This window comes from Flavobacteriales bacterium (genome assembly GCA_016779995.1).
Taxonomy (GTDB): domain Bacteria; phylum Bacteroidota; class Bacteroidia; order Flavobacteriales; family UBA7312; genus UBA8444.
In genome coordinates, this window is sequence record JADHMO010000005.1 from 1 (window position 1) to 57671 (window position 57671).

General features: G+C 35.4%; 49 protein-coding genes, 2 tRNA genes and 1 pseudogene. 24 read left to right on the top strand and 28 right to left on the bottom strand.

The annotated features are described in order from the left end of the window. Positions 1 to 126: 126 nt before the first annotated feature. The 3 genes from ISP71_04630 to mutS all read right to left on the bottom strand — a co-directional run bounded on the left by ISP71_04630 (position 127) and on the right by mutS (position 2952). A tRNA-Leu gene (locus tag ISP71_04630) sits at positions 127 to 212 on the bottom strand. A 45-nt stretch (positions 213 to 257) separates the two neighbouring features. After that, a tRNA-Gly gene (locus ISP71_04635) sits at positions 258 to 329 on the bottom strand. Between the two features lie 55 nt (positions 330 to 384). Continuing rightward, positions 385 to 2952 carry a DNA mismatch repair protein MutS gene (gene mutS, locus ISP71_04640; GenBank protein MBL6663373.1) on the bottom strand — a complete coding sequence of 856 codons (2568 nt, stop codon included), beginning with the start codon at positions 2950 to 2952 and terminating at the stop codon, positions 385 to 387. Between the two features lie 84 nt (positions 2953 to 3036). Here mutS and ISP71_04645 point away from each other — a divergent pair, with 84 nt between their 5' ends. Beyond that, the gene (locus ISP71_04645; GenBank protein MBL6663374.1) at positions 3037 to 3564 is read left to right on the top strand and encodes an RNA methyltransferase; all 528 of its coding nucleotides are present in this window, start codon (positions 3037 to 3039) and stop codon (positions 3562 to 3564) included. Positions 3565 to 3567: 3 nt separating this feature from the next. On the opposite strand, the gene ISP71_04650 is transcribed toward ISP71_04645, so the two are convergent. Beyond that, entirely contained in the window at positions 3568 to 5106 is a 1539-nt protein-coding gene (locus tag ISP71_04650) for an OmpA family protein (protein MBL6663375.1), read from the bottom strand. 159 nt (positions 5107 to 5265) lie between these two features. On the opposite strand from ISP71_04650, the gene ISP71_04655 reads away from it, so the two are divergent. Beyond that, complete coding sequence (locus ISP71_04655; GenBank protein ID MBL6663376.1) at positions 5266 to 6945, top strand: hypothetical protein; 1680 nt, start codon at positions 5266 to 5268, stop codon at positions 6943 to 6945. 50 nt (positions 6946 to 6995) lie between these two features. On the opposite strand, the gene ISP71_04660 is transcribed toward ISP71_04655, so the two are convergent. After that, positions 6996 to 7628, bottom strand: coding sequence for a deoxynucleoside kinase (locus ISP71_04660; protein ID MBL6663377.1), 633 nt, complete (start codon positions 7626 to 7628; stop codon positions 6996 to 6998). Continuing rightward, positions 7625 to 8110, bottom strand: a complete 486-nt coding sequence (gene folK, locus ISP71_04665) for a 2-amino-4-hydroxy-6-hydroxymethyldihydropteridine diphosphokinase (GenBank protein ID MBL6663378.1) — start codon at positions 8108 to 8110, stop codon at positions 7625 to 7627. The genes ISP71_04660 and folK overlap by 4 nt, the downstream gene beginning before the upstream one ends. Positions 8111 to 8201: 91 nt before the next feature. Between folK and sppA the strand changes: the two genes are divergently transcribed. Together sppA and ISP71_04675 are read left to right on the top strand one after the other, a co-directional pair. Next, the gene (gene sppA, locus ISP71_04670) at positions 8202 to 9959 is read left to right on the top strand and encodes a signal peptide peptidase SppA (GenBank protein ID MBL6663379.1); all 1758 of its coding nucleotides are present in this window, start codon (positions 8202 to 8204) and stop codon (positions 9957 to 9959) included. A gap of 14 nt (positions 9960 to 9973) precedes the next feature. Further along, positions 9974 to 10648 (top strand): queuosine precursor transporter, encoded by a 675-nt coding sequence (locus ISP71_04675; protein MBL6663380.1) that lies wholly within the window; start codon positions 9974 to 9976, stop codon positions 10646 to 10648. On the opposite strand, the gene ISP71_04680 is transcribed toward ISP71_04675, so the two are convergent. Beyond that, positions 10645 to 11442: a DUF2797 domain-containing protein gene (locus tag ISP71_04680; GenBank protein ID MBL6663381.1), complete on the bottom strand. Its 798-nt coding sequence runs from the start codon at positions 11440 to 11442 to the stop codon at positions 10645 to 10647. The genes ISP71_04675 and ISP71_04680 overlap by 4 nt on opposite strands. A gap of 45 nt (positions 11443 to 11487) precedes the next feature. Here ISP71_04680 and ISP71_04685 point away from each other — a divergent pair, with 45 nt between their 5' ends. Both ISP71_04685 and ISP71_04690 read left to right on the top strand, forming a co-directional pair. Further along, positions 11488 to 12999 (top strand): GH3 auxin-responsive promoter family protein, encoded by a 1512-nt coding sequence (locus ISP71_04685; GenBank protein ID MBL6663382.1) that lies wholly within the window; start codon positions 11488 to 11490, stop codon positions 12997 to 12999. Between the two features lie 43 nt (positions 13000 to 13042). Further along, positions 13043 to 13657, top strand: a complete 615-nt coding sequence (locus ISP71_04690; protein ID MBL6663383.1) for a deoxynucleoside kinase — start codon at positions 13043 to 13045, stop codon at positions 13655 to 13657. 413 nt (positions 13658 to 14070) lie between these two features. On the opposite strand, the pseudogene ISP71_04695 reads toward ISP71_04690, so the two are convergent. Together ISP71_04695 and ISP71_04700 are read right to left on the bottom strand one after the other, a co-directional pair. Beyond that, positions 14071 to 16251 (bottom strand): annotated as a pseudogene (locus tag ISP71_04695) (sodium-translocating pyrophosphatase). Between the two features lie 44 nt (positions 16252 to 16295). Then, entirely contained in the window at positions 16296 to 17276 is a 981-nt protein-coding gene (locus ISP71_04700; GenBank protein MBL6663384.1) for a pyruvate dehydrogenase complex E1 component subunit beta, read from the bottom strand. Positions 17277 to 17437: 161 nt separating this feature from the next. Here ISP71_04700 and ISP71_04705 point away from each other — a divergent pair, with 161 nt between their 5' ends. From ISP71_04705 to ISP71_04735, 7 genes are read left to right on the top strand one after another with little or no spacing between them, the layout of a single operon-like run. Beyond that, positions 17438 to 18184: an electron transfer flavoprotein subunit beta/FixA family protein gene (locus ISP71_04705; GenBank protein MBL6663385.1), complete on the top strand. Its 747-nt coding sequence runs from the start codon at positions 17438 to 17440 to the stop codon at positions 18182 to 18184. 3 nt (positions 18185 to 18187) lie between these two features. Next, positions 18188 to 19153 (top strand): electron transfer flavoprotein subunit alpha/FixB family protein, encoded by a 966-nt coding sequence (locus ISP71_04710; protein MBL6663386.1) that lies wholly within the window; start codon positions 18188 to 18190, stop codon positions 19151 to 19153. After that, positions 19153 to 19740, top strand: a complete 588-nt coding sequence (locus ISP71_04715) for a bifunctional nuclease family protein (GenBank protein MBL6663387.1) — start codon at positions 19153 to 19155, stop codon at positions 19738 to 19740. The genes ISP71_04710 and ISP71_04715 overlap by 1 nt, the downstream gene beginning before the upstream one ends. A 12-nt stretch (positions 19741 to 19752) precedes the next feature. Further along, a complete protein-coding gene (locus ISP71_04720) occupies positions 19753 to 21423 on the top strand; it encodes a Na+ dependent nucleoside transporter (protein ID MBL6663388.1) in 1671 nt (556 codons plus the stop codon). Positions 21424 to 21426: 3 nt separating this feature from the next. Further along, a complete protein-coding gene (locus ISP71_04725; GenBank protein MBL6663389.1) occupies positions 21427 to 22221 on the top strand; it encodes a thymidylate synthase in 795 nt (264 codons plus the stop codon). Further along, entirely contained in the window at positions 22221 to 23330 is a 1110-nt protein-coding gene (locus tag ISP71_04730; protein ID MBL6663390.1) for a saccharopine dehydrogenase NADP-binding domain-containing protein, read from the top strand. Before ISP71_04725 ends, ISP71_04730 begins: the two co-directional genes overlap by 1 nt. Continuing rightward, a complete protein-coding gene (locus ISP71_04735; GenBank protein ID MBL6663391.1) occupies positions 23330 to 23836 on the top strand; it encodes a dihydrofolate reductase in 507 nt (168 codons plus the stop codon). The genes ISP71_04730 and ISP71_04735 overlap by 1 nt, the downstream gene beginning before the upstream one ends. Here ISP71_04735 and clpX read toward each other — a convergent pair. The 3 genes from clpX to tig form a co-directional block, all read right to left on the bottom strand. Further along, positions 23833 to 25071 (bottom strand): ATP-dependent Clp protease ATP-binding subunit ClpX, encoded by a 1239-nt coding sequence (gene clpX / locus ISP71_04740; protein ID MBL6663392.1) that lies wholly within the window; start codon positions 25069 to 25071, stop codon positions 23833 to 23835. The genes ISP71_04735 and clpX overlap by 4 nt on opposite strands. Before the next feature lie 66 nt (positions 25072 to 25137). Then, entirely contained in the window at positions 25138 to 25815 is a 678-nt protein-coding gene (clpP, locus tag ISP71_04745) for an ATP-dependent Clp endopeptidase proteolytic subunit ClpP (GenBank protein MBL6663393.1), read from the bottom strand. 12 nt (positions 25816 to 25827) lie between these two features. Continuing rightward, positions 25828 to 27168 (bottom strand): trigger factor, encoded by a 1341-nt coding sequence (gene tig, locus ISP71_04750; protein ID MBL6663394.1) that lies wholly within the window; start codon positions 27166 to 27168, stop codon positions 25828 to 25830. A gap of 122 nt (positions 27169 to 27290) precedes the next feature. On the opposite strand from tig, the gene ISP71_04755 reads away from it, so the two are divergent. Together ISP71_04755 and ISP71_04760 are read left to right on the top strand one after the other, a co-directional pair. Continuing rightward, positions 27291 to 27638: a hypothetical protein gene (locus tag ISP71_04755; GenBank protein ID MBL6663395.1), complete on the top strand. Its 348-nt coding sequence runs from the start codon at positions 27291 to 27293 to the stop codon at positions 27636 to 27638. 130 nt (positions 27639 to 27768) lie between these two features. Then, positions 27769 to 28074: a hypothetical protein gene (locus ISP71_04760; GenBank protein MBL6663396.1), complete on the top strand. Its 306-nt coding sequence runs from the start codon at positions 27769 to 27771 to the stop codon at positions 28072 to 28074. 73 nt (positions 28075 to 28147) lie between these two features. Here ISP71_04760 and ISP71_04765 read toward each other — a convergent pair whose 3' ends face one another. Continuing rightward, a complete protein-coding gene (locus ISP71_04765) occupies positions 28148 to 28531 on the bottom strand; it encodes a GNAT family N-acetyltransferase (GenBank protein MBL6663397.1) in 384 nt (127 codons plus the stop codon). A 251-nt stretch (positions 28532 to 28782) separates the two neighbouring features. Here ISP71_04765 and ISP71_04770 point away from each other — a divergent pair, with 251 nt between their 5' ends. Further along, on the top strand, positions 28783 to 29103 hold the full coding sequence (locus tag ISP71_04770) for a rhodanese-like domain-containing protein (GenBank protein MBL6663398.1): 321 nt from the start codon (positions 28783 to 28785) through the stop codon (positions 29101 to 29103). Between the two features lie 7 nt (positions 29104 to 29110). On the opposite strand, the gene ISP71_04775 is transcribed toward ISP71_04770, so the two are convergent. From ISP71_04775 to ISP71_04785, 3 genes are all read right to left on the bottom strand, one after another. Beyond that, the gene (locus tag ISP71_04775) at positions 29111 to 30835 is read right to left on the bottom strand and encodes a M3 family oligoendopeptidase (GenBank protein MBL6663399.1); all 1725 of its coding nucleotides are present in this window, start codon (positions 30833 to 30835) and stop codon (positions 29111 to 29113) included. Between the two features lie 7 nt (positions 30836 to 30842). Then, positions 30843 to 31268 carry a DUF5606 domain-containing protein gene (locus ISP71_04780; GenBank protein ID MBL6663400.1) on the bottom strand — a complete coding sequence of 142 codons (426 nt, stop codon included), beginning with the start codon at positions 31266 to 31268 and terminating at the stop codon, positions 30843 to 30845. Positions 31269 to 31329: 61 nt separating this feature from the next. Further along, complete coding sequence (locus tag ISP71_04785; GenBank protein ID MBL6663401.1) at positions 31330 to 31779, bottom strand: type I restriction enzyme HsdR N-terminal domain-containing protein; 450 nt, start codon at positions 31777 to 31779, stop codon at positions 31330 to 31332. A 17-nt stretch (positions 31780 to 31796) separates the two neighbouring features. On the opposite strand from ISP71_04785, the gene holA reads away from it, so the two are divergent. From holA to yidC, 4 genes are all read left to right on the top strand, one after another. After that, positions 31797 to 32795: a DNA polymerase III subunit delta gene (gene holA, locus ISP71_04790; GenBank protein ID MBL6663402.1), complete on the top strand. Its 999-nt coding sequence runs from the start codon at positions 31797 to 31799 to the stop codon at positions 32793 to 32795. 31 nt (positions 32796 to 32826) lie between these two features. Next, positions 32827 to 35076, top strand: coding sequence for a TonB-dependent receptor (locus ISP71_04795; GenBank protein MBL6663403.1), 2250 nt, complete (start codon positions 32827 to 32829; stop codon positions 35074 to 35076). A 76-nt stretch (positions 35077 to 35152) separates the two neighbouring features. Beyond that, positions 35153 to 36775 carry a CTP synthase gene (locus ISP71_04800; protein ID MBL6663404.1) on the top strand — a complete coding sequence of 541 codons (1623 nt, stop codon included), beginning with the start codon at positions 35153 to 35155 and terminating at the stop codon, positions 36773 to 36775. A gap of 3 nt (positions 36776 to 36778) precedes the next feature. Next, on the top strand, positions 36779 to 38590 hold the full coding sequence (yidC, locus tag ISP71_04805) for a membrane protein insertase YidC (protein ID MBL6663405.1): 1812 nt from the start codon (positions 36779 to 36781) through the stop codon (positions 38588 to 38590). Position 38591: 1 nt separating this feature from the next. Here the strand turns inward: yidC and ISP71_04810 are convergent, their stop codons facing one another. Further along, the gene (locus ISP71_04810) at positions 38592 to 39320 is read right to left on the bottom strand and encodes a menaquinone biosynthesis protein (protein ID MBL6663406.1); all 729 of its coding nucleotides are present in this window, start codon (positions 39318 to 39320) and stop codon (positions 38592 to 38594) included. Continuing rightward, positions 39289 to 39804 (bottom strand): DUF456 domain-containing protein, encoded by a 516-nt coding sequence (locus ISP71_04815; protein ID MBL6663407.1) that lies wholly within the window; start codon positions 39802 to 39804, stop codon positions 39289 to 39291. Before ISP71_04815 ends, ISP71_04810 begins: the two co-directional genes overlap by 32 nt. Before the next feature lie 105 nt (positions 39805 to 39909). Between ISP71_04815 and ISP71_04820 the strand changes: the two genes are divergently transcribed. Both ISP71_04820 and purB read left to right on the top strand, forming a co-directional pair. Continuing rightward, the gene (locus ISP71_04820) at positions 39910 to 41961 is read left to right on the top strand and encodes a T9SS type A sorting domain-containing protein (GenBank protein MBL6663408.1); all 2052 of its coding nucleotides are present in this window, start codon (positions 39910 to 39912) and stop codon (positions 41959 to 41961) included. A 106-nt stretch (positions 41962 to 42067) separates the two neighbouring features. Beyond that, a complete protein-coding gene (gene purB, locus ISP71_04825; protein MBL6663409.1) occupies positions 42068 to 43420 on the top strand; it encodes an adenylosuccinate lyase in 1353 nt (450 codons plus the stop codon). Here purB and ISP71_04830 read toward each other — a convergent pair. Genes ISP71_04830 through ISP71_04850 form a run of 5 tightly spaced genes read right to left on the bottom strand, consistent with a single transcriptional unit; the run spans position 43417 to position 47900 of the window. After that, positions 43417 to 43971, bottom strand: a complete 555-nt coding sequence (locus ISP71_04830; protein ID MBL6663410.1) for a hypothetical protein — start codon at positions 43969 to 43971, stop codon at positions 43417 to 43419. The two genes, purB and ISP71_04830, sit on opposite strands and share 4 nt — an antisense overlap. Before the next feature lie 5 nt (positions 43972 to 43976). After that, positions 43977 to 45194: an L-2-hydroxyglutarate oxidase gene (gene lhgO / locus ISP71_04835; protein ID MBL6663411.1), complete on the bottom strand. Its 1218-nt coding sequence runs from the start codon at positions 45192 to 45194 to the stop codon at positions 43977 to 43979. Next, complete coding sequence (locus ISP71_04840; protein MBL6663412.1) at positions 45188 to 46036, bottom strand: hypothetical protein; 849 nt, start codon at positions 46034 to 46036, stop codon at positions 45188 to 45190. The genes lhgO and ISP71_04840 overlap by 7 nt, the downstream gene beginning before the upstream one ends. Then, on the bottom strand, positions 46029 to 46568 hold the full coding sequence (locus ISP71_04845) for a YceI family protein (protein ID MBL6663413.1): 540 nt from the start codon (positions 46566 to 46568) through the stop codon (positions 46029 to 46031). Before ISP71_04845 ends, ISP71_04840 begins: the two co-directional genes overlap by 8 nt. A 27-nt stretch (positions 46569 to 46595) precedes the next feature. Beyond that, the gene (locus ISP71_04850; GenBank protein ID MBL6663414.1) at positions 46596 to 47900 is read right to left on the bottom strand and encodes an MFS transporter; all 1305 of its coding nucleotides are present in this window, start codon (positions 47898 to 47900) and stop codon (positions 46596 to 46598) included. Between the two features lie 95 nt (positions 47901 to 47995). Between ISP71_04850 and ISP71_04855 the strand changes: the two genes are divergently transcribed. Continuing rightward, positions 47996 to 49591 (top strand): SulP family inorganic anion transporter, encoded by a 1596-nt coding sequence (locus ISP71_04855; protein ID MBL6663415.1) that lies wholly within the window; start codon positions 47996 to 47998, stop codon positions 49589 to 49591. Between the two features lie 54 nt (positions 49592 to 49645). Here the strand turns inward: ISP71_04855 and ISP71_04860 are convergent, their stop codons facing one another. Then, the gene (locus tag ISP71_04860; GenBank protein ID MBL6663416.1) at positions 49646 to 52633 is read right to left on the bottom strand and encodes a fibronectin type III domain-containing protein; all 2988 of its coding nucleotides are present in this window, start codon (positions 52631 to 52633) and stop codon (positions 49646 to 49648) included. A gap of 216 nt (positions 52634 to 52849) precedes the next feature. Continuing rightward, on the bottom strand, positions 52850 to 55117 hold the full coding sequence (locus ISP71_04865; protein ID MBL6663417.1) for an aconitate hydratase: 2268 nt from the start codon (positions 55115 to 55117) through the stop codon (positions 52850 to 52852). A 100-nt stretch (positions 55118 to 55217) separates the two neighbouring features. On the opposite strand from ISP71_04865, the gene ISP71_04870 reads away from it, so the two are divergent. Beyond that, a complete protein-coding gene (locus ISP71_04870; protein MBL6663418.1) occupies positions 55218 to 56447 on the top strand; it encodes an ABC transporter permease in 1230 nt (409 codons plus the stop codon). Between the two features lie 54 nt (positions 56448 to 56501). Here ISP71_04870 and ISP71_04875 read toward each other — a convergent pair whose 3' ends face one another. Genes ISP71_04875 through ISP71_04885 form a run of 3 tightly spaced genes read right to left on the bottom strand, consistent with a single transcriptional unit; the run spans position 56502 to position 57574 of the window. Continuing rightward, positions 56502 to 56945 (bottom strand): 50S ribosomal protein L9, encoded by a 444-nt coding sequence (locus ISP71_04875; protein MBL6663419.1) that lies wholly within the window; start codon positions 56943 to 56945, stop codon positions 56502 to 56504. A gap of 9 nt (positions 56946 to 56954) precedes the next feature. Continuing rightward, positions 56955 to 57218 (bottom strand): 30S ribosomal protein S18, encoded by a 264-nt coding sequence (locus ISP71_04880; protein MBL6663420.1) that lies wholly within the window; start codon positions 57216 to 57218, stop codon positions 56955 to 56957. A gap of 2 nt (positions 57219 to 57220) precedes the next feature. Continuing rightward, positions 57221 to 57574 (bottom strand): 30S ribosomal protein S6, encoded by a 354-nt coding sequence (locus tag ISP71_04885; protein ID MBL6663421.1) that lies wholly within the window; start codon positions 57572 to 57574, stop codon positions 57221 to 57223. Positions 57575 to 57671 lie beyond the last annotated feature (97 nt).

Consider the following 57671-nt stretch of genomic DNA (forward strand, 5'->3'; position numbering starts at 1 on the left):
CATCGGATGGGGGAACATCGATATTTTACACGCAAAATTAAGACCTTTTCTAAGGTTGTTGGGAATATGTTGGGAATATTAATAGAAAACCCCCTACTCTACTAGAGAATAAGGGGATTTTCTAAGTACCCAGGGCGGGACTTGAACCCGCACGGACATTACTGTCCATTGGATTTTAAGTCCAACGTGTCTACCAATTCCACCACCTGGGCTTGGACTTAATTCAATAAAAATCCTCTTTAAAAAAGAGGATGTTGAGCGAGTGATGGGATTTGAACCCACGACCCTCACCTTGGCAAGGTGATGCTCTACCCCTGAGCTACACTCGCAATTGGAGGGCAAATGTAATATATTTTTCAGATTACACAAACCCTCTTTTGTTTTTTATTTGCCTGTCATCTTTTTTATCTCATTCAATTTCATCAATGCCTCAACAGGCGTTAATGAATTGATATCTAAATCTTGAATTTCATCTCTGATACGCTCCAAAATAGGATCATCTAATTGGAAGAAACTCAATTGCATTTCATCGTCTTTAGCAATTAGGTCTTTTGCCTTATTCTCTTGCGAAGCATGAGCTTTTTCTAAGCGTTTCATTATAATGTTGGCTCTATCAACTACTGATTTAGGCATGCCTGCCATTTTTGCCACGTGAATACCAAAACTATGTTCACTGCCGCCTTCAACTAGTTTCCTTAAAAATAATATCTGATTGCCTATTTCTTTGACTGATACATTAAAGTTTCTAATCCTTTCAAATGATTTAGTCATTTCATTCAACTCATGATAGTGTGTCGCAAATAGTGTTTTAGCTTGTGTGCTATGTTGGTGTAAAAACTCAGCTATGGCCCAAGCTATAGATATACCATCGTAGGTACTCGTTCCTCTGCCAATTTCATCAAGAAGAATTAAACTTCTATCCGAAACGTTATTTAGGATACTGGCTGTTTCGTTCATTTCTACCATAAAAGTAGATTCCCCCTGGGAAATATTATCCGAAGCTCCTACCCTAGTGAAAATTTTATCAACTAGACCTATTGTAGCACTTTCGGCTGGAACAAAGCATCCTATTTGAGCAAGTAAAACTATTAATGCTGTTTGTCTTAAAATTGCGGACTTACCTGACATATTAGGACCAGTAATCATGATAATCTGCTGCTGTTCTCTATCCAAGTATATATCATTAGCAATGTATTCTTCTCCAACGGCTAGTTGCTGTTCAATGACAGGATGTCTACCATTTTTTATGCTTAGACCATAGTCTTCTGAAATTTGAGGTTTAGAGTAACGATACCTTTTAGAAAGCTCTGCAAAAGAATGTAATACGTCTAATTGAGCTACTCGCTGAGCGTTAATTTGTACATCAGGAATGAAATCTATTAAACTTAACACCAAATCATTGAACAATTGTGTTTCAAGAGCTAATATTTTTTCTTCAGCTCCTAAAATTTTAACTTCCAATTCTTTTAACTCCTGAGTTATATAGCGTTCTGCATTGACTAGTGTTTGCTTTCTAATCCACTCTTCTGGCACTTTATCTTTATGAGTATTGCGTACTTCTAAATAATAACCAAAGACATTATTAAAAGCTATCTTTAGAGAAGGTATAGCTGTGCGCTCCGTTTCACTTTCAAGTATTTGTTGAAGTAAGAAATGGCTATCTTTAGATACGGAACGTAAGTCATCAAGTTCTGTATTCACTCCTTCTGCAATAACCTGCCCTTTATTTATGGCTATGGGTGCATTATCATCAATTTCATTTTCAATTCGGTTTCTGATAAACTCGCACAAATTAATATGGTCAGCAAGTTGAATAAGTGCCTTATTATTGGAATTTTCTAAAAATTCTTTGACTGGTTCAATAGCTATTAAAGCACGTTTTAACTGAACCACTTCTCTGGGGTTTATTCGAGCAGTAGCTACTTTAGAAATGAGTCGTTCTAAATCTCCTATCTCTTTGATATGATTAATAACATCTTCCTTTTCAGAGCTTTCTTGCATCAAAAATTCGACAGCTGACAATCGGTCTTCTATAAGTTGTTTTTCTTTTAATGGAAATGCTACCCATCTTTTCAACAGCCTTGAGCCCATAGGAGTAATACTATGGTCTAAAATGTCCACTAAAGTGGTCGCTCCCTCATTGGAAGAATGAAACAATTCTAGATTTCGAATAGTGAAACGATCCATCCAAACATGCTTTGATTCTTCAATACGCTGAAGGTTAGCAATGTGCTTGATATGGTGGTGCTGTGTTTCGGATAAATAGTGTAAAACTGCCCCCGCAGCTACAGTGCCTTCTGTCAATGCTTCTACACCAAAACCTTTGAGTGAAACTGTACCAAAATGAGATAAAAGCTTTTCTTGTGAGAATTCCGATGTAAACACCCAGTCTTCTAATGTGCTGGTGTAGTATTTGTCTCCGAATAAATTTAAAAACTTCTTGTGATGCTGTTTTTGAAAAACAATTTCAGAAGGATTAAAACTTTGCAATAACTTGCCAATGTATTCGTCTTGTCCTTGAGCAACTAAAAATTCGCCTGTAGAAATATCTAGAAAAGATAGCCCAATATCCTTAGCACCAAAATGAATAGATGCTAAAAAATTATTAACCTTTTGGTCAAGTACTTTATCGTTATAGGAAACGCCTGGAGTTACTAATTCGGTTACACCCCTTTTTACAATTTTCTTAGTGGCTTTAGGGTCTTCTAATTGATCACAAATGGCTACTCGCTGACCCGCTCTTACTAACTTTGGCAAATAGGTGTCTAAAGCATGATGTGGAAAACCCGCCAAAGCATCGTTAGATGAGCCATTGGACCGTTTAGTTAGTGTTATACCTAAAATTTTAGATGACAGCACAGCATCTTCCCCGAAAGTTTCATAAAAATCTCCAACTCTAAACAACAACATAGCATCAGGGTATTTAGCCTTGATACTGTTGTATTGTTTCATAAGTGGTGTCACTTTAGCTACAGTTGTATTTTTTTTAGCTGCCAAGAGTCTATTTTATATAGTTTTGTACTTTCATTATAAAAGATGCGTAAGTTAAAAAATAAGGAGCTAAATAGACTCAATTTAGAAGAATTTAAAAACAAAAAAAAAGTACCTATCATAATTGTACTAGATAATGTACGCAGCGCACACAATGTAGGCTCTGTTTTTAGGACTTCTGATGCTTTTTTGATTGAAAAAATTATGCTTTGCGGCATTTGCCCAATACCACCAAAAAACGAAATTCGCAAAACAGCTCTGGGTGCAACGGAGTCTGTGGACTGGGAATACTTTAAGGATAGTACAGATTGCATAAAAGGACTTACTGAAAAAGGTTATAAAATTGTTAGTATTGAACAAGCCGACAATGCCACCAACCTAAACAACTATGAAATGGAAAAATCTCAAAAAATAGCTTTAGTTTTTGGCAACGAGGTCAATGGTGTGAGCGAAGAAATTATCCAACTAAGTGATGACGTTATAGAAATACCCCAACACGGAACGAAACACTCTTTTAATGTATCCGTAAGTGTTGGGATAGTGCTATGGGATTTAAGCCGTAAAATAGGCTAACTATTATTTTTTGATAATAAAATCAACCCTTCTATTGACTTCATTCAAATAAGCTTCTATCTGATAATTTTCGTATTCTGAAGATGCATCAAAACCTTGTTTTAAAACTAATGGATTGGTTTCTCCTTTTGAAACGACTTCCAAGCGATTGGCATCTATTCCGAAAGCTTCTACTAAATAATTAATTGCCGACTGTGCCCTTCTCTTGGCTAAATCAGCGTTGTATTCTATAGTGCCACGACTATCGGCGTGCCCAACAACAAAATACTTTTCTTTAGGGTTATCTCTCATAATTCGCGCTGCTAATGCTAATCGCTTAAAATCCTCTTGACGAATTACATCACTTGAAGTATTAAAGAACAAAGACGGTAAAATTGTAACGCCACTAGCATTATTAGAGTTGGCTTTATTGACCGTAATTCCTTGATAATTCACTAAAGCATTTTTAGCTGACTTCTCTAAATCTCTACTGTCTGGAACACCATCACCGTCACTATCAACCTCAACACCTTTAGCATTTACTTTGGCATTTTTTACAGTGAACAAATCCTCATCTTGATAATCGTAAACACCGTCCATATCTACATCAAGAGGTACTCCAGAACCATCAACAACTACTCCTTCTGGAGTGTCATTTTGCTTATCAAAGGCGTCAGCCACACCATCGCCATCAGAATCTCTAGACATTGACTGTACCTTCTTTTTTAATTTACTTTGAGTGTGATATACTTCATCAAGAGGATTATACCAGTGCAAAGAAGATTTCTTAGGCCCTAAATTGAACGTTAGTCCAAGAGCAAAAGTGACAAATTTATCGTTCTTTACTCCGTTGACATCTTTAGCTGAATAATGAGTCAGGTCTAAATCGTCTGAGTTAGCAATGTAGTATTTTACTTTTCCAGAGAGGTCAATACGATCACTTAATGGGTATATCAACTGGGTAGCGAACTTGTAATACAACTCCGTTTGTCTATCTCTCTTTTTTAATTCGTTATTTTCATAATTGGATTCATAGCCCCTTAAAGCAAGTATCTGACTTTTCTCTAAATTTCTAAGAACACTTCGGAAAGAAATAAGTCCCAATCCAAACTCACCAATGACTTTGATTTTTGATTTTTCATACCTGTTTGTGTTCAACACCAAATTAGACAGATTAACCAACAAACTAGCATCGTAATTGAAATATCTGTTTTTAAACTTAGTTGACGAGGTGTCAATAGACTCGTTGTAAACTGTTGAACAGTGTTTACATTTTCCAAACTCTCTCCTAAGCCCTGCTAATTTACCTATTCCAATTTCTCCCTGCAGTCCATATACGTTATTGAACATTTTCTTAGCATTTAAAGCTCCTGAAAATCGAAACTCATTGAAGTTACCATATGAAGAAGGATAAAAGTCGTGTTGCTTTATATCACCAAGAAATACATTAGATGAAAAATCTGCACCTAAAGAAATTGAATTATAATTTGTCTTTTTGCTTTGTGAAAAAGTGGCTAATGAAGATAATAACATCGCCAACAATAATGGCATTAATTTTTTCATAGTTTAAGATAATTTAATAAGGTGCTAAAATAACTTAAATTTTGTTACGTTGGCATTGTTAACAATTTGATATTCAAAATTAAAATATACAGATTTATATATTAGCCTAATAAACATATATTTGCATACAACTATTTAATCTTTAATCATATTTCCAAAATGAAAAATAGACACTTTTTCAGATTACCTCTTTTATTTTCACTTATACTATTAATCAGTTCTTGTGGACTAGATTCTATGGTTTCAAAATTTAACACGCTAAACTTCACTGTTACCCCTACCCAAGTGGAAGTTCACGGTGGAAATATAGAAATTGAGCTTGAAGTAAAAATTCCTGAAAAATATTTCCAAAAAACTGCAGAGGCTGACTTCAGAGCTATGCTTGCTCCATCTGCTGATAGTGAAGCTAAAGTATTTTTTGATCCTGTAAAACTTCAAGGAGAAAAAATTTCTAGCAATGGTAAGACTATTGGTTACATAACTGGCGGTCAATTTACTTACAAAAGCACTGTTAAATATAGTGAGGAAATGGCTGATTACGACTTATTCGCCACAGCTATTGCTACAATGAATGACAACAGTAAGAGTCTAGGTGCTATTAAAGTTGCTGAAGGTGTAATGGCTACAGCTACTAGAGTAAAAGACAGTGAAGAAGCTGCTATTTCTAATCACACTTACGAAAAGGTAACCGTACTAGAAGAAACGGCAGTCATTTATTTCACAGTTAATCAGTCTAATGTTAGGTATTCTCAAAAAAGCTCAGACGAAATTAAACGCTTGAAAGAATTTGCTAAACTGGGATATGAAACTAAAAATATAGAGATTACTTCTTATGCTTCACCCGAAGGAACTTTAGATATAAATGATAAAGTATCAGATAACAGAGGTGAATCTACTTTTAGCTACGCAAAACAATTAATGAAAAAATTGAAGGTCGAAGGTGCTAACAATAATGATCTGTACATTAAAAGTTCTAAAGGCGAAGATTGGGGTGGATTCAACAAACTGGTTAATTCTTCTGACATGAAGGATAAAAATAAAGTATTGAACATCGTTAGAAATCAAAAAGATCCTCAAAAAAGAGAAGAAGCTATAAGAGATATGGCTGAAATTTATGACGCTATAGAAGATGATGTATTGCCTAAACTAAGAAAAGCAACTATTACTTTGAGAGTATATGAACCTAAGAAAACAGATGAAGATATTGTTTCTCTTGCTATAGCAGACCCTTCTCAACTTGATATTAAAGAAATGCTTTACGCTGCTTCATTAATTGAGGATAACTCAATTAAAAAGACTATCTATAATACCGTCAGCAAGTCATTCCCTAATGATTATAGAGCTTATAATAATTTAGCGGGGATTTATATTAAAGAAAAGAATATGAATAAAGCAATTGATATGTTGGGTAAAGCCTCAAAATACAATGCAAATGCTCCTGAAGTGAATGAAAACAAAGGTATCGTCGCAGCTTTAGAAGGAGATTATGATAAGGCAGCATCATTATATAACTCATCAAATGCATCGGATACTAACAAAGGTATTTTAGCTATCAAAACTGGAGATTATAGTTCAGCTACTGCCAAGCTAAAAGGCAATGGCTATAATGCTACATTAGCCAAGTTGATGAATGGCAATCCTGTTGCTACAACTGATAATACTGCAGAAGGGAATTACCTAAATGCAATAGTTAATGCTAGAACTGGAAATTACGATAAGTGTATTGATTTTTTATCTAAAGCTATTCAAATGAATGCTAATTATAAAAACGATGCAGTAAAAGATTTTGAATTTAAAAATCTTAAAGATAATGCCGACTTTCAAGCATTAGTGAATTAAAAATATAAATAGGATTTAATGAAAACCTGACAAGTACTTGTCAGGTTTTTTTATGCTAAAGTAATTCGGTGAATACCTTTATCGTATAACTGAGTTGTTAAACTTAGTAATTGCTGAAAAACATTATTCTGGTTTACGAAGTCAACCTCACTAACATCAACAATTAGAACTGGGAATTCTGAGTGTTTTTTGAAGAAATCGAAATACTTATTTTGAATGTCTGAAAGGTAATCATCAGAGATATTTTGCTCATAACTTCGCCCTCTTTTTTTGATATTCTCTTGCAAACGTTTTATATCTGAATGCAGATAAATGATTAAATCTGGCTTTGGCAAATTTTTCAACGCTATATCTGATAATCTATTGAATAACAAAAGCTCGTCATCACTAAGGTTGTTTTCGGCAAACAACTTAGATTTTACGAAGAAATAATCCGATACAATTCCTTTAGAAAATAAATCTTGCTCTCGTAAATCACCCAATTGTCTGTAACGTTCTGCCATAAAGAAAAGTTCCAAAGAAAAAGCGTAGCGTTCAGGCTGATTGTAAAATTTTGGAAGAAAAGGGTTGTCAGCAAACTCTTCTAAAACAATACGGTAGCCAAGTTCTTCAGCTAACATTTTCGAAAAGGTAGTTTTACCAACACCAATGTTTCCCTCTATAGTAATAAATTGATAACTCATAATTTTCTTACATCAGAATTGTCACTGCAAGAATACAACAATTGACTAATGGTTTTGTCAAATTTTGGATGAATTTGATTAGGCGCGATTTCTGCTAAAGGTAATAAAGCAAATCGTCTATTCTGTAAATGAATATGTGGAATAATTAAGTTAGTATCATTAACTAATTCTGTATTAAACAAAAGAATATCTATATCAATAGTTCTTGCTTCATAATTATCTGTATTGGCTCTTATCCTTCCCAATTGTTGCTCTATTGAAAGACAAGCATCTAAGGTTTTAAGAGGGGATAATTCAGTAGAAACTAGTAAGGCTTGATTCATGAAATTATTTTCATGCTGAAAGCCCCAAGGTGGCGATTCATACAAAGATGATGAGCTACTGACAACACCAACACTCAACTCCAACATACGAATAGCTTGTTGAAATAACTCTTTAGAATTACCCAAGTTGCTACCTAAAAGCAAATACACTGTATTCATAAAAACGAAAATAGATAAAGGCTTTAAATTAAACGAAGTAATCTGAATAAAAAATGTAATTTTGCTACACTTTAAATATAAAATAAAAGCTATGCTACGATTTCTCAAAAGTGTCCTAAAATCTGTTTTAGTTACACTAATTTCTTTTTTTATCATTGTTTTAATTTTCATAGTTATTGGTCTATCATCAAGTATGGAAGAAGTTGAGAAAATCAAAGAAAACACCCTTTTAGAGATAACCCTTTCTGAAAAAATAATTGATAGAACATCCGAATTTGATTTTGACTTTAGCTCTTTGAATAACGAATCGTCATCTTTAGGCTTAGACGATATCATTAAATCCATTGATAAAGCTAAACATGATGACAACATCAAAGGAATTTATCTGAATATAGATATGGTCAACGCCAGCATGGCAACATTAGAAGAAATTCGTGACAAGCTACAAGAGTTTAAAGACTCTACAGATAAATTTATTCTATCATACAGCGAAATATATTCTCAAAAAGCAATTTATATTGCTTCTGTTTCTGATAAAATTTACCTACATCCAGAAGGTTTTATAGAATTCAAAGGAATTAGCTACGAGGGTATGTTTTTTAAAGAAGCCCTAGAGAAATTGGAAGTAGAACCGCAAATAATACGACACGGAAAATTCAAAAGTGCAGTCGAGCCATTTATGCTTGACAAGATGAGCGATTCTAATAGAGAGCAAGTTCAACGCTTTATCAATTCAATTTGGGAAGATGTAAAATTAGGGGTTTCTGGTGGTAGAAATTTGCCTAATGAAGAATTGAATAATATTGCAGAAAATTTCTTGATTCAGTCTGCTGAAGATGCTGTTGATTACAAATTAGCTGATGCCTTACAATATCAGGATCAAGTTGACGACTCCTTGAGAAAAAAATTAAATCTTGAAAGTGATGCAAAAATTGAAAAAATATCACTCAAAGAATACGCTAATGTACCAGTCAGTAAAAAGAAAAAGTTCTCAAAAGATAAGATAGCTGTTATTTTTGCCCAGGGTGCTATCAATAGTGGTGAAGGAGATAATGAAAATATTGGCTCAGAAACAACCTCTGAAGCTATTCGTGAAGCTAGAAAAGACAAAAAAGTTAAAGCCATTGTGCTAAGAGTTAATTCCCCTGGCGGTAGTGCCTTGGCCTCTGAAACTATTCTCAGAGAAATGGAGTTAGCTAAAGAAGTAAAGCCCGTGGTCGTATCAATGGGAGATGTTGCAGCTTCTGGCGGCTACTACATAGCATGTAAAGCCGATACCATAGTCGCTAATCCTACAACTATTACTGGTTCAATCGGTGTATTTGGCGTCCTGATGAATCTTGAAAAAATGATGAAAAATAAGTTAGGCATTACTACTGACAGAGTAAAAACTAATCAGTTTGCTGATTTGGCCTCACCAACACGTGCGTTAAATGAATCCGAACGAGCTATCATACAAAATCAAGTAGAGATGATTTATGATAAATTTATTACGCATGTTGCCGAAGGAAGGAATATGACTAAAGAAGAAGTTGACTCTATTGGTCAAGGTAGAGTATGGACAGGAAAAGATGCTATTGAATTAGGCTTAGTAGATGTTTTAGGAGGCATGGAAGATGCTATTAATATTGCTGCAGATATGGCTAAGCTAGAATCCTACAGAATCACTAAATTACCCATTGAAAAAAATCCTTTTGAAAAAATCTTTGAAGATTTAGGAAGTCAAGTAAGAAGTGGAATTATCAAAAATGAACTTGGCAAGACCTATCCATATTATCAAAAGGTCAATGAGTTGATTAATATGGATAAAATACAAATGCGTATGCCTCATCAATTTGAAATTTACTAATCAAACATTCTCATTTGAAATCTCAGGCACAATCACTTTTCCTTATACTTAGCGGTCTTTTTATCGCCGCCCTAATATGCTGTAATCTGATTTTTCAAAAATTTTTTACCTGGTCTCCATTTGGCATTTATACCTTTGAGATTTCAGCGGGTATCATTCCCTACCCCATTACCTTTTTAGTGACAGATATCATTTCTGAAATATATGGCAGAAAGAAAGCTAACTCAGTAGTTTTATCAGGCTTATTTGCTAGTATTTTTGTTCTTGGTATAGTTATGCTTGCAAATAGCGTTCAAGCAACAGAATGGTCACCTGTTAATGATGAAACTTTTTCCAATGTTTTTGGATTGACAGGTATAGCAGTTGGCGCATCTATGTTAGCTTATCTTCTGGCTCAATTTATAGATATTAGAGTATTTCATTTTTGGAAAAAACTAACCAATGGCAAACACCTATGGTTAAGAAATAACGCTTCTACTTTTAGCTCACAACTTGTTGACACTGCAACAGTTTTAGTGCTATTATGTTTGGCAGGTGGTATTGCTTGGGATAAATTTTGGGTCTTATTATTGAATGGCTTTCTGTTTAAAGTGATAATGGCATTAATTGACACGCCTATTCTTTACCTTGTAATAAATTTGATAAGAAAAAGATTTAAGCTCGAAGTTGGTGAAGAAATTGAGATTTAATACTCAATACTTACCACATAGCCTTGATGTTTTCTGATATTTAAAACGTTCAAATAATCAAACATTAAATATTGACCTTTAATACCTGTCAAAGTACCTTCTACAACGCTTAGTTTATCAAAGGTCATACTTTTTACTTTTTTAGGATATTCAAGAACAGGATAATTCAAATCTAGTAATTGAGAATCATTTACTACATATTGTTTTAATTCAGAAGGCAAAAAACTTTTCATTTCTTCTTTTAGTGCGATTAAGTCAATACTTGTATTGATTTCGTTTTTTAACATTTTTTGCCAATGCGTTTTGTCTGCGATAAAATCCTTTAATGTTACCTCAATAACTCCTGCTAAATAACGATTTGGCGTTTCTGCCAATATTATAGTCTGTGCAGCACCTTGGTCAATCCAACGTGTTGGGATTTGAGGCTTTCTAGTGATACCCACTTTGGCATTAGCCGTTAAAGCAAGGTAAACAATCTGTGGAGTTAAATGGTATTTCTTTTCCCATTCCATATCTCTACCTATACCCAAATGTGCTTGGCACTTTTCTGGGTGTATGATACATTCTGATGCTAAGGGAGAGGACTGAAAACATGGGTAACACAGACCTTGATTAAATGATTTGTAAGTCTTAGAACCACAATTGGTGCAAAAAATTTGATTTTCAAAAGTAAATCTAACGGGCTTATTTATCAGAGAATTCATTTCAACACTTTCACTACCTATGGGTAAGTAATACTTAATGGGTTGTGAAATTTCCGACTTCATTTTTAACAAAGAACCTGTTATTTTCATTTCAAAATAGTATTTTTAAATTCAAATATTTCCTGAGTACAAGATATGATATTTTCTATAAAAAATACTCTAATGTCGTGGGTAATGCGAAAACGCATTCATCAAATAGAACTCTTTGTAAAATACCCTCATGATGTACAAAAAGATTGGTTAGAAAGCCTAATTAGTACAGCACGATTCACCGAATTTGGAAAGAAATATCACTTTAATGAAATAAGCTCCTACTCTACTTTTAGAGAAAGAGTCCCTTTGTCAAATTATGAGGATTTATCGCCCTTTATTGAAAGATTAAGAAAAGGCGAAGAAAATATATTATGGCCTACCGAAAGCAAATGGTTTGCGAAATCGTCAGGCACAAGTGGTCATAGAAGTAAATATATTCCAGTTACCAATGAATCCCTCAAGGATTGTCATTTTAAAGGAGGAAAAGATATGCTATCGCTGTACTGCTACAATTATCCTGAAACTCAAGTCTTCAACGGCAAGAGTGTTATAATGGGAGGTAGCCACGAACCCTCTCTTAGCACAAATAAAAAGGACGGCGATTTGTCAGCTATTATAGTCGATAATCTTCCTTTTTGGGTAAATATTCATCAAACCCCCAATAAGGATATTCGTTTAATGAATGACTTTGAGAAGAAGATACAACAAATGGCACTGATTACTGCCCAAGAAGATGTTAGAACAATTTCAGGTGTACCCTCATGGATGCTTGTATTATTTCATAAAATTCTAGAGTTTAAAGGAGTAGAAAACATTAGTCAAGTTTGGCCAAACCTTGAACTTTATATGCATGGAGGAGTAAATTTTACGCCCTATAAAAATCAATTTGAAAAGTTGATACCAAAAGGCATCAATTATTTAGAGACCTACAATGCATCTGAAGGGTTTTTCGGCATACAAGATCAAAAGAATAGCGATGAAATGTTGCTCATGCTAGACTATGGAATTTTTTACGAATTTATTCCAATAGAAGAAATTGACAAACAAAAGGCCATACCACTTTGGGAAGTAGAAATAGGAAAAACTTATGCTATGGTTATCTCTACTAATGCAGGACTATGGCGCTATATTATTGGCGATACCGTTGTTTTCACTTGTGTAAGCCCATACAGAATAAAAATAAATGGTCGAATTGGACAATTCATAAATGCTTTTGGAGAAGAACTTATAATGGCTAATGCCGAGAAAGCCATACAAATTGCTTGTGAGAAAACTCATGCTAATGTCAATGAATATACGGCTGGACCTATATATATGACAGATTCGAAACTAGCAGCTCATGAATGGGTTTTTGAATTCAACAAAAGTCCAGATGATATTGATAAATTTACAGAAATACTTGATGAAAACCTCAAGAAATTAAATTCTGACTACGCCGCAAAAAGAAATAAAAATTTAGCTTTACAAAAACCAATTCTACATAGTGTACCATCTGGATTTTTCTATAAATGGATGAAATCTCAAAATAAGTTAGGTCGTCAATTTAAGGTGCCAAGATTATCGAATAATAGAAATCATTTAGAATCCATTTTTAAATTATTGAAAACACTATGAAATATTAGAAATTCCTTTAAATTAGTAGCAAAATAATAAACGTATGCACATAGCCATAGCAGGAAATATTGGGTCAGGAAAGACCACACTAACAACCCTATTGTCAAAACATTATGGTTGGGAACCACAATTTGAAGATGTTGACGACAACCCTTACTTAAATGATTTCTACAAAGACATGCAACGCTGGTCTTTTAACTTGCAAATCTATTTTTTGAATAGCAGATTCGGTCAAGTACAAGAAATACATAAAGGCGATAAAGATGTTATTCAAGATAGAACAATGTATGAAGATGCTCATATTTTTGCACCTAACTTACATGCTATGGGCTTAATGAGTACCAGAGATTTTGAAAACTACCAAAGTCTTTTTAAACTCATGAATAACTTCATTCCTGCCCCTAATCTTCTCATCTACTTACGTTCATCGGTCTCTAACCTTGTGGAACAAATTCAAAAAAGAGGTCGTGATTATGAAAACTCAATCCGTATTGATTATTTATCTAGACTAAATGAACGTTACGAGGCTTGGATATCTTCTTACGACCAAGGGCACTTACTAATTATCGATGTTGATGGATTAGACTTTCAACAAAACAAAGAAGATTTAGGAACTATTATTGATAAAATTGATGCTGAAATAAACGGCTTGTTCTAAAAATTTAAATTATTAGCAATAAAAAAAGCCCAGCGTTTGCTGAGCTTTTCAATTTTATAGCGTTAAATGGTTTAATTAAAATTTATGACACCATTAATGAATTCTCTATCCAAATAGAAAGTAAAAGAGGCAGGAACTATCTCCGAACCGTTTCTCAATTCACCCCTAGAAATATATTGCTTATTCTTTTTGTCAAAATCAAGAGTCCTAGAGTTGAATTTCAATTCATCAGCAGACATGAAGCTGTCATTTGAAGAACGTTCATTTCTATAAAAATTTTTGTGTAATATGATAGAAATAGATTTTAGGTCATTACCATCGGCGACGAATTTAGCTTTTGAAGCAAATTCTGTTTTGTTATCACCACTTACAAGTCCTATCATACCTTCGGCATAATTTACTCCGTCTACAATAGACACAGTCTCATCAGAACTATTAGAAGTTGATTTACCATCTAAATCCATAGCTATGGATGGCGCAATAACTAAAGCCACTACTGACATCAATTTTAATAAGATATTTAAAGAAGGGCCTGAAGTATCTTTGAAAGGATCACCTACCGTATCACCTACAACAGCAGCTTTGTGAGCCTCAGTTCCTTTCTTTCCTTGTTCTTCTATCATTTTCTTAGCGTTGTCCCATGCACCACCAGCGTTAGACTGGAAGATTGCCATAAGTACACCACATGTAGTAACACCTGCTAAAAGACCACCTAACATCTCAGCTCCACCGACAAATCCAATTAGAACAGGAACAATAATAGCTAATAAACCAGGTAATACCATTTCTTTAATAGAGGCTTGAGTAGAAATTTCTACACATTTGTCATATTCAGCAACACCATCAGCAGCATCAAATATTTTTCTATCTGCAGCAGAAGCTTTTGACATATCTGAATTGTTTTTACGCATAACTTCTAAAGCAGCTTTCAAAGCAGGAATATCTCTAAATTGTCTTCTTACTTCTTCAATCATGGCCATAGCGGCACGACCTACTGCATTCATAGACAATGCAGAGAATACAAATGGCAACATACCACCTATTAATAGACCAGCCATAATATCAGGTCTAGAAACATCAATTGCTGTTACCTTGGCAGTCTTCATAAAAGCAGCAAATAAAGCTAATGCAGTTAGTGCAGCAGAAGCAATAGCAAAACCTTTACCAATAGCAGCAGTAGTATTTCCTACAGCATCTAATTTATCTGTTCTTTCTCTTACTTCAGGGTCTAACTCAGCCATCTCAGCAATACCACCTGCATTATCAGAAATAGGACCATATGCATCTACAGCCAATTGAATACCTGTATTAGCTAACATACCAACTGCAGCGATAGCAATACCATAAAGACCAGCGAATTTATGAGATACTATAATAGCAGCAGCAATTAAGAGGATTGGAATAGCTGTTGACATCATACCAACACCCAAACCAGCGATAATATTTGTTGCAGAACCTGTTTCTGATTGCTGAACAATAGAATTGACAGGCTTAGTTCCTGTACCTGTATAGTATTCAGTAACTTTTCCAACTGCTAAACCAGCAACAAGACCCGCAATAGTAGCCCAAAATACGCCATTAGAAGTATACTGCATACCGCCTTCTACCCAAGATTCTGGAAGCATAGCTTGGATAATAAACCAAGAAGCTACCAACATTAAAAATGCAGAGCCAAACTCTCCAACATTAAGAGCAGTATGAGGTGAACCACCATCTTTAACTTTAACGAAAAATGTACCAATGATTGACATAATGATACCAACAGCAGCTAGTGCTAATGGAAGATAAACAGCACCTAAACCATCAAACTGCGATTGAAATTCTGGTAATGTAGCATAAACAGCACCCAATACCATAGTACCAATTATAGAACCTACGTAAGATTCGAAAAGGTCAGCACCCATACCAGCAACATCACCTACATTATCACCTACGTTATCCGCAATAGTTGCAGGGTTTAGAGGGTGATCTTCAGGAATACCAGCTTCTACTTTACCTACAAGGTCAGCACCCACATCAGCAGCTTTAGTGTAAATACCACCACCCACACGAGCAAATAGTGCAATGGAAGATGCACCAAGAGAAAAACCTGAAAGCACGTTCAATACCTCACCGATTTCCCAGCCTTGGCCACTGTATAAAATGAATAGTGAGCTAAGTCCTAAAACACCAAGACCTACAACACCTAATCCCATAACTGCACCACCAGCGAAAGCTACCTCTAGTGCAGCACCTAATGATTTTCTAGCAGCATTAGTTGTTCTTACGTTGGCTTTTGTCGCCACACGCATACCAATAAATCCAGCTAATGCAGAACAAATTGCACCCACAATAAAGGAAACTGCAACCATTCCGTTTGAGCCTTCTTCAGAACTTCCTTTGAAGTAAAGTAAAATAGCTACTGCTAATACAAAAACTGATAAGATTTTGTATTCAGCTTTCAAGAATGACATTGCACCATCAGCGATGTTTTTTGCAATTCTTGACATCTTTTCAGTACCTTCTTCTTGCTTAGAAACCCAAGCATTCTTCCAGAATACGTAGCCTAAAGCTAGAACACCGAAAAGAGGTAAAAAGTCTACAATCATTTTCATAATTTGAAATTTAAGTTAATTTGATTAATTGTTAATTTGGTTAATTATTTTGAATAAGTTACCTCTTTGACAGCTTCTATCAACTTGTCTTTGTTAGGTAAAAACGCCTCTACTAATGTAGGAGCGTAAGCCATTGGGGTATCTAGACAAGTCACTCGTTTTATTGGAGCATCTAGAAAATCAAAAGCATCTTTTTGTATTTTAAAAGCAATTTCTGTTGCTATCGAACCCAAAGGCCAAGACTCCTCTAATACAACAAGTCTGTTGGTCTTTTTCACAGATTCTATAATGGTATCATAATCTATTGGTCGAACTGTTCTCAAATCAATCACTTCGGCTTCGATACCTTGTTCAGCCAATTCATCAGCTGCCTTGTATGCCTCTTTGATTATTTTGCCGAAAGATACAATAGTCACATCAGTACCTTTTCTTTTCACTTCAGCAACACCCATAGGAATAAGGTATTCGCCCTCAGGCACTTCACCTTTATCGCCATACATTTGTTCAGACTCCATAAAAATTACAGGATCGTTATCTCGGATAGCAGATTTTAATAGACCTTTAGCATCGTATGGATTAGAAGGTACAACAACTTTCAAGCCAGGGCAATTGGCATACCAACTTTCAAAGGCTTGAGAGTGAGTAGCCCCTAGCTGACCAGCCGAAGCAGTAGGACCTCTAAATACGATAGGCACTGGGAATTGACCACCAGACATTTGTCTCATTTTAGCAGCATTACTGATAATCTGATCAATAGCTACAAGTGAAAAATTGAAAGTCATAAATTCTATGATTGGTCTTAAGCCATTCATAGCAGAGCCAACGCCTACACCCGCAAATCCTAACTCAGAAATCGGCGTATCAATTACACGCTTTTCTCCAAATTCATCTAACATTCCTTTAGACGCTTTGTAAGCACCATTGTACTCAGCAACCTCTTCTCCCATCAAGTAAATGCTAGAATCTCTACGCATTTCCTCGCTCATAGCTTCACAAACAGCCTCTCTAAATTGAATTTCTCTCATACAATTATTAAAAATATAGGAGTGCAAAAATAACATTTTTTACAAATTAGCAAAGAAGATAATAACTATTAAAATCTTGTTAATACTATTGTTAAATTCTTGCAAAATAATGCCTCAAAATCCTTAGTTTTGCTAAACATAACTAACAACGAAAAATGACTATGAACATACTAGTATGCATTAGTAACGTTCCTGACACGACGTCTAAGATTGAATTCACTAGTGACTCCACGGCATTCAACACTGAAGGAGTGCAATTTATCATCAATCCCTACGATGAGTTTGGACTTACGAAAGCTATAAAACTGAGAGAAGAACACGGAGGAAAGGTTACTGTCATTCATTTAGGTGAGGCATCTAGCGAACCAACCCTTAGAAAAGCATTGGCTATTGGTGCTGACCAAGCAATACGAATAGACTCTGAATCTAAAGATAGTTTTAGTGTAGCTCAAGAGTTAGCCAAGGTAATTTCTGAACAAGACTTTGATTTAATAATTACGGGTAGAGAGTCTATCGATTATAATAATGGCGCAGTTCCTGGAATGTTAGCAGCAATTCTCGATTTACCTTTTGTAAATGCCTGTACTGGCTTCGCATTAAGTGGCGATAAGGCTAATATGGAAAGAGAAATAGAAGGAGGCAAAGAATTTGTCAAAGCATCACTACCACTAATTATTGCTGGTCAGAAAGGCTTAGTCGAAGAATCTGACTTACTCATTCCTAACATGCGAGGCATTATGACTGCTAGAACTAAACCGCTAACTGTAGTCAGCTCAAACGGAACAGTTGATAAAAGCAAGTCTATATCATTTGAAAAACCTGCCGCTAAACAAGCTTGTAAAATGGTAGAAGCAGGTCAAGAAAAAGAATTAGTATCATTACTTCATCAAGAAGCAAAAGTAATTTAAGATATGTCAGTATTAGTATTCGCAGAAAGTTGGAATGGCTCCTTTAAGAAAGGAACATTTGAAGCAATAACATTTGCACACGATACCGCTAAAAAATTAAACTTATCATGTATTGCGGTCACATTAGGAAATATCAATGATGATATTAATTCACTATCAAATTATGGAGCTGACAAAGTTATTAGCGTAAATTCTGATTTTGATAGCTGTGATAATAAAGGTATGTCATCGGTCTTAGCGCAAGTTGCTAAACAAGAAAATGCTAGCGTATTTATTATTTCAAATAGCAATACGGGAAAATGTATTGGGCCTAGACTATCTATTGATTTAGACGCCTCATACATTAGTAATGTTGTCGATATACCATCAGAAACCTCTCCTATTACTATAAAGAAAAAAGCATTTTCTGGGAAAGCTTTTGAAATTGCACAGACGACCTCTAGCAGTTGTGTTTTAGCACTATCTCCTAATGCCTACACCATCACTGAGAATCCAAATCCCAATTGCCAAATAGACACTTTTGACTTTACTAATGAAAGCCCTAACGTAACTTCTGAAAAAGTAGAAAAATCAAGTGGCAAGATTAGTTTGGCAGAAGCTGAAGTGGTAGTCTCGGCAGGAAGAGGCTTAAAAGCCCCTGAAAACTGGGGTATGATAGAAGAACTAGCCGATTTGCTTAACGCTGGAACAGCTTGTTCAAAACCTGTTTCCGATATCGGCTGGAGACCGCATAGCGAACACGTAGGACAAACAGGTAAAGCCATAGCACCAAATTTATATATAGCCGTAGGTATTTCAGGTGCTATTCAACATTTAGCAGGAGTTAATTCTTCTAAAGTAATGGTAGCTATAAACACCGATCCTGAAGCACCTTTTTTCAAAGCTGCAGACTATGGTATAGTAGGTGATGCATTTGAAGTAGTCCCTCGTCTAATAGAAGAAATAAAAAATTTCAAAGCAAATAATTAATGAAACTCATTCAACTGGATATAGTTGGACTTTCAAATAGTCAAACCCAATCTGGAGCTTATGCTCTAGTATTAGGTGAGATTGGAGGCAAAAGAAGGCTACCTATTGTAATAGGCAATTTCGAGGCAAAAGCCATCGCTATTGCTTTGGATAATGAATACAAAAGCCAACGCCCCATCACTCACGATTTGTTTAAAACATTAGCCGATGGTTTTAAGATTAATGTTCAAAAAGTAGTAATTAGCTCTATTAATTCAGGAGGTATATTTTCATCCATTATTTATTGTATAGACCACAACGGCAAAGAAGTTGAGCTAGACTCCAGAACCTCTGATGCCGTGGCTATTGCTATACGTTTTAAGGCTCCAATCTTTTCCTACGAAGCCATCATCGATGAGGCTGGCATTATATTAGATAAAGATGTTATTTCTACACAAAGTGAAGAATTAGAGGAAAATGAAGATTTCTCCAATGATTTTAATAACATATCCATAAAAGAGTTAGAGGAAAAATTGAATGAAGCTATTGAAAATGAAGATTACGAATTAGCTTCAAGAATTAGAGATGAAATTAACAGAAGAAGCTAACACACAGACATTATGATTAAGCATTTAACCTTTACATTTTTCATCTTATTATCCTTATTTGGTCAATCTCAAGAATTAAGTAAGAAATGGCAATTTGAACACATCAGAAAAACTGATGACACTACCAATTTAAGAGTTATTGGAGAAGATGATTATATGCTTATAAATGAAGATGGCACTTTTGAATATCTGATTAGTTCCATACCTCTTAAAGCTAGTGGACAATGGGAAGTAGAAGAAAACACACTAGCTTTTCATTATAACTTTCCTTCAGATACAAGCCGTTTTTACTCAATTGAACTTAACGAAAATAATCTCCTACTACAAGAAAATGGTATTGACTATGCTTTCAAGGCAATTACTTATACCCAGCCCATCCAGTCTAGCTTTGATATTACAACTATTCTAAGAGGGTTGTTAGGAATTTTAGTCCTCATACTTATCGCATTTATTTTTAGTAGAAACAGAAAAGCAATCAATTGGTCATTAGTATTCAAAGGCATACTGATACAAATTGTTTTTGCCATAGGAATTCTAAAAGTTCCTTTTATACAATCGGGCTTTGAATGGCTGAGTTCTATTTTTGTAATAATTCTTGGTTTTACTAGAGATGGCTCTCTATTTTTATTTGGCGGACTAATCGACAATATGGATTCTTTTGGCTATATATTTGCCTTTCAAGTACTCCCTACAATTGTATTCTTCTCGGCTCTTACTAGCGTTTTATTTTATTACGGCATTCTACAAAAGATTGTCTATTTCTTTGCCCTTTTAATGAAAAAAACCTTGAACTTATCAGGTTCTGAAAGTCTAGCAGCAGTAGGGAATATTTTCTTGGGACAAACTGAATCACCATTATTGATTAAGCCCTACATCGAAAAAATGACATTGTCTGAATTACTTTGTTTGATGAGTGGTGGTATGGCAACTATTGCTGGAGGAGTGTTAGCAGCATACATCGGCTTTTTGGGAGGAACAGACCCTACCGAACAATTGTTTTTCGCTAAGCACTTACTAGCAGCATCAGTGATGTCCGCTCCAGCGGCTATTGTAGCTGCCAAAATTCTTTTACCAGAAACAGAAGCCGTCAACAAAGATATGAGTATTTCTGATGAGCAATTAGGTAGTAATGTCTTAGAAGCTATCAGTATAGGAACCACTCAAGGTATCAAATTAGCCGTTAATGTGGGAGCGATGCTTTTAGTATTTATAGCATTCATTGCTATGCTAAACTACATACTAACCAACTTCATAGGTGATGTTACAGGTATAAACGCTTGGGTCAACAACTTTACCGAAGGGCAATACTCAGGCTTAAGTTTAGAATTTATTTTAGGCTATACTTTAGCTCCATTGACTTGGCTCTTAGGTGTCTGTAAAGAAGACATTGTATTGGTTGGTCAATTGTTAGGTGAAAAAACAATTTTGAATGAATTTGTAGCTTATGTATCGCTAGGAGAATTAAAAGCTAGTGGCAAATTCTTCCAAGAAAAATCAATCATAATAGCGACCTATATTTTATGTGGATTTGCTAATTTCGCATCCATAGGTATTCAAATTGGAGGTATAGGTGCTATTGCCCCATCACGAATGAAAGACTTATCTAGATTGGGAATTTTAGCTTTGATTGCAGGTACACTAGCATGTTTGTTTACTGCTGTAATCGTAGGAATGATAATATAATTTATGCAACAATATTTAGACTTAATGACTAGAGTGATGAATGAAGGCACTCTAAAATCTGACCGAACAGGAACAGGGACTAAAAGTGTATTTGGTCATCAAATGCGTTTTGATTTATCTGAAGGATTCCCTTGTATAACAACAAAAAAACTTCACCTGCGTTCCATTATTCACGAATTGTTATGGTTCTTGAAAGGCGATACCAACATCAAATACCTCAAAGAAAATGGAGTTAGGATTTGGGACGAATGGGCAGACGAAAATGGCGACTTAGGTCATGTGTATGGATATCAATGGAGAAGTTGGCCAACGCCAGATGGTAGGCACATTGACCAAATCACACAAGTAATCAACCAAATCAAAAACACGCCAGACAGCAGAAGAATGATTGTTAGCGCATGGAATGTTGGTGAAATCGAAGAAATGGCTTTACCACCTTGTCACGCCTTTTTTCAATTTTATGTAGCAGAAGGTAAATTGTCTTGTCAACTCTATCAAAGAAGTGCAGATATATTTTTAGGTGTTCCTTTCAATATTGCCTCTTATGCCCTACTGACCATGATGGTAGCCCAAGTGTGCGACTTAGAGCTAGGAGAATTTGTCCATACTTTAGGTGACGCTCACATTTACAGCAATCATTTTGAACAAACTGAATTGCAATTGTCAAGAGAGCCTAGACCACTACCTAAAATGACAATTAACCCAAAAGTAAAGTCAATTTTTGATTTTAAATACGAAGATTTTCAGTTAGAAGATTATGATCCACACCCTCATATTAAAGGAAAAGTAGCGGTATAATGGCAAAAATCATTGTTTTAGGTGCTGGATTAGTAGGTGGTGTAATGGCGAAAGATTTGGCTAAAAACCATCAAGTAGCATCAGTAGATTTTAAGGAAGATGCTTTACTTCCTTTATCAAAATTAGGCATACATACCATACACGCCGATTTATCTGACAGCTCAACTATTGAACGTCTTATTAAAGATTACGACTTAGTTGTAGGTGCTGTTCCTGGTTTTATGGGTTATAAAACTTTAGAAACCATTATTAAAGCAGGAAAAAACTGTGTAGATATTTCATTTTTTCCTGAAGACCCTTTTGGACTCGACGATTTGGCAAAAGAGATGGGCGTTGTAGCTGTAATGGATTGTGGCGTAGCACCTGGCATGGGTAATATTATTTTGGGACATCACAACCATCAAATGGAAATTTCTGACTACGAATGTCTTGTTGGAGGATTACCAGAAATTAGAGAGTGGCCCTATGAGTACAAAGCAGTTTTTTCTCCTATAGATGTCATTGAAGAATACATACGACCAGCACGATACGTTCAAAATGGGCAAGTTGTTACCAAAGAAGCTTTGTCTGACACCGAGCTGATAGAGTTTGAAGGTGTCGGCACCTTAGAAAGCTGGAACTCTGATGGCTTAAGGTCGCTAATAGACACTATGCCACATATTCCTAATATGATAGAAAAAACATTGCGTTATCCTGGCTGTGTAGAGTACCTCAAGGTACTTAGAGCAAGTGGTTTTTTCTCTTACAATGAAATTGAGGTTAATGGTCAAATGATACGACCAATTGATGTAACATCAAAGCTACTATTCCCAAAATGGCAATTGAAAGAAGGTGAAAAAGACTTTACCGTAATGCGTATTCATATTAAGGGTAAAGAGAATGGCAAAGAAGTCGAGTACAAATATTATCTCCTAGATAGATATCAAGACAATACCATTTCTATGGCACGAACTACAGGTTTCACTTGCACAGCAGTCGCTAATTTAGTCATTGATGGTCAATACAATAAAGTTGGAATTTCTCCTCCTGAATATTTAGGGGATCATTTTGAATTTGTAAAATCTTACCTTGAAGATAGAGGTGTAATTTATAATGTAACAACAAGCTAATGGTAGTATCTTTAATAGTAGCCGTTTCGGAAAATAAAGTCATAGGGAAAGACAATGATTTAGTATGGCATTTGCCTACTGATATGAAGTTCTTCAAAGACACTACCAAAGGGCATTTTGTAATAATGGGGAGAAGGAATTACGAATCTATACCGCATAAATACCGCCCATTACCAAAGCGTACGAATGTTATTGTAACGAGACAAGATGACTATAAAGCCGAAGGTTGTTTAGTCGTAAATTCAGTTGAGGAAGCTATAGAACTTGCTCAAAAAGCTGGTGACAAAGAACCTTTCGTAATTGGAGGAGGTCAGATTTACAAGCATGCCATTGAACACAATCTTGTTGATAGAATATATCTTACAAGAGTTCACACAGAAATTGATGGCGATACCTACTTTGACGATTTAAATGGAAGTTGGAAACTGGTACATACTGACTTACACCCTTCTGATGAAAAGCATCCTTTTGCTTTTACTTTTCAAACTTTTGAACGCGAATCTTAAGCTACTTTTAGCTTTTGAAGTGTAGAATTTTCTATCTTATTTTGGGCATATTCAAGAGTAAGCTTGAACTCTTTATTCTCTGAATCTGAAGGGCCGTCAAACATAGCGTCTATCATAATGGTTTCGCAGATAGAACGAAGACCTCGAGCACCTAATTTAAAATCAATAGCTTTTTCGACAATATAGTCTAACACCGCATCATCAATACTCAAAGTAATACCGTCCATTTCAAATAACTTGACGTATTGCTTGGTTAAAGAATTTTTAGGCTCGGTAAGTATTTGACGTAAAGCTTCTTTATCTAGTGGTTTGAGGTGTGTCAATACTGGTAAACGTCCTATTAGTTCAGGGATTAAGCCAAAACCTTTTAAGTCTTGTGGACTGATGTATTGTAACATATTGTCCTTATCTACTTTTTCTTTTTTATGAGTAGCGTAACCAATGGCTTGTGTACTCAAACGCTTTCCTATTACTCTATCAATGCCATCAAAAGCACCACCACATACGAACAAGATATTTTTAGTGTCGATAGACACCATTTTTTGCTCAGGGTGTTTTCTACCACCTTGAGGAGGTACTTGCACCACTGCGCCTTCCAATAATTTCAGCATAGCCTGTTGAACACCCTCTCCAGAAACATCTCTTGTAATAGAAGGATTGTCACTTTTACGAGCTATTTTATCTATCTCATCGATAAATACAATGCCTCTCTGAGCGGCTTTGACATCATAATCGGCTGCTTGTAATAATCTAGAAAGTATGGCTTCGACATCTTCACCAACATATCCTGCTTCAGTAAGAACAGTCGCATCGGCAATACAAAAGGGTACATTCAAAACTTTGGCTATAGTTCGTGCCAAAAGCGTTTTGCCTGTTCCTGTTTGTCCCACCATTATAATGTTAGATTTTTCTATCTCAATTTCTTCCTTATCCATCGAGGGGGGCTGAACAAGTCTTTTGTAATGGTTATAAACCGCTACCGAAAGTATTTTTTTGGCGTTATCTTGACCGATAACGTATTGGTCTAAGTGAGCCTTAATATCTATGGGTTTGAGTAAATTCATCTGAGCAGCAAGAATTTGCTGGTCTTTACCCTCTTTTTCAGAGTGAACAATGCCTACGGCTTGTTCAATACAACTGTCACATATGTGCGAATTGATACCCGCTATTAAGACGTTGGTGTCTTGCTTATCTCTACCACAAAATGAGCAGTTAATATTTTTCTCTTCTGACATAGGTACAAAAATAACGAAAAACCACATACTTTGCAGCATGTGGTTTTTAAAAAGCCTAAACTTTTTTTAGTTTTTCTTTACGAGAACTTCATCAATCATGCCATAAGCCTTGGCTTCTTCGGCAGTCATCCAATAATCTCTATCACTATCTTTCCACACCTCATCAAAAGATTTACCCGTATGACTTGCAATGATTTCATACAATTCGTTTTTCAATTTCTGTATTTCTCTAGCAGTAATTTCGATATCTGAAGCTTGACCACTTGCACCCCCTAAAGGTTGGTGAATCATTACTCGTGAATGTTTTAAGGCTGTTCTTTTACCTGTTGCTCCAGCACATAACAATACTGCACCCATAGAGGCAGCCATACCCGTACAGATAGTAGCTACATCAGGGTTAATGTATTGCATAGTATCGTAGATGCCCAATCCAGCATAAACGCCACCACCAGGAGAATTCAAATAAATCTGAATACCTCTTTCCGAATCTACAGATTCTAAAAATAACAATTGGGCTTGTATGATATTAGCCACATAATCGTTTATAGGGACACCCAAAAAGATAATTCTGTCCATCATCAAACGAGAAAACACATCCATGGAAGCCACATTCATAGAACGTTCTTCTATAATAGTAGGCGAAATGTAATTAGCATAAGCCGACTGAAATCGGTCTAAAGTAGTGCTACTGATACCACGGTCTTTGGTGGCAAACTTTCTAAACTCTTCTGATGGGTCAAACATATCTTTTAGTTTTTATTTTTCAGTTGCTAATTTAACAAATTCATCGTAAGTCACCTCTTTATCTTTAAGAGTAAACTTTTCTTTATACAATGCCATTGTTTTTACATCGTACAACTGATTGTATATTTTTTTACGTTCTTCTTCGTTACCCAACACTTGGACAGCTATTTCTTCTAGCTTTTTATCTTCTGGTGCTGGTTGACCGTATTGTGCAAAGTTAGAAACGATTAGTTCTTTGGCGTGTGCTAAAACATCTTCATTTTTCACTTCTAAATTATTCTCCTTGATAATTTTATTTTCTATCAACTGCCATTTCAAACTTTTAGAATATTGCTCGTACTCAGCTTCTACCTGCTCTGCAGTCAAACCTTGTTCGTTAGTAGTCACTAGCCATTTCTTCAAAAAAGTGTCAGGCAAACTCATTTTAGTTTTTTTGATAAGATGTAGAATAACGTCATTTTTTAATTTGTTATCGCTTTCGCTAACGAAGGATTTTTCTACTTCTTCTTTTATTTTGGCTCTAAATTCTTTTTCGCTTTTTACGGTGTCTTTGCCAAAAGTCTTATCAAATAACTCTTGATTCAATTCAGCCGGTTCCATTCGGCTAATTTTGTTCACTTTAAAATTGAAATCTGCGTCAAGAGTCTCTAATTCTTCTTTCTTAATATTTAGCATGTGATGTGCATCGTTAGAAAAACCCTTATTGACACGCAATTTAACTTCATCACCTTCTGCTAATCCAATTAAGGCTTTTTGAGCTTTTTTATCTTGAATAATATCCAATGCTACCGATGCAGTATGATTAACACCACCTTCCAACACATTGCCATCAGCATCTAATTGAGTAAACTCACCCATCATTAAATCTGTTTTTTCAGACTTGGCTGGTTGAGTCATTTTCCCGAAACGTTTGGCCATATCATTAACATAGTGGTCCACCATTTTCTTGTCCGCTACAATTTTCAAAAAGTCAAATTTGCCTTTTTTGTCTAGAGCAACCTTGAAATCAGGAGCTAAACCCATCTCGTATTCGAAAGTAAAGTCTGTGGCATTGTCCCAATCCACTTCTGACGTTAATGGCAAAGGATTTCCTAATACTTCAACTTTATTTTCGGTAATGTGCTTGTAGATAGCTTCTTGAAGCAATTTATTCACTTCATCTACCAATACGGATTTACCAATCATTTTTTTGACCTGCCCCATTGGCACTTTACCCTTACGAAAACCAGGGATACTAGCCGTCTTTCTGTAATTGACAATAACCTCTTGTACTTTAGCTTCATAATCATTTGCCGAAACTTCTACTTTAAGTTTAGCATTCAAATCGTCTATGCTCTCTTGCGTGATATTCATATTTGCTCTATTTTTTGAAAGTCTGCAAAAGTAGTTATTTTCTGTACAATAGCACACAACTGTTTCAATCAATTATAAGTGCTAAAATTTCTTACTTTTGTAATCGAACTTAAAACTAAACCATGAAAGTATTTCTTCTATTGATAGGTCTAACATTTTCGATAAGTGCCTATTCACAAAACAACACCGTCACTACAGATTGGGATAATGGTATCTTTAACAAACGTATTTTAAAATCACATTACTCCGAAAATCATGTGGACTCACTAGCAAAATTACTTAATTCATATATCGATGGGTTCTATTGTTATGGTGGTAGCTGTAAATTCACCAAAGTAGAAGATGACTATTATGTCAGTATTAAGATGAGTAATGGCTACATCAAAATCAAATATTACTTCACCGACTTTGATGTGCTGAAAATGAACGAGCTTTTACCTAAAATTGAAGGGTATTTAAATGAAAAATAAAAATCTTTAAATAATGTTTTTCAAACCATTTTACTAGTGTATTCTACAAATAATTTTTCAAAGCTCATTTTCTTTCTCTCAATATGGCTTTCAGCTTATTCGAATTCATACTGTTGCCGATATTACGACCATGAATAATACTCTACTCCCAGCTCGAGGTAATTTGATTTATGTACAGTCCGAAGAACAAATCCATTATTACGATGGTAGTTCTTGGCAACCAATTTCTAGCAACACCTCAACTAGTGGCTGGACTTTAGAAGGCAACTCCATAGGTAGCAGTCAATTTATTGGCACAACTAACAATGAAGATTTTAGAATAAGAAGTAATAATACGCTTAGAATGATTGTGAAAGCAGATGGTAAAGTGGGTATAATTAATGCCAATCCCTACAAGAGCATTTCAAGCAACTACTGGCGGTGGGTTAAGTTCTGATTTAACACTTGCAAACAATTCAAATATTAGCGGGCAAATGAGGTTAAAAATTTGAGAAAAAACTAACAAATCATTAAATCTCTTTATAAACTCGAGTTGCTGTTTCACCAATTTCAAAGTCTTGCTTTATAAATTGATGTATAGAAGTATCTTTACACCAAGACTCTATGGTATAGCCTTTACCAGCATAATTTTTTTCGACCCAATTCATACGAGCTTGCCACAACATATTGTAAATGCCACGTCCTCGAAAATCCATAGAAACAAAAGCGTCTTGAAATTTGATAACTTTATCTTTCTGGAAGGTCAAATTAACCCAGCCAACAGCTTGGTCGTCTTCGGTCATAGCCACCCAACCTAAAAAATCTCGAGAATGAGTATGCGCAATTATTCGAATACTTGGCTTAAACTTTCTTGTAAAAAATTGCCTTCTCTTAACTCTAGACTTAATCATCATAATTTCAATAGTTTAAAATTGAATAGTTATATTATATAAACGATTGAACTGCAAATCGTTATTTATCTTCAAAATTTTGGTCGGCGAATGTAAGTAATTTCTTTAAAAAATATGAATGATAAATTATTAAAAATTAAAAATTAACGATTTAATAACATTACTAGATAAAATAAGCTAAAAACAATTACTTTTTTTATTAGAAATTTCGCTTAAAATTGGTTTTCTTTGTGTCAATTATAAAACTATGAAAAATGATAAATAGCATAAAAGCGTTTTTTGGTATCACGCCAGCAATTGATTTCGCCAAAAAAGTAAAAGAAGGCGCACTAATTTTAGACGTTCGTAGCCCAGCTGAATTTGAAAACAACCATATAAAAGGAGCCGTAAATATTCCATTGAATACTCTGAGTAAAAAATTGAATAAACTTAAAAAGGATAGGGTTATTATTACGTGTTGTGCATCAGGAATACGAAGCGCATCAGCAAAAAGTATACTAGAGGCTAATGGATTTGAATCTGTTTATAACGGTAGAGGGTGGCACAGTCTAAATCAAAAAATCCAAGACCAGTAAAAAAAGCTTAGTTCATATTAGCCAACTCTGTTTTGATGAAGTCGGCTAACTCTTTGACATAATCTTGTGAGAAATTAAACTCTATTCCTGCTGTTTGGTAAAGCTCTCCAATGGATTTAGTATAACCTAATTTTAAAGCTGCATCGTAATTATCTAAAGCGGTTTTTCCTAGCTGTTTGTAACTTCTCCACATAGCTATTGCTCCCAATTGAGCCATACCATATTCTATATAATAGAAAGGTACTTCGTACAAATGCAATTGTCGTTGCCATATATTCTGATGGGCTTTTTCATGCCCCTCCCAATTGACTATTGAACTACTTAATTCAGACATAATTTTATCCCATTCGGTACGTCTTTCGTCAGCCGTATGCGGTGTGGTATAAATCCATTGTTGGAATCTGTCAATAGCTGCAATCCAAGGCAAACCTTCCAAGACTTTTTGCATTTGTTCTTTCTTTGCTCTGTTAAGTTCTTCTTGGTTGTCGTAAAACTCATCCCATGTATCCATAGATATTAGCTCCATAGACATAGAGGCTAGTTCAGCCACTTCTGAAGGAACGCTTTTGAAATCAGCCAAGGGCAAATCTCTACTTAAAAAAGAATGAATAGCGTGTCCACCTTCGTGTACCATGGTCACCAAATCTCTTTGCGAACCTACCGCATTCATATAAATAAAAGGAACACCTATCTCATACAAAGGGTAATTAAATCCCCCCGGTGCTTTTCCTTCTTTAGACTCCAAATCCAAATGATTCATAGCCTTCATAGTATTTAAACACTCGCCATAATAGGGGCGTAAACGCTCAAAACAACGGATAGATTTATTGATTAAATCCTGCCCACCTTCAAAAGGTTTGAGAGGGGCTTTGCCACTTGCATCTACTGAGGTGTCCCAAGGCTTATAATTTTCTAATCCCATCTTGTCCATTCGGCTTTTGTCAAAGTCTTCTATGATAGGTACTATCTCTTTAGCTATAGAATCGTGAAAAGCGTAGCAGTCTGCTGGGGTATAATCGAAACGTCCCATAGCTGCAAATTTGTAATCTCTGTAATTTTCAAAACCAGCGTTTTTAGCAATTTGTTGACGCAGTGCTATCAATTCATCAAATAATTGGTCAAGAGCTTCAACATCTTGCAATCGTCTAGCGTTAATAATATTAAACACTTCTTCACGTTTATCTCTATCCGTATCCTTCAAATACTGAGCTGCTTTTTGCATAGTCATTTTTTGACCATCTATTTCAACAGTCATCTTGGCTGCAATAGCACCATATTCTTGTTGCTTGGTTTCCATTTCAACCATCAAAGGAATATTTTCTTCTCTATATATTTCAATAGCTTTTTGCAAACCTCTAAGGTATATGCGGTATTTTTCATTGTCCAATTCTTTCAAATATGGACTGTTATTAAGTTTTACATTTAATTGATGTGAAAAAGGAGCTACTTTGGGAGATATCTCTTGAATCCAAAAAGCAAAATCTTTAGCTAATTTTTGGTCTGTGGTATCAATGTTCATCTTGATGTATCTCCAAGCCTGTTCTTCCTCCAAAACGGATTCTAATTCACTCCTATTGAGCATCCATTGCTCCAAGTCAGTTACAGAATTAATCTCTCTAGCCAATAAGGATTTAAAATAAACTTCAATTTTTTCCCAACTATCAACCATTAAATTTTCATCAATAAATTGTCTTTTTGGTCGAGTTGGTATTTTTGCAGTATTACTTTCCATAATGGTTTTATTTATCTTCTTTAACTTCTTTTTTAGCAGTTTCTTTTTTTGGCAGTTCTATCAATCCTTGTTCGTGTAAGATATTGTACCACTGTGCTAATTTTTTAATATCAGAATGGTAAACTTGGTCTTCATCAAACTCAGGTAAAACGGTTCTCATCCAAGTAAACATTTCATCTTTTGGCGACTTGTGGCTTAAACAAGCTCCTCCGTTTTCTTTAACAGCAATAGCATCAAAAATATCACTTAATGGCACAGTATCAGAATAGGTATATATGCCAATATCTTCTAAAGCACTAACTTGATGAGAAGCGTAAAGTGGCATTCTCTTTTTATCAATTAATGACTCTACAACAATGGTGTTTTTGGCTTGACTTATCATCTTGAAAAGACCTGGTTTTCCAGCAATGGATAAAATTCCTTCTAAGTTCATAATGTAAAAAATTAGGCTAGCAAAGCTACACTTTTCACATTAGGGGTGCAATAATTAAAATCTAATTTTGATATTCTGGAATTTCCTTTAAAAAATCAAAAGAAGCTGTGTCATAATTCATTTGACAGCAATAGTGCTCTAAGCCATTGGAAACCATCAAATAGGGTACTTTTAAATCAAAATTATAACGTGCTATTTGCTCAAAAACTTTTTGGCTAATCTTGACACTAGGAGCTTTACATTCTACTATAACTATGGGCTGAGCTGAGGTATCAAAACATACAATGTCGGCTCGTTTTTTCATGCCATTATACACCAATGCATGTTCTACAGACATCAAAGATATTGGGTATTTTTTAAAGACACAGAGGTAATGCACCAAATGTTGTCTTACCCACTCCTCAGGTGTCAGTTTGATGTATTTTTTCCTAACTTCATCAAAAATATATTCGGAACCTTCAATCCGTTTAAGTTTGAAGTCGTATTTTGGCAGGTTTAAATTAACTAGCATAGTAATAGCACAAAGAAATGAATTTTGAAGCAATCCTATCGGACTTAAAAGCAAAAAAATATCAGCCCGTGTATTTTTTAATGGGTGAAGAAAGCTATTACATAGACTACATCAGTGATTATATCAGTAGCGAAGTACTTAACGATACAGAAAAAGAATTTAATCAAACGGTATTGTATGCTAAAGATATTGATGTTCAAACCGTAATTTCTACTGCCAAACAATTTCCATTTATGGGTGAGCGTATGGTAGTTATTGTCAAAGAAGCTCAACAGCTCAAAAAAATAGAAGAGATAGAGAACTACCTCAACAGTCCTCAAGAATCAACCGTTCTTGTTTTTTGCCACAAATACAAATCTCTAGACAAGCGCAAAAGCATTTACAAGACCTTATCCAAAAAAGCAGTCCTTTTTGAAAGCAAAAAATTGTACGACAATCAAGTTCCAGCGTGGGTAGCAAACTACCTTTCCTCCAAGCAATATAAAATTGGACACAAGGCTTCTCACCTTATCGCTGAATATTTGGGAAACGATTTGAATAAAATCAGCAACGAACTGGATAAACTGATGATTATTACACCACCCAATAGTGAGATTACGTCAGAAAGTATTGAGGTAAATATCGGCATCAGTAAAGACTACAACAATTTTGAATTGACAAATGCTCTAGCAAAAAAGGATATTCTAAAATCTAATCGCATTGCCAACTTTTTTGCTCAAAACCCCAAAGACAATCCCTTGGTTGTTAGCGTTGGCGTTATTTTTAATTTCTTCCAAAAAGTATTGTTGTACCATACTCTGACAGACAAGTCGAGCAATAATACGGCACGAGTGCTGAAAGTAAATCCTTACTTCATTAAAGATTATCAAATGGCAGCCATGAATTATAGCAAAAGAAAGTCCATGGAAATAATTGGACTGTGCAGAACGTACGACATGAAATCTAAAGGCGTAGATAATCATTCCATAAATGACGGCGAATTGTTAAAAGAATTTTTGTTCAAAATTCTACATTAAAAACAATACCTTTGCCCCCTCAAATTGATTGATGAAAACTAAACTAACTTTTCTACTATTACTTTTTGCTCAACTTACGCTTTTTGCTCAAAAAGGGAGTGTTAGAGGCTTCGTATATGACAAAGAAAACGGAGAGCCCATTATGTTCTGTAATGTAATTTTAGAAGGTAAGTCGATAGGAGCATCTACGGACGTTAATGGTTTTTTTAATATCACCAATGTACCCTTAGGAAATCACACTTTATTCGTGACCTATGTAGGTTACGACACCCTACGTCAAGCAATCAACATAAAAGATAATCAAATACTTAACCAAAAGTTAGAAATTTCACCGTCATCGGTACAGATAAAAACCGTCACCGTATCTGCCGATAAACTAGAAATGAAAACTGAAGTCAAGGTATCAGTCACCAAGATTACCCCAAAAGATATTAAGTTAATTCCTGCAATTGGAGGCGAACCCGATTTGGCCCAATACTTACAGGTATTACCTGGAGTGGTATTTACTGGCGACCAAGGAGGACAACTATACATCAGAGGAGGTTCTCCCATACAAAACAAGGTTTTACTTGATGGTATGATTGTTTACAATCCCTTTCACTCTATTGGTTTATTCTCCGTGTTTGATACAGATTTAATACGAAATGCTGACATATATACTGGAGGCTTTGGAGCACAATATGGTGGACGTATTTCTTCCATTATGGATATCACTACCAAAGACGGTAATAAAAATAGATTGGCTGGAAAAGTATCAACCAATAGCTTTGGTAGTAAGCTAATGCTAGAAGGTCCATTCTTTAAAAAAGGTGGCAATGCATCTTTCATACTTTCAGCCAAAACATCTTATCTTGATAAAAGCTCAAAACTACTTTACACCTATATAGATACGGCTGGTTTGCCATACAGTTATACCGATTTGTACGGTAAAATTTCTGTCAATAGTAGTAGCGGAAGTAAATGGAGCATGTTTGGCTATAACTACAGAGACAAAGTAAGTTATAGAGACGTATCCAATTTAGGTTGGAATTCAGGGGGTATCGGTAGCAGCTTTATACTTGTACCCTCAGGAACTTCAACAATAATAGAAGGTACATTTGCTTATTCTTCTTATCTCATTCGTCTGGAAGAAGCCGTATTAAACCCTAGACAAAGTGGCGTTAATGGCTTTAACTTAGGGTTGAACTTTACGAGCTTTAATAACGAAAATGAATTGCAATATGGACTTGAAGTTTTAGGCTATCAAACTGATTTTGACTTCACCAATGCTACAGGTTTAAAAACAGAGCAAAAAGAAAATTCAACTGAGCTATCGGGTTTTCTAAGATATAAAATCAAAACCCAAAAGCTCATCCTAGATCCTGGGGTTAGAATTTACAAATACAATTCTTTAGGTGCTACATTTGAACCTAGACTAGGCGCAAAATTTCTAGCTACTGACAATCTGCGTTTAAAATTAGCGGCAGGAAGATATTCTCAAAATTTAGTGAGCACCAACTCGGACCAAGATGTAGTGAACTTATTTTATGGTTTCCTTTCTGCCCCAGACAATTTACCCGATGAATTTAAAGGCGAAGAAGTCGTCAATGGATTACAATTGGCGAACCACCTAATTCTTGGCGTAGAATATGATATCTCATCAAAGATTGACTTCAACCTAGAAGGCTATATCAAAGACTTTACCCAACTGACGAACATCAACAAAGAAAAAATTACCCTATCTGACCCAGACTTTATTATAGAACAAGGATTAGCAAAAGGGGTTGATGTAGTACTAAAATATAACGACCCTAAATTCTATTTTTGGTTGGTTTACTCCCTTGGTCATATCACTAGAACAGGAGAAAATATAGAATACAACCCCCATTTCGACAGAAGACACAACCTAAACTTAGTCAGCACTTATAAGTTTGGTGCAGAAAACAATTGGAGTTTAGATGCCCGTTGGAATATCGGTTCAGGCTTTCCTTTTACCCAAACACAAGGCTTCTACCCCTCACTTGACTTTTCTGATGGCATTAATACCAACTACACATCAGAGAGTGGCGAATTAGGAATTATCTATGCTGGACTAAATCAAGGCAGATTACCTTGGTATCATCGCTTGGATATTGCATTAAAGAAACAACAGAAATTGAGTAAATACTCTACTTTCGAATGGAATGTTGGGGTTACTAATGTGTACAACAGAGAAAATATATTTTATTTCAACAGAATAGAATATAAGCGAGTTAACCAATTACCATTTATGCCTAGTGTAGGTTTGAGTTTAACTTTTTAGAAAAAATCTATTTTCATCTTAGATTTTCTTTTAATTTCGCAAACAAATAAATTTACATCAAACACCTAATTCTAAAATGAGTAAATCCTCCCCAACTAAGTATATTTTTGTTACAGGGGGAGTTACCTCTTCACTCGGAAAAGGAATTGTATCTGCCTCTCTAGGAAAATTATTAGAAGCCAGAGGTTATTCAGTAACTATTCAAAAACTAGACCCTTATATCAATGTAGATCCAGGCACTATGAATCCGTACGAGCATGGAGAATGTTTTGTAACAGATGACGGTGCAGAAACAGACTTAGATTTAGGTCATTATGAAAGATTTTTATCCACTACCACTTCTCAAGCCAATAACGTAACTACGGGAAGAATTTACCAATCTGTTATCGATAAAGAAAGACGAGGCGATTACTTAGGTAAAACCGTTCAAGTTATACCTCACATCACTAACGAGATAAAAGAACACATTCAAATTCTTGGTGAAACCGGTCAGTATGATATAGTCATCACAGAAATTGGCGGTACAGTAGGAGATATAGAGTCTTTACCATTTATAGAAGCCGTACGACAGTTAAGGTGGGAAATGGAATCTAATGCCATTAACATTCATTTGACCTTAGTACCATACCTTTCGGCAGCTGGAGAACTAAAAACAAAGCCTACTCAAAACTCAGTAAAAAAGCTAAGAGAATTGGGACTTCAACCCGACATTTTAGTTTGCCGTACTGAACACCACTTAGGCTCTGAAATTAAAAGAAAAATAGCCCAATTCTGTAATGTAGAAAGAGATGCAGTTATTGAGTCTATGGACGCTGAAAGCATATATCATGTGCCTTTACTTATGCAATCAGAAATGCTAGATAAAGTAGCACTAAGAAAGCTAGGGCTAAAAGACGAAACCAATGTTTCTTTACACTTCTGGAACGACTTTTTAACACGACTAAAAAATCCTAATTCAGAAGTGAAAATTGCTGTTATAGGCAAATATGTCGAACTTCAAGACGCTTACAAATCCATTGCCGAGGCATTCACTCATAGTGGAGCTGCTAATCAGTGTAAAGTCAAGGTATCTTGGTTACAATCCGAAGATATTAATCCCTCTAATGCTAAAGAAAAACTAGAGCAATATGATGGAATATTAGTAGCACCAGGTTTTGGCGATAGGGGTATTGAAGGAAAAATTGAGGCTATTAAATATGCTAGGACTGAAAAAGTGCCATTCTTAGGTATTTGTCTAGGAATGCAATGCGCAGTAATAGAATATGCTAGAAACGTACTGAATTTAGCAGATGCTCATACCACAGAAATTAACCCCAATACATCAAACCCTGTTATTGATTTGATGGATCATCAAAAAAAGGTGACCGATAAAGGAGGCACTATGCGTTTGGGGGCTTATTCATGTCAAGTTGAGGAAGACTCAAAAGCTTTTGAGTGTTATCAAAAAATAAATATCAAAGAACGACACAGGCATCGTTATGAATTCAATAACGATTATAAAGAAAAACTTGAGTCGGCAGGTATGAAAACTACTGGATTAAATCCTGAATCTAATCTTGTTGAAATTATAGAAGTTGCTGAACACCCATGGTTTGTTGGTGTCCAATTTCACCCAGAATACAAGAGTACCGTAGCAAGTCCACAACCCCTATTCGTAGGATTTATCGGTGCAGCAATAACCTATTCAAAACATCACTAAACAATGGACAGAAATTCCATAACAGGCGTCATTTTAATTGTACTAATAGTAGTTGGCTACAATGCCCTATTCCCACCAGTAATTGAAGTTGAAGCAGAAACATCTGACAACAACAACACTACTGTTATTGTAGAAGAAGCCACTGTTAATGAAGAAACGAATACTATTATTGTTTCAGACACTACTGAACTCAATGATTTACACCAACGTACATTTGGTGTATTTGCTCCGTCGGCACAGGGTAGCGATGAAGACATCGTTATTGAAAATGATGTTTTGAAATTATCCATTTCACCTAAAGGAGGACGAATAGTTTCTGCTATTTTGAAAGATTATCAAACTACTGATTCTTTACCCCTAAATCTTGTCGATAGAGATTCTTCGGCCTTTAACATCACATTCTTTTCTGAAGGAAATCGTATTATAAATACCCAAGACTTATATTTCAAATCAGTAGATAAATCAGACCGTTCTGTCGCTATGCGTATGATGGCGTCTAATGGTGGATATTTGGAATACGTTTACCAACTCAATGACGGCGATTACATGATGGACTTCAATGTAAATACTGTTGGTTTAGAGAAAATTATCCCTTCCAATCGCAATGATTTAGAGTTAAAATGGTCTATCAATTTGCCTAGTACTGAAAAGAGTATAGAAAATGAAAGAATGTATTCTACAGTTTACTACAAATACCTCAACGACGAAGTAGATTACCTTTCAGAAACTAAAGATGATGAGGAAAGTTTAGAAGGAAAAGCCCAATGGATTGGACTTAAACACCAATTCTTTAGCTCAGTACTTATCAATAATGACGGTTTCGAAAAACCGACTTCAGTAAAAACCACAACTAAAGAAAGTTCGACAAATTTTGTGAAAAATCTTGAGGTAGAAACTCAACTGGCATACAATCATAATTCTAGAGAAAGTATACCCTTAAAATTGTACTTAGGTCCTAACCACTACGAAACACTTTCAGCCTATAATATGGATTTGGAAAGAATGATACCTTTAGGTTGGGGTATCTTCAGATGGGTTAATAAATATGCTGTTATTCCTATTTTTAATTGGTTAGACAACAGTATAACCAATTACGGTATCATCATTTTAATAATGACTTTCATCATTAAGATGGCTCTAGCACCATTTACATTGAAGGCTTACAAATCACAAGCTAAAATGAAGGTTCTAAAACCTGAAATTGATAAAATTACCGAAAAGCATAAAGATAAAGATCCGATGAAAGCGCAACAAGCTACTATGGCACTTTACAAAAAAGCTGGAGTTAACCCTCTTGGAGGTTGTATCCCCATGCTATTACAGATGCCTATTTTATTTGCATTGTTCCGTTTCTTCCCTGCTAGTATAGAACTTCGTCAAAAATCCTTTTTGTGGGCAACGGATTTATCCACTTACGATTCGGTTCTTGATTTACCGTTTGAGATTCCGTTTTATGGCGACCATGTTAGTTTGTTTACTCTACTTATGACTATTTCTACATTGTTATATACCAGAATGAATAGTCAGATGAGTGGACCACAAATGGCACAAATGAAGTGGATGATGTACCTCATGCCAATCATGTTCTTGGGCTTCTTCAACAACTATGCTGCTGGATTGAGTTATTACTATTTCCTAGCCAATATGGTAACCTTTGGACAGCAATTTGTAATGAGAAAATATTTCATTAACGAAGATGAAATTTTGGCTCAAATAGAGAATAACAAGAAAAAGCCTGTTAAGAAATCTAAATTCCAAAAGCGTTTGGAAGATATGGCTAAGAAACAACAAGAAGCTGCCAATAAAAGAAGGTAGTTTAGGAGATTAAATCTAAGAACATCTGCATCGATTTTCTTTTCTCATCAGTCAAATCGTAATTTATCACTTCAGTGAGGTATTTCGTTTTATCAATTTGAGTATCAAAATCTTCTGACTTTTCTGATAAAGCTAAGTCTAAATTAGAAATACCGTATTGTAAAGCAGAAGAAAAGGCTTTTTTGAAAGACGAATCTAAAGGTTTATTACTCACCCAACAGGCAAAGACAAAAGGCAATCCACTGAATTTTTTCCATTCTTCAGATAAATCATAAACAAATGGAAAACTATCTCTGTAATTGTAAGCCCTATCTCCTATTATGACACCAGCCGTATTACCCTGAATATTGGACTCGAAATCTACATCTGATTTTTTAAACTTAGGCTGTATTTTCCAAAAGTGTTTGGATAATAATTGAACGAGTGCATTTGAAGTCCGTGAATGATAATCCAACAATATGGTATCAATCTGTTCTAAAGGCACTTCACTAAATAAGCAAACAGTCTGCACAGCCCCATCAGAAGAAATACAATAAGGACTTACTACATCAGCATAATCTAAAGTAGGAATAACTGCAATAGGCAATAAGGCTAAGTCCACCTCATTATTTTGTAACTTTTGCCCACATACCGAAGGAATTTCTAGTGATAAATCTACTTCTATACCACTATTTTCTAAACCATAAACAAATGGAATACTATTTAAGTACGAAACTGAACAAACTTTCAAAATATACTTGTATTGTTAAATAAAATTCTCGAATGAGATAAAAGCAAACGACTAACTTTAGAACTAAACCGCCAATGAAACCAATCAAGGCTCCAGATGAAATTTTAATGACTTTAATAATATCGTCTTTTTCGTCCAAATAAGCACCAATTAATGCTCCAACAAAAGGACCAACTATAAAACCGAAAGGTATTGGTGCAAATATCCCAACCAATAAGCCTATCATCGTTCCATTAACTGCTTTTTTAGTCCCTCCGAATTTTTTGACACCATAAATCTGTAACCAAAAATCAGCGATAGTTACTAAAACTACTATGCCTGCCCACTGCCAAAGAAAATCATCTGAACATTTGTAATCTGTAAAAGCAGTTAGAATTAATAAAGCAATATATGCTAGTGGAGGACCAGGAACAACAGGAACAAAACAACCTAATAAGCCAAGTAAAAGTAAAATGGCACAAATAATGATAATTAGAGTTGTCATGGTGCAAAAATACGAATTTACAATCGTAAAAATCACAAATTAAAGCTGCTTATATGACTATATTTTATTAAACTTGCTAAGCTAATAACCAGTCTAAAATTTACAATGAAAAAAATAGCATTACTATTGAGTCTATTTTCTGTTTTCACAGTCAATGCTCAATTCAGTTTTACAGATGATTTTGAAAGTTATGCTGTTGGCGACTACATCGCTGCAGCAGACACCCTTTGGGTAGTATGGCCCGCTGCAGGTGCTCAAGACGTTCAAGTTACCGATAACAATGCCTTTAGTGGCTCAAACTCTATTTACCTAAATTCTACTGCAGCTACAGGTGGCGGCCCACAAGATGTAGTACTAGAATTTGGAGAACTTTTTGATGAAGGTGAATTTATGCTTTCTGCAAACTTTTATGTCAATAATAATACAGGAGGGTATTTCAATTTTCAAGCTGAAACTACTATTGGAGAAACATGGTCTATGGACTGCTTTATGAATGATGACGGCAGCATAGAGTTTTCAACAGGTGGTGGTGGCACTGTATTTCTAGAAAGCACTTACCCTTTTGATACTTGGTTTAACATAACAATGAATATAAACTTGACCTTAAATCAGTGGCAAGTTATGATTGATAATCAAGTAGTCGGTACTTTTGAAAACACGATTAATCAAGTCGCCTCATTAAATTTATACCCTCTTAGTGGAAATCAATATTACATCGACGACGTTAGTGTATCGCACGAGCCATTCAACCCTGTTGGAATTAATGCTATTCTTTCAGATTTAAATGTTCCTAGCTACGTACAATTTCCTGCTGATGTTGATATTTCTGGTACAGTATTAAACTATGGAGCTGAAACGATAGAATCTATGGATATCGTATGGACGGATGGAACAAATACATATACGGATAATATCACTGGCGTATCAATAGCAACTCTTGAAACCTATGACTTCACCCATTCAGATCAATTATCTTTTGCTGGTGCTGACACAGCCAATATTACGGTTAGCATAGAAAACATTAATTCTGGTATAGATGTTGACAATAGTAACAATAGTCTAAGTGCAGAAATCTATTCGGTTGAATTTGTAACTCAACGTTTACCATTATTTGAACATTTTACATCTAATACCTGTGGGCCATGCGCTGCTTTTAACCCAGGCTTTCAGACCTTGCTAGACGCTAATGACGTTAATCTTATTGGTACTGCCAAAGTTGCATGTATTAAATATCAAGTTAATTGGCCTGGTTCAGGAGACCAATCTTACAATGAAGATGTTGGCACTCGTGTAAGTCATTACGGTGTTTCAGGTGTACCAATCGCTCATATAGACGGGAATTCAACCTCTAGTTCACAAGACGAAATTGATGAACATAGAAGTATGCCTTCTTTTCTAGATATTACTGCTACAGCAGTAGCAACAGATGGTACAGATTTAGCTGTTGATGTCAGTATAAGTTCATATTATGATTATCCAAATACAACAATACATATTGCAGTTGTTGAAAATGAATACAGCAATACAGCTGGTTCAAATGGTGAAACTGAATTTCATCAAGTCATGAGAAAAATGCTTCCAACGGCAAATGGCACTAGTGCCGACCTGAGTAACGGAAATACAACAACAGTTTCCGAAAGCTATACTTTCGCAATGGGTAATGTTACTCAAAATTCTTTTAGAATATGGGAAGACTTAAGTAATTGCGTGGTAGTTGTTTTTGTAGAAGATCAAGGTACTAAGCAAGTAATAGATTCTAGAATTTTTGAAATTACAGGCAATACTACCGTTACGCCAACTTGGGAATGTCAAGCAACAGGCTGTGTAGATCCTGGAACTGGCGAGGGCGAATATAGCACTCTAGCAGATTGCGAGGCACAATGCGTTTCTGATATAGCCTTTTGGAATGCCATTGACATTAAACTTATGCCTAATCCAGCACAAGACAATTTCTCAATAGAATTAAATCCATCATCACAAAATGTAGTTGTAAGTATTTATTCTATTACTGGCAAACGTATCAGCGAATTTGATTATGGCTCTTTACAAGGCAAACAAAGCATACCTATGAATATAAGCACTTTACAATCTGGAATTTACACCGTTAAAATTCAATTAGACAATGAAGTGTCTGTTCACAAACTAATAAAGCAATAAATCAGATTATCTATTAAATATGACAGCTCACCATTATGGTGGGCTGTTTTTATTTTATAACTTCTAAAAAGGTGTAAATTTGCAGAAAGATAACAAGCTATTCATCATGTCATTATACGCTTTAAATGCAATCTCACCAATAGATGGTCGTTACCAATCAAAAACTAAGGAACTAAGCTTCTATTATTCAGAAGCTGCTCTAATCAAATACAGACTTCGAGTAGAAGTTGAATATTTTATTTCACTTTGTGAACTACCGCTCCCACAATTAGAAAATTTTGATGCTAAGCTTTACGAACCTTTAAGGAAAATTTACCTTGAATTTAGTGATGCTGATGCTCAAGAAGTTAAAGAAATAGAATCTACAACTAATCATGATGTAAAGGCAGTAGAATATTTTTTAAAAGAACGCTTTGACCGTTTAAAAATCAGTGAATACAAGGAATTTATTCACTTTGCACTGACTTCACAAGACATCAATAATACGGCAACACCACTACTCATTAAAGAGTCGGTAGAAGAAATTTTTCTGCCCAACTATTTTCAAATGATGGAAAAACTAATAGAACTAAAAGACGAATGGGCAAATATTCCGCTTTTGGCAAGAACACATGGTCAAGCTGCCTCGCCAACTCTTTTAGGAAAAGAGATTAGGGTGTTTATCGAGCGTCTTGAACGTCAAATGAGCTTATTGAATTTAGTGCCATTTTCTGCTAAATTTGGTGGTGCAACAGGTAATTTCAACGCTCACCACATTGCCTACCCAGAAGTGGATTGGGTTGCTTTTTCCAATGAATTTGTGGAAGAAACATTGGGGCTAGATCGTTCTCAGGTGACTACTCAAATTGAACATTACGACAACCTAGCAGCACTTTTTGATAACTTCAAAAGAATTAACACCATTCTTATCGATTTAAGTCGAGATATATGGACTTATATTTCTATGAATTATTTCAAACAAAAAATAAAAAAGGGCGAAGTAGGCTCATCAGCTATGCCACACAAGGTTAATCCTATAGACTTTGAAAACGCTGAAGGAAATCTAGGAATAGCAAATGCAATTTATGAGCATCTATCGGCAAAATTACCTATATCAAGATTACAAAGGGATTTAACTGATTCAACGGTACTTAGAAATGTAGGTGTGCCTATGGCACATTCTATCTTAGGCTTTAAATCGATATTAAAAGGTTTGAATAAACTCATCTTGAACGAAGAAGCTATCCGTGCCGATTTAGATGATAATTGGGCTGTAGTCGCAGAAGCTATTCAAACTATTTTGAGAAAAGAAGGCTACCCAAAACCTTATGAAGCTCTTAAGGCTTTAACTAGAACAAACGGCTTAATAGAACAGCCTACACTAAGTAATTTTATTGACACTTTACAGGTTAGTGATGAGTTGAAAGCCTATCTGAAAAGCATAACACCTTTCAACTATACTGGAATAGAAAAACTCTAGTCTTCTATAACCTTATATTTCGATAGATAATCCGACCAATTCCAAATGAAGTTACTCATTAGGTCAGTCAATTCTTGTAGGAAAACAGGATTAGGTTCATTCTGATTTTTCAGAAGTTCTCCTTGATATTCGTTTAAATTATATTTGACAAAAATACTTTTTGCCATAGCTTTTTCTATGCTAATATCATCGCTGTATTGCTCTTTGAAGAAATTTTCATAATCGATAAACATATCTCTTACAACATCTTCTTCCAAATCAAGGTATTGAATAAGCTCATTGAGACTAGCATGGTGTAGGTGATGTACTGTGGAGTCTTCAAAGAAATCAGACAAATAATGATTATTAGCGGCAAAAACAATCATCAAAAACCAATTGGCATCTTCCATTTTAAGGTTAGGTGATTCTTCGAATTTTCTGTTATCATTAACAAATTCAATGATTTCTGAAAAACCTAAATCGATAACCTCAAAGAGTGTCCTAGAATATATCGAGGCTAAATCCTTGACGGTAATTTTTTCTTTCTTACTAAAGCCAAATATTTTTAACATTGTTGCTAAGGTAAACTAAAATTTTTCTTTGCGACTGCCATTACTTCATCCCCTATCGCCAAACAGGCAGTCGCTGCTGGTGAAGGTGCATTCAAAACGTGGATACTATTGCCTTTACACTCTATTTTAAAGTCGTCAAACACTTCGCCGTCTTGTCCTAATGCCATAGCTCGGACACCACTTCTTCCGACAACAATATCGTCCATTTTTAACGAAGGTATTAATCTATTTAATTCTTTCAAAAATAATCTCTTAGAAAATGCTCTTTTATATTCATTTAATCCAAAACGCCAATGTTTAAAGAATAATTTCCACGTTCCTTTATACATTAAGGCTTCTAAAGTGTCTTTTAAATTAAAGTCAGTTTTACCATAGCCTTCCCGTTTGAAAGTAAATACAGCATTAGGGCCACACTCAATGCTACCATCTACCATTCTAGTAAAATGCACACCTAAAAAGGGGAATTCTGGATTGGGAACTGGATATATCAGGTTATTAACTTTGGACTTGCCCTTTTCACTTAAATCGTAGTAATCGCCCCTAAAACCTACTATGCGTACATTTGAATGAACTTGGTCTTTTTGAGCTAACCTATCTGAAAACAAACCACCACAAAGGATTTTTTTATCCGACTTATATTGTCCTTTAGTAGTATTAATAAGTCCACCATCAGAAAAAGATTTGACTTCACAAGAATAGATGATTTGACTGTTTGGGTTTATGTCTGTTATAAGTTCTGCTAGTTTATTGGTCACACCGACAAAATCAATAATACCAGATTCGGGCACCCACAAGGCAGCAATACCTTCAACATAAGGCTCTATTTCTTTCAAGCGAACAGCATCTATCTTCTCTATACCTTCTAAGCCATTTGCCTTACCCGTTTCACAAATTTTATCTAATCGTTCTTCTTCATCTGGATTTACGGCTACGACTACTTTACCACAAACATCGTGTTTGATGTTGTATTTTTTAGCAAATTCAACTAATTGCTTTCTACCATTAACACAGTTTTTAGCTCGGAAAGAACCGGGTCTATAATATAAACCTGAATGAATAACCCCTGAATTTCTACCCGTTTGATGAGTAGCTAAGCTTTGTTCTTTTTCAAAGACCACTATATTGAGTTGTGGATATTCGACTTGAAGTTTGTAGGCGCAAGATAAACCTACTATACCTCCTCCTACTATTGCAAAGTCAAAACTATTGCTTGTTTTTACCATGAAAATACTCTTGAAATATTAAACCCAAAGTAGATATCCCCTTCTAGCCATTGACCAGTAGTTTGTGTTAAAAAAGCCTGTTCGTTCATTCCACGTGAATTGCTTAAATGTAAGGAAAAGACATGTCCTCCTGTTTCTATATCAACACCTAAAGACAACATATTTTGATGTAATTCAGTCATTGTGCTTAGAGCATAGAAATACTCGCCATTGACCGATATTTTTTTAGAGACTTTATAACGTCCTCCTGCGCCTATAAACAAAGGGTCGGCAGATGTACCAGCTGAATAGCGATTGAGGTGAATATGGGTAGGCAACAATACCAAAGAAAGGTCTGAATTGAATTTTCGTGCTATAATGAGTTGGTTACTGAAGCTAAATTGATTGAGTAAGTCATAATCGGTTTGCAGCCTATCATTTTCTGAAGGGTGGGCAAAAAACATAGCCGAATAAGCCGATAATACTACTGGGCATTTGTTCGTTTGCTGTAAGATATTAAGTTTAGCTGAAGCATCAAACTGCTTAGCATTAGAGCTTCGTCCCAGAGCTAGAGCTAGACGTTCTGAAACGCCATAATCCAAACCAAATCTGACGTGAGAATTATCGATACCCCATAAATTATAGAAGCCCGAGTTGAGTGTGCCAAAACGGTGTTGAATTAAAAATTTAAATTCTCCTTCGGAAGTCTGTTTAGAAGATTGGGCGTTGACAATTCTGTTGTCCTTAAAAATGGAAGTTGTTAGTTGCACTTCCTTGTCATCGCTTTCTAACATACTCAGTAAGTCTTGAGCATAAGTTGACTGAAAACTGATAAAAATTACAAATACTAAAAATCTATTCATCGGTTCTGTTTTGAAGTTTCATATCAACCACTACTTGTATGACTTCTGCAATTTTATACATCATAATTTTGGGAATATCAATATCGTAGTCCTCAAGAGCAACATCAAAAGTAGAAGTTATATACAAATCCTCATTTATCATTTGAGCAGTAGCTTTCATTTGAGCTTCTTTACTAATGCCATGCATGGCAAGACTTCCATTTACCACAAGATTTTGCTTAGTACTCAAATCTAAATTAGAAAAATCATCTATGATTCCCGTAAAAGTAGATAAAGGATACTTCTCACTTTCTAAATAACTTTCATTGAAATGTTCTTGCATAAGCGAATTAGGAAAAGTAAAGTCTTCTATTTTCAGTCGAAAAGCAAAACCACCTGTTTGGCTATCAATAATGGCCGAAACATCTTCATTTATAGCCGATATATTTTCTATGGGTGCTTCAGAAAAGAAACTGACGTTTCCTTTTTTAGTATAATATTGCTGTGCTATAAGCTGAGTGCTGAACAGTAAACAAATCAAGATTAATCGCATACAACAAAGATAGTAATTTAGTGGGGTTTATAGACGCTTCATCAACTTGTATCCTACAAAGAATAAAATAAAAATTACAATAAGTCCAGCTTGTTGTGTGTCAAAATAACGTGTTGCCAAACCAAACAAAAAAGGCCCTACAAAAGCTGTCATTTTTCCTGAAAAGGCATAAAACCCAAAAAATTCATTTCTTTTTTCTGCTGGAGTAAGACGAGCCATATAGGTTCTACTTGCCGATTGATTAGGTCCAGAAAAGAGACCGATTAGAATAGCCGCCATCCAAAATAAATTTTTGGCATTGAACCAATCGGGAATGGCATTTCCTCCAAAAATAAATTGGAATAAGCCAGGCAATTCAGGTGCTAAAAAGGCTATAAGACAGGCTATCATAAGAAAAACTATACTCCACAAAATCACTTTCTCACTGCCTTTACCATCTTCTAAATAACCAAATACAAAAGCTCCAATTCCTGCCATAACATTCAGTACAATACCTAGAATAATGATTTCTTCAAAGCTAAAGCCTATGGTAGTAGCGGCATAGATACCTCCAAAAGCAAAAATGGTTATCAAAGCATCGTTATACACCAGACGAGCCAACAAAAAATGAAATATTTTTCTGTATGAAGAAAGTTCTTTAAATGTGGTTTTTAGGTTAACAAAAGAATTTTTTACCACAAGTGACAAAGGCTTTTTGCTTGAATTGTGCTTATCCTTAATCCAAACAAAAATAGGTAAACTAAAAATCAAAAACCATAAGGCTACAAGTAAATTGGTAGCCCTTATATTTTCTCCATTTTCTGTACTAAAGCCCAAAACAGGCTGTTCTGTTTGCACAAAAAATACCAATGCCAACACCAAAGCTATTAAGCCACCAACATAGCCTAAGCCCCATGCCATTCCAGATACCTTACCTATCCGTTTCTCTGAGCTCAATTCTGCTAAGTAAGCATTACAAAATACTGTACCTATCTCAAAAGCAATGTTAGCTATAATGAACAGCGCAAGAGCCGAAAGAACTTGTCCTTGCTGGGGAAAAAACAAAAGTGCAGTCGCTGTAACACAGACCAAAGTACTCACCAACATGATTCGTTTTCTAGAGCCCCAGTTGTCAGCAATAGCTCCTAAAATTGGAGAACACAAAGCTACTACGATAGCTGTAAAAGAAATGGCCCAAGACCAATATTGCGTGCCTAAAATTTCATTATCAGCTATAGATTTGGTAAAAAAAGTACCGTATATGAAAGTCACTACCAAAGTAGTGAAGGCAGAGTTTGCAAAATCGTACATAGCCCAAGACCATATTTGTCGTTTATCGTCCTTTTGTATCATTTTCCGAAAGTACAATTAATTATTATGATAATTAAATGCAATAAAGCACTCCTTTTTCTTCGAATAACTTACTTTTGCCGACTTAAATTATACAAATGATTTCACTTAAAAATTTCAAATTCATTGACAGAACTAATGGCAGTATTAAAGACGATATTCTATCTGGTCTTACTGTAGCTTTAGCTCTAGTCCCTGAGGCTGTCGCCTTTGCTTTTGTGGCAGGTATTTCTCCAATAGTTGGATTGTATGGTGCCTTTATGATGGGCTTAGTTACCTCTATTTTTGGAGGCAGACCTGGAATGATATCAGGGGCAACTGGAGCTTTAGCGGTGGTTATGGTTCACTTAGTTAGTGAGGGCAATAGCTTAGGCGGTGACAGTTCTATGGGCTTACAGTATTTGTTTGCCACACTCATATTAGCTGGTATTATTCAAACTGCCGCCGGACTATTTAGATTAGGGAAGTTTGTACGTATGATACCTCACTCCGTGATGTTAGGATTCGTTAACGGATTAGCTATAGTAATTTTCTTATCACAACTGGGAATGTTCAAAAGCAATGGGCAGTGGCTAGAAGGTCAAGATTTGATTTACATGATAGCTTTGGTTACTCTGACAATGGCTATTATGGTTTTTCTTCCTATGATAACTAAAAAAGTACCTGCTGCTTTGACTGCCATTATTGTAGTTTCTTTGATTGTTATTTTCGGTGGTATAGAAACTGAAACCGTCAAATCTTTTATTGTTGCTAGTGGTGGAGAAGGTATCAAAGCTGGTTTGCCAACATTTAATATTCCTTTAATTGATTTGAATTGGGAAACTTTAAAATTCATTAGCCCCTATGCTTTAATTCTAGCGGCTATTGGTTTGATAGAATCATTGATGACGCTAAACCTCATAGACGAATTGACCGAAACAAGAGGTAGCGGCAATAGAGAGTGTGTGGCTCAAGGTGGCGCCAATATCATCAACGGATTTTTTGGCGGTATGGGCGGTTGCGCCATGATTGGTCAAAGTATTATCAATATCAAGTCAGGAGGTAGAGGCAGACTGTCAGGGATTGTGGCAGCTTTAGCCTTGTTATGCTTCATACTTTTTGCATCGACCTACATAGAAATGGTACCTATTGCTGCTCTAGTAGGTGTTATGTTTATGGTTGTTATTGGCACCTTTGCATGGAGTAGTTTAAAGGTTTGGAACAAAGTCCCTTTAGCTGATGTTATTGTGATTGTTTTAGTAACAGGACTAACGGTTATGTTTGACTTGGCTATTGCCGTACTGGCTGGTGTTATTGTATCTTCTTTAGTCTTTTCATGGGAAAATGCTAAACGCATTAGAGCACGAAAATTTGTTGATGAGCACGGCGTAAAACACTACGAAATTTATGGTCCTTTGTTCTTTGGCTGTGTAGAATTATTCAATAGTAAATTCGATGTTGCCAACGACCCAAAAGAGATTATTATTGACTTTAAAGAATCTCGTATTATGGACCAGTCGGCTATAGAGTGCATCAATAAGCTCAGTGAAAAATATTTGAAAAACAATAAAAGTGTACACCTTAGACACCTTTCAAAAGACTGTATAGCACTAATAAAAAGGGCTGACAAAATATGCGATGTTAACGTCTTAGAAGACCCCGATTATTTCGTGGCTATAGATAATTACAGAACTCTATTAAAGGACAAACAATAAAAAAGTAGGAGTGAAAACTCCTACTTTTTTATTGCATTAAGTAATCTTAGGTTATTACTCAATAACAATCCTTGTCTTTAACGATTGTGTTGGACTAGATAAATCCATAATATAAATTCCTTTATTGACATTAGCCAAGTCAATGCTATTAGTTATACTTATTAGCTGTTGCTGATGAACAATTTGTCCTAAGGCATTACTAATGGTAAGGTTCAACTGACTTTGAGGTTTATCACTCAACTCAAGAGTAAATTGTCCATTGTTAGGGTTTGGATAAACTTTGATATCCGACTTGCTAAACTGACTTATGGAAACTTGACCAGTATCTAAAGATGATACAGTAATACACTCGGTTGTTTTTGTACAATTACCGATGGTAATTTGACAAGCGTAATCATTAAGAGCAGTAGCTGTATATTGTCTCGAAGTAGCTCCACTGATTGGAGATAAATCCGAACAATTAAGCCATTGATAAGTTGCCGCAGGGTCAGTTTCATTTGAACTTAAAAAGATATTTTGAGTTTGACCTAACATCAAGTCCACATACATTATAGAAAGGTTAGTTTCAACTATACTATCACAATTAAACATATCTTGAATAGTATCTATATATGTACCAGTTTGAGTATATATATTTCCATTAGCCGATATAAAGGTGTCACATTCTAATACGTTAACTGAAGTTAAAGAGGTAGAGTTTACAGTTAGATTAATGGTGTAAATACTATCACACATAGTATTACTTATTGTATCTGTATAAACACCTGTTTGAGTATATACATTTCCTGAAATAGGTGAAGTATAGCTATTGCATACTGTATCAGTCAATACTAAGTGTTGAGTACATTTTTTGACTTTAAAATTGTCAATGTAGAAATTAAAATCATTTCCGCTTTGTGTACTTTCAGCATAGAAAGCAAATTTTACCAGAGAAGAATAAGAAGATAAATCATAAACTTGGTGTGTTGATGTATTTGGTATGCCTGTAGTAGATGTCCAAACATCTAAACTATTTTGCTTACTCCAAGTTATGCCATTATCAGTAGAAATTAATACTCTTACTGTATCATCAACTCCAATCTCTGCAGGACCAACTCCACTATAAGCCGTTCCAATTATATCAAACTCTAATTGAAAATTCTGACCGTTATTACCTAAATCAATAGATGGTGAAATTAGCCATTCTTTAATATTAGACCCAAATAAATTTACTTTAGCTGACATAGAATTTAACGCATTATTACCAAAAAAATCACTTGTCCAAATAGCATCATGAAATGATAAATTCGTGCTATCTGAAATTAAGCCTTTAGCTTCGACCCAACAATCTGGTGCTATTACATCAAAAGTCTGTAATTGTGTTGGTGCTATAAAATTTTCACATAATGTTGTAAAGGCAATAGGACCAGACCATAAACTGGTATCACCATCATCACAAAAACTACTCACATAAAATTCATAATCGGTATTTGGCGATAAATCTGTAACAATTAATGTATCGTTAATTACATTTACAATATTAGCCGTGTCTTGAGTAAAACCGACCACACCATATTCGACAAAATAAAGTGAATCTGCTCCGGTCCAACTAATAGTCCCACTAGTTTGTTCAATATTGGAAACAGAAAGAAGTGTTGGTTGTGGACATGGTGGTTTAGAACTAATTAAAAAATTATCAATAAAGAAATCTAAATCACTCGCAGTCGTACTAGAAAAAACATAAAATGCCAATTTAACTAAACCGGTATAGTCACTCAAATCAATTACAATCTCTTCACCACTATTGGATAAAGAAACCCCTTCATGCCACTGGTAAAGTATATCGTTCTGACTCCAAGTTATTCCATTATCAGTTGAAATCACTACAAAAACTGAATCATCTGCATCAAAAGTTCCTGAATTAGAAATGTTATATTGTGTAAGAGCTGCATCAAACGATAATTGAAAGTCTGTTGAAGAATTACCTAAATCAATTGTTGGCGAAATAAGCCATTCTTTAGTATTTGAGTATAAATTTGTTTTTATCGCTCCTGTACCTAAATAACCACCTGAATTTGCAAAGCCTGTTTCAACCCATAAATTCGAAACACTTTCAAATGCAGTAGAATCAGAAATCTGTCCTTTATTCATTTCCCAACATAAAAGTGGGAAGTCTGTAAATTCTTGTAAATAATCTGGCATATAAATTCCACAAGCCGTTGTAAATGAAAGTGGACCTGTCCAAGCACTCGTATCACCAACACCACAAATCTCTCTTACATAAATACGATAATTTGTTGCTGACAATAAAGTATCAACTGATACAGAATCTAGTTGTGTTGAGAAGACGTTTCCTTGTCCTAAAGGCAATCCATCTTCACCTAAATCAACTTCAAAATCGAAATTATTACCATTCCAACTGAAAGCTACAAAATTAGAGTTTATACTATCAACAACTAAATTACTTGGTTGTGGACACGATTGAGAAATACCAAAAAAGGTTATATCAGAAAAGGCATTGATATTATTACCGTCAGTAATTGTATATGGATCAATTGGACCTAAATCTGTTGCAAATCCACGAGACCTACTATTTGGCGTATTTGTACAATAAAATCTATCCAACGAACCATTATATCCAAGAGTTTTTTCCAGTACAGCTATTACAAGGTTTTGATTGCCATCATAAAAGAAGGCATTGTCGAAGGGAATATAAACTGTGTCATTAGTAATGCTAATTTGACCATCAAAAACGGTATCTAATAAAGCAGCATTAATCCATTCAAATCCAAATTCTGATAATGGAGTATAGCCTACAAGAACTAACCAATCGTTTGAACTAAAAAGATTAGTTCCGGATAATGTTCTAAAACAAATAGAGTCAATACTTCCAGAAGTGTTAATTTCATCAGCCAAATAAATGGTTTGAGAGTATGAATAAGTGTAATAAGCATCTATTGGAAGAGGCGAGTTTGTATTATCAGCAACTCCCAAACTGACTTGTGAGAATACTTGCGATATGTTAGCTAACATACCAACTAAAAAGAATAACGTTTTTTTCATAGCTATAAAGATTTTTTAATTTGAATCAAAGATTAACAATTTTTTTTGAATCTACCCCCCCCCCCGTATTTCGATGAAATACGGGTTTTTAACGACAAAACAGAATAATTAACGATAAACGGATTTTAAAGGTTTTTTTTTATTCTACTTTAAGTTTACTAAAACTAAAAAAGCCCTTCATTTTGAAGGGCTTTTTTTTTGTATTTGTAAAATTGTTTAAGCATTTTGCTCACGAATTAAATTCAAGGCCGAACCGGCTTTAAACCAGTCAATTTGCTGAGCATTATAAGTGTGGTTCAAAACAACATTATCAGTAGAACCATCGGCATGAACAACTTCTAAAGTTAGGGTTTTGTTGGGTGCAAATTCGGATAAATCTACAAAGTTAAAAGTGTCATCTTCTCTAATCAAATCGTAATCGCTTTCATTAGCGAAAGTTAAGCCTAACATCCCTTGCTTTTTCAAATTGGTCTCGTGAATTCTAGCAAAAGATTTTACAATGACTGCTCTAACCCCCAAATGACGAGGCTCCATAGCGGCATGCTCTCGTGAGGAACCTTCACCATAATTGTGGTCACCTACTACAATAGTATCTACACCTGCAGCCTTATAAGCTCGTGCTACATTAGGCACTTCGTCCTTACTACCATCTAATTGATTGACTACACTATTAGTAGCACCTCCAAAAGCATTAACTGCTCCAATTAAGCAATTGTTAGAAATGTTATCTAAATGTCCTCTAAACCTTAACCAAGGTCCTGCCATAGAAATATGATCGGTAGTGCATTTGCCTTCTGCCTTGATTAATAGTTTAGCATGGGTAATGTTGCCACCGTCCCAAGCTTTGAAAGGAGTTAATATTTGTAATCGGTTAGAGTCTTCTTTGACCACAACTTCTACTCCACTCCCATCTTGGGCTGGTGCTTGATAGCCATTGTCCTCTACATCAAAGCCCTGAGTTGGTAATTCAAGACCTGTTGGCTCTGCCAATTGTACAGACTCGCCATTTTTATTGACTAAACTATCAGTGATAGGGTTAAAATCTAATCTTCCCGAAATAGCTATTGCCGCTACCATTTCTGGCGATGCCACAAAAGCGTGGGTATTAGGATTTCCATCGGCACGTTTAGCAAAGTTTCTGTTAAACGAATGAACGATGGAATTTTTTTCTTGCTTTTCTGCACCTTCTCTGTCCCACTGACCAATACAAGGCCCACAAGCGTTAGTGAAAATACGAGTAGATTCGAATTTATTAAAAGTGTCTAAAAGTCCATCTCGTTCTGCTGTGTAGCGTACTTGCTCTGAACCCGGATTAATTCCTAAGGTAGCTTTAGGCTCAAGTCCTTTGGCTACTGCATCTTCGACAATAGAGGCCGCACGTGTCAAATCTTCATAAGATGAATTGGTACAAGAACCTATGAGCGCCCATTCTATATCTAATGGCCAATCGTTAGCCACTGCTTTTTCTTTCATCTCGGCTACTGGCGTAGCTAAATCTGGCGTAAATGGGCCATTCAAATGAGGTGTTAAGTCCGAAAGATTAATTTCAATAACTTGATCGAAATATTGCTCAGGATTAGCATAAACTTCAGCATCTCCAGTGAGGTGTTCTTTAATAGTATTGGCGGCATCTGCCACATCGTTTCTATCGGTAGCTCTAAGGTATCTTTCCATACTATCGTCGTATCCGAAAGTAGAAGTAGTAGCCCCTATCTCTGCTCCCATATTGCAAATAGTCCCTTTTCCTGTACACGATAAGGATTGTGCCCCCTCGCCAAAGTATTCTACTATACAACCTGTACCACCTTTAACAGTTAGGATACCTGCTACTTTCAAAATAACGTCTTTGGCAGAAGCCCAACCGTTTAATCTACCAGTTAGTTTTACCCCTATCAATTTAGGGAATTTTAACTCCCAAGGCATACCTGCCATCACATCCACTGCATCGGCGCCCCCAACACCAATAGCAACCATACCCAAACCACCAGCATTAACGGTGTGTGAGTCGGTTCCTATCATCATACCACCAGGGAAAGCATAATTTTCTAATACCACTTGGTGAATAATTCCAGCACCAGGCTTCCAGAATCCAATGCCGTATTTGTTACATACCGAACTCAAGAAGTTAAACACTTCATTGTTGGTATTTAAACTTTCTTGTAAATCTTTGTCTGCACCTATTTTAGCTTGAATAAGGTGGTCGGCATGGGCTGTTGAAGGCACAGCAACTTTGTCCTTACCCGCTTGCATAAATTGTAATAATGCCATCTGAGCAGTAGCATCTTGCATAGCCACTCTATCAGGTCCAAAATCAACATAATCAGCACCTCGTTCAAAGGCTTGCTCTGCCTGACCGTTCCATAGGTGTGTGTACAATATCTTTTCAGCTAAGGTCAAAGGTTTACCAACTACTGTTCTTGCTTGTGCTATGCGTTCTGGAAATTTCGCATAAACTGCTTTTATCATATCAATGTCAAATGCCATATATCTTTAATTTTTAGTTTAATATTCCTTATTTTTTAGCTTTTGCAAAAGTACTTTTTTTAATTCATCTTAACAAGACAAAATCGTACATTAGCACTCTATGAAGTTAATGGTAGAAAATATAAAAATTGCTCTGCAATCCATTAGAACAAACCTACTTCGAACCGTACTAACTATTTTTATTATAGCTATAGGTATTGCTGCTTTGGTAGGCATACAGACAGCTATCGAATCCATTAAATCTTCCATTAGCGATAACTTTACTAGCATGGGTGCTAATACCTTTAACATTAGAAACAAAAGCTCGTCCATCAGAATAGGTAAAAAAGGCACTAAACCAAAACGCTACGCTTCCATTAGCTATGCCGAAGCCATAAGGTTTAAAAATGAATTTCCCATTACTACTTCTATATCGTCGTGGGCGAGTTCTACAGCTACTATCACTTATCAATCTAAAAAGAGTGACCCTAACATCAACATTACGGGCACAGACGAGAATTATATCTTGACAGCAGGGTATAAATTAGCTGAAGGGAGAAACTTCACTTTAGATGAAATCCAACAAGGGAAGCATATGGTTATTATTGGCGAAGAAGTCAAAAAAAGCGTCTTCGGCTCATCTAAGGCTTTAGGTAAAATTATTTCTATAGGTGGTAACAAGTTTAAAGTCATTGGTGTTCTTGAAGCAAAAGGAGCTAGTATGAGTTTTGGTGGAGACAAAACTTGTCTTATTCCTCTGACTAATGCTAGGCAATATTTTGGTTACCCTGGTCAATCATTCACCATCAGCGTATTATCCATAAATGCTGAAAAACTCAATGCGACTATAGGTCAAGCCATCGCCAAGATGCGTGTTGTAAGAAAGTTAAAGCCTGTTGAGGCAGATAATTTTGATATTATCCGTAGCGATAATCTAACACAAATTATGTTCGAAAATATAAAATATGTAACCATAGCCGCTCTTGTGATTGGCATCATTACTTTGTTTGGCTCTGCCATAGGCTTAATGAATATCATGTTGGTATCCGTAACGGAACGCACCAAAGAAATTGGAACACGCAAAGCCTTAGGCGCAACCTCAAAAATTATTCGATGGCAATTCTTGGTTGAAGCTATTGTTATTTGTCAAATCGGTGGGCTAATGGGTATTGTTTTGGGTATCCTTATAGGTAACCTTACTTCTCTAATTGTCGGCAGTAGCTTTATCATACCTTGGGTATGGATTATGTCAGGTGTGGCATTATGTATTGTAGTAGGCTTAATTTCTGGATTCTTCCCCGCTGCCAAAGCAGCAAAACTAGACCCCATAGAGGCTTTGAGGTATGAATAAAAAAAAAGCTCTCGAAATTTTCGAGAGCTTTTCATTAAATTCAATTTGTGTTATTTATTGAGCAACAACTTCAACAGTTACAGCAGCCTTAACTTCTCTGTGCAAACGCACTTCAGCAGCATACGTACCGACTGTTTTGATATTGTTTAGCTTAACAAATTTACGATCCACGTTATGACCTAACTTTTCTAGCTCATCTGCTAAATGGTTAGAAGTCACCGAACCGAACAATTGCTTACCACCTTCAATAGTCTTAGCAGTAATAGTTACTGTCAAGCCATTGATACCTTCAGCTAATTTGTTAGCGTCTTCAATAATTTTATTCTCTTTCTTAGCTCTTTGACGTAAGTTTTCAGCTAAAACTTTTCGAGCTGAGTCAGTCGCTAAAATAGCATGACCACCAGGGATTAAGTAGTTACGACCATATCCGTTTTTCACGTTTACAATCTCATCTTTAAAGCCTAATTTCTCTACGTCTTGTAATAATATCAATTCCATAGTTGTAAATTATTTTAGCATATCGCCAACGTATGGCATCAATGCCAAGTGACGGCATCTTTTGATTGCTTGTGAAACTTTTCTTTGGTACTTCAATGACGTTCCTGTGATTCTTCTAGGAAGGATTTTACCTTGCTCGTTGACGAATCGCATAAGGAAGTCAGGGTCTTTGTAGTCAATGTATTTAATACCAGCCTTTTTGAATCGGCAGTATTTTTTACTATTTCTGTTGTTTACATCAACGGGGGATAGGTATCTAATATCGTCTGCCATGATTATGCCTCCTGTTTTTTGTTAGTACTCAGTCTTTTTCTTCTGCTTTCAGCATATACTACAGCATGCTTATCTAGCTTTACTGTTAGCCAACGCATCAAACGTTCATCACGTTTGTAAGCTAATTCAAGTTTATTATTTATCTCCTTGTCATCAGAAGTGAATTCAATAAGATAGTAAAAACCTGTTCTTTTCTTCTGGATACTGTAGGCCATCTTTTTTAGCCCCCAATGTTCCTCGGCAACAATTTTTGCCTTACTTTCTTTCAAAAGTTTCGTAAACTTTTGAACCGTCTCCTTCATCTGATCTTCAGACAAAACGGGATTCAAAATGAAAACGGTCTCGTAATGGTTCATAATGTTAATGTTTTTAATTTAATTCCTCTCTTACTTTAAAAAAGGGTTGCAAATTTAGAATAATTTTCCACATAAACAAAGTATTGTTTTCAATAGC

What these genes read in the sequence shown, in the direction of transcription:
- mutS (MBL6663373.1), bottom strand. Translation starts at nt 2,952, where the DNA reads ATGAAACAATACAACAGTATCAAGGCTAAATACCCTGATGCTATGTTG.
- ISP71_04645 (MBL6663374.1), top strand. Translation starts at nt 3,037, where the DNA reads ATGCGTAAGTTAAAAAATAAGGAGCTAAATAGACTCAATTTAGAAGAA.
- ISP71_04650 (MBL6663375.1), bottom strand. Translation starts at nt 5,106, where the DNA reads ATGAAAAAATTAATGCCATTATTGTTGGCGATGTTATTATCTTCATTA.
- ISP71_04655 (MBL6663376.1), top strand. Translation starts at nt 5,266, where the DNA reads ATGAAAAATAGACACTTTTTCAGATTACCTCTTTTATTTTCACTTATA.
- ISP71_04660 (MBL6663377.1), bottom strand. Translation starts at nt 7,628, where the DNA reads ATGAGTTATCAATTTATTACTATAGAGGGAAACATTGGTGTTGGTAAA.
- folK (MBL6663378.1), bottom strand. Translation starts at nt 8,110, where the DNA reads ATGAATACAGTGTATTTGCTTTTAGGTAGCAACTTGGGTAATTCTAAA.
- sppA (MBL6663379.1), top strand. Translation starts at nt 8,202, where the DNA reads ATGCTACGATTTCTCAAAAGTGTCCTAAAATCTGTTTTAGTTACACTA.
- ISP71_04680 (MBL6663381.1), bottom strand. Translation starts at nt 11,442, where the DNA reads ATGAAAATAACAGGTTCTTTGTTAAAAATGAAGTCGGAAATTTCACAA.
- ISP71_04685 (MBL6663382.1), top strand. Translation starts at nt 11,488, where the DNA reads ATGATATTTTCTATAAAAAATACTCTAATGTCGTGGGTAATGCGAAAA.
- ISP71_04690 (MBL6663383.1), top strand. Translation starts at nt 13,043, where the DNA reads ATGCACATAGCCATAGCAGGAAATATTGGGTCAGGAAAGACCACACTA.
- ISP71_04700 (MBL6663384.1), bottom strand. Translation starts at nt 17,276, where the DNA reads ATGAGAGAAATTCAATTTAGAGAGGCTGTTTGTGAAGCTATGAGCGAG.
- ISP71_04705 (MBL6663385.1), top strand. Translation starts at nt 17,438, where the DNA reads ATGAACATACTAGTATGCATTAGTAACGTTCCTGACACGACGTCTAAG.
- ISP71_04710 (MBL6663386.1), top strand. Translation starts at nt 18,188, where the DNA reads ATGTCAGTATTAGTATTCGCAGAAAGTTGGAATGGCTCCTTTAAGAAA.
- ISP71_04715 (MBL6663387.1), top strand. Translation starts at nt 19,153, where the DNA reads ATGAAACTCATTCAACTGGATATAGTTGGACTTTCAAATAGTCAAACC.
- ISP71_04720 (MBL6663388.1), top strand. Translation starts at nt 19,753, where the DNA reads ATGATTAAGCATTTAACCTTTACATTTTTCATCTTATTATCCTTATTT.
- ISP71_04725 (MBL6663389.1), top strand. Translation starts at nt 21,427, where the DNA reads ATGCAACAATATTTAGACTTAATGACTAGAGTGATGAATGAAGGCACT.
- ISP71_04730 (MBL6663390.1), top strand. Translation starts at nt 22,221, where the DNA reads ATGGCAAAAATCATTGTTTTAGGTGCTGGATTAGTAGGTGGTGTAATG.
- ISP71_04735 (MBL6663391.1), top strand. Translation starts at nt 23,330, where the DNA reads ATGGTAGTATCTTTAATAGTAGCCGTTTCGGAAAATAAAGTCATAGGG.
- clpX (MBL6663392.1), bottom strand. Translation starts at nt 25,071, where the DNA reads ATGTCAGAAGAGAAAAATATTAACTGCTCATTTTGTGGTAGAGATAAG.
- clpP (MBL6663393.1), bottom strand. Translation starts at nt 25,815, where the DNA reads ATGTTTGACCCATCAGAAGAGTTTAGAAAGTTTGCCACCAAAGACCGT.
- tig (MBL6663394.1), bottom strand. Translation starts at nt 27,168, where the DNA reads ATGAATATCACGCAAGAGAGCATAGACGATTTGAATGCTAAACTTAAA.
- ISP71_04755 (MBL6663395.1), top strand. Translation starts at nt 27,291, where the DNA reads ATGAAAGTATTTCTTCTATTGATAGGTCTAACATTTTCGATAAGTGCC.
- ISP71_04760 (MBL6663396.1), top strand. Translation starts at nt 27,769, where the DNA reads ATGAATAATACTCTACTCCCAGCTCGAGGTAATTTGATTTATGTACAG.
- ISP71_04765 (MBL6663397.1), bottom strand. Translation starts at nt 28,531, where the DNA reads ATGATGATTAAGTCTAGAGTTAAGAGAAGGCAATTTTTTACAAGAAAG.
- ISP71_04770 (MBL6663398.1), top strand. Translation starts at nt 28,783, where the DNA reads ATGATAAATAGCATAAAAGCGTTTTTTGGTATCACGCCAGCAATTGAT.
- ISP71_04775 (MBL6663399.1), bottom strand. Translation starts at nt 30,835, where the DNA reads ATGGAAAGTAATACTGCAAAAATACCAACTCGACCAAAAAGACAATTT.
- ISP71_04780 (MBL6663400.1), bottom strand. Translation starts at nt 31,268, where the DNA reads ATGAACTTAGAAGGAATTTTATCCATTGCTGGAAAACCAGGTCTTTTC.
- ISP71_04785 (MBL6663401.1), bottom strand. Translation starts at nt 31,779, where the DNA reads ATGCTAGTTAATTTAAACCTGCCAAAATACGACTTCAAACTTAAACGG.
- holA (MBL6663402.1), top strand. Translation starts at nt 31,797, where the DNA reads ATGAATTTTGAAGCAATCCTATCGGACTTAAAAGCAAAAAAATATCAG.
- ISP71_04795 (MBL6663403.1), top strand. Translation starts at nt 32,827, where the DNA reads ATGAAAACTAAACTAACTTTTCTACTATTACTTTTTGCTCAACTTACG.
- ISP71_04800 (MBL6663404.1), top strand. Translation starts at nt 35,153, where the DNA reads ATGAGTAAATCCTCCCCAACTAAGTATATTTTTGTTACAGGGGGAGTT.
- yidC (MBL6663405.1), top strand. Translation starts at nt 36,779, where the DNA reads ATGGACAGAAATTCCATAACAGGCGTCATTTTAATTGTACTAATAGTA.
- ISP71_04815 (MBL6663407.1), bottom strand. Translation starts at nt 39,804, where the DNA reads ATGACAACTCTAATTATCATTATTTGTGCCATTTTACTTTTACTTGGC.
- ISP71_04820 (MBL6663408.1), top strand. Translation starts at nt 39,910, where the DNA reads ATGAAAAAAATAGCATTACTATTGAGTCTATTTTCTGTTTTCACAGTC.
- purB (MBL6663409.1), top strand. Translation starts at nt 42,068, where the DNA reads ATGTCATTATACGCTTTAAATGCAATCTCACCAATAGATGGTCGTTAC.
- ISP71_04830 (MBL6663410.1), bottom strand. Translation starts at nt 43,971, where the DNA reads ATGTTAAAAATATTTGGCTTTAGTAAGAAAGAAAAAATTACCGTCAAG.
- lhgO (MBL6663411.1), bottom strand. Translation starts at nt 45,194, where the DNA reads ATGGTAAAAACAAGCAATAGTTTTGACTTTGCAATAGTAGGAGGAGGT.
- ISP71_04840 (MBL6663412.1), bottom strand. Translation starts at nt 46,036, where the DNA reads ATGAATAGATTTTTAGTATTTGTAATTTTTATCAGTTTTCAGTCAACT.
- ISP71_04845 (MBL6663413.1), bottom strand. Translation starts at nt 46,568, where the DNA reads ATGCGATTAATCTTGATTTGTTTACTGTTCAGCACTCAGCTTATAGCA.
- ISP71_04850 (MBL6663414.1), bottom strand. Translation starts at nt 47,900, where the DNA reads ATGATACAAAAGGACGATAAACGACAAATATGGTCTTGGGCTATGTAC.
- ISP71_04855 (MBL6663415.1), top strand. Translation starts at nt 47,996, where the DNA reads ATGATTTCACTTAAAAATTTCAAATTCATTGACAGAACTAATGGCAGT.
- ISP71_04860 (MBL6663416.1), bottom strand. Translation starts at nt 52,633, where the DNA reads ATGAAAAAAACGTTATTCTTTTTAGTTGGTATGTTAGCTAACATATCG.
- ISP71_04865 (MBL6663417.1), bottom strand. Translation starts at nt 55,117, where the DNA reads ATGGCATTTGACATTGATATGATAAAAGCAGTTTATGCGAAATTTCCA.
- ISP71_04870 (MBL6663418.1), top strand. Translation starts at nt 55,218, where the DNA reads ATGAAGTTAATGGTAGAAAATATAAAAATTGCTCTGCAATCCATTAGA.
- ISP71_04875 (MBL6663419.1), bottom strand. Translation starts at nt 56,945, where the DNA reads ATGGAATTGATATTATTACAAGACGTAGAGAAATTAGGCTTTAAAGAT.
- ISP71_04880 (MBL6663420.1), bottom strand. Translation starts at nt 57,218, where the DNA reads ATGGCAGACGATATTAGATACCTATCCCCCGTTGATGTAAACAACAGA.
- ISP71_04885 (MBL6663421.1), bottom strand. Translation starts at nt 57,574, where the DNA reads ATGAACCATTACGAGACCGTTTTCATTTTGAATCCCGTTTTGTCTGAA.